The sequence below is a fragment of the Spirosoma pollinicola genome (assembly GCF_002831565.1).
Lineage (GTDB): Bacteria > Bacteroidota > Bacteroidia > Cytophagales > Spirosomataceae > Spirosoma > Spirosoma pollinicola.
On sequence record NZ_CP025096.1, the window covers coordinates 6,602,676 to 6,659,663 of the forward strand.

63 protein-coding genes and 1 pseudogene (1 of these 64 cut by a window edge) are annotated in these 56,988 nt (G+C 46.6%); 43 read left to right on the forward strand and 21 right to left on the reverse strand.

The window, feature by feature from the left end; all coding sequences use genetic code 11:
- Positions 1-124 precede the first annotated feature (124 nt).
- On the reverse strand, positions 125-931 hold the full coding sequence (gene murQ / locus CWM47_RS27660) for an N-acetylmuramic acid 6-phosphate etherase (protein ID WP_100991855.1): 807 nt from the start codon (positions 929-931) through the stop codon (positions 125-127).
- 125 nt (positions 932-1,056) lie between these two features.
- Between murQ and ilvD the strand changes: the two genes are divergently transcribed.
- From ilvD to CWM47_RS27740, 16 genes are all read left to right on the forward strand, one after another.
- Positions 1,057-2,757 (forward strand): dihydroxy-acid dehydratase, encoded by a 1,701-nt coding sequence (gene ilvD / locus CWM47_RS27665; protein WP_100994083.1) that lies wholly within the window; start codon positions 1,057-1,059, stop codon positions 2,755-2,757.
- Positions 2,758-2,828: 71 nt separating this feature from the next.
- Positions 2,829-4,595 (forward strand): biosynthetic-type acetolactate synthase large subunit, encoded by a 1,767-nt coding sequence (gene ilvB / locus CWM47_RS27670; RefSeq protein ID WP_100991856.1) that lies wholly within the window; start codon positions 2,829-2,831, stop codon positions 4,593-4,595.
- A 1-nt stretch (position 4,596) separates the two neighbouring features.
- Positions 4,597-5,130 (forward strand): acetolactate synthase small subunit, encoded by a 534-nt coding sequence (gene ilvN / locus CWM47_RS27675; RefSeq protein ID WP_100991857.1) that lies wholly within the window; start codon positions 4,597-4,599, stop codon positions 5,128-5,130.
- Between the two features lie 41 nt (positions 5,131-5,171).
- A complete protein-coding gene (gene ilvC / locus CWM47_RS27680; RefSeq protein WP_100991858.1) occupies positions 5,172-6,215 on the forward strand; it encodes a ketol-acid reductoisomerase in 1,044 nt (347 codons plus the stop codon).
- Positions 6,216-6,341: 126 nt separating this feature from the next.
- On the forward strand, positions 6,342-7,616 hold the full coding sequence (gene ilvA, locus CWM47_RS27685; protein WP_100991859.1) for a threonine ammonia-lyase: 1,275 nt from the start codon (positions 6,342-6,344) through the stop codon (positions 7,614-7,616).
- A gap of 12 nt (positions 7,617-7,628) precedes the next feature.
- The gene (locus CWM47_RS27690; protein ID WP_100991860.1) at positions 7,629-7,946 is read left to right on the forward strand and encodes a nucleotidyltransferase family protein; all 318 of its coding nucleotides are present in this window, start codon (positions 7,629-7,631) and stop codon (positions 7,944-7,946) included.
- Positions 7,947-7,959: 13 nt separating this feature from the next.
- Complete coding sequence (locus CWM47_RS27695) at positions 7,960-8,286, forward strand: HepT-like ribonuclease domain-containing protein (protein ID WP_262512028.1); 327 nt, start codon at positions 7,960-7,962, stop codon at positions 8,284-8,286.
- A 12-nt stretch (positions 8,287-8,298) separates the two neighbouring features.
- Positions 8,299-9,159 carry a helix-turn-helix transcriptional regulator gene (locus tag CWM47_RS27700; RefSeq protein WP_100991862.1) on the forward strand — a complete coding sequence of 287 codons (861 nt, stop codon included), beginning with the start codon at positions 8,299-8,301 and terminating at the stop codon, positions 9,157-9,159.
- A gap of 114 nt (positions 9,160-9,273) precedes the next feature.
- On the forward strand, positions 9,274-11,631 hold the full coding sequence (locus CWM47_RS27705) for an outer membrane protein assembly factor BamB family protein (protein WP_100991863.1): 2,358 nt from the start codon (positions 9,274-9,276) through the stop codon (positions 11,629-11,631).
- Between the two features lie 302 nt (positions 11,632-11,933).
- Positions 11,934-13,343 (forward strand): 3-isopropylmalate dehydratase large subunit, encoded by a 1,410-nt coding sequence (leuC, locus tag CWM47_RS27710; protein ID WP_100991864.1) that lies wholly within the window; start codon positions 11,934-11,936, stop codon positions 13,341-13,343.
- Between the two features lie 95 nt (positions 13,344-13,438).
- Positions 13,439-14,050: a 3-isopropylmalate dehydratase small subunit gene (leuD, locus tag CWM47_RS27715; protein ID WP_100991865.1), complete on the forward strand. Its 612-nt coding sequence runs from the start codon at positions 13,439-13,441 to the stop codon at positions 14,048-14,050.
- A 121-nt stretch (positions 14,051-14,171) separates the two neighbouring features.
- A complete protein-coding gene (locus tag CWM47_RS27720; RefSeq protein WP_100991866.1) occupies positions 14,172-15,692 on the forward strand; it encodes an alpha-isopropylmalate synthase regulatory domain-containing protein in 1,521 nt (506 codons plus the stop codon).
- Positions 15,693-15,772: 80 nt separating this feature from the next.
- Positions 15,773-16,471 carry a class I SAM-dependent methyltransferase gene (locus tag CWM47_RS27725; protein WP_100991867.1) on the forward strand — a complete coding sequence of 233 codons (699 nt, stop codon included), beginning with the start codon at positions 15,773-15,775 and terminating at the stop codon, positions 16,469-16,471.
- A 119-nt stretch (positions 16,472-16,590) separates the two neighbouring features.
- The gene (gene leuB, locus CWM47_RS27730) at positions 16,591-17,667 is read left to right on the forward strand and encodes a 3-isopropylmalate dehydrogenase (RefSeq protein ID WP_100991868.1); all 1,077 of its coding nucleotides are present in this window, start codon (positions 16,591-16,593) and stop codon (positions 17,665-17,667) included.
- Positions 17,668-17,925: 258 nt separating this feature from the next.
- Positions 17,926-19,065, forward strand: a complete 1,140-nt coding sequence (locus CWM47_RS27735; RefSeq protein ID WP_100991869.1) for a 2-isopropylmalate synthase — start codon at positions 17,926-17,928, stop codon at positions 19,063-19,065.
- Between the two features lie 117 nt (positions 19,066-19,182).
- Complete coding sequence (locus CWM47_RS27740; protein ID WP_100991870.1) at positions 19,183-19,644, forward strand: hypothetical protein; 462 nt, start codon at positions 19,183-19,185, stop codon at positions 19,642-19,644.
- A 76-nt stretch (positions 19,645-19,720) separates the two neighbouring features.
- Here CWM47_RS27740 and CWM47_RS27745 read toward each other — a convergent pair whose 3' ends face one another.
- The 16 genes from CWM47_RS27745 to CWM47_RS27815 all read right to left on the reverse strand — a co-directional run bounded on the left by CWM47_RS27745 (position 19,721) and on the right by CWM47_RS27815 (position 31,800).
- On the reverse strand, positions 19,721-19,948 hold the full coding sequence (locus CWM47_RS27745; RefSeq protein WP_100990054.1) for a transposase: 228 nt from the start codon (positions 19,946-19,948) through the stop codon (positions 19,721-19,723).
- Positions 19,949-19,989: 41 nt separating this feature from the next.
- A complete protein-coding gene (locus CWM47_RS27750) occupies positions 19,990-20,229 on the reverse strand; it encodes a hypothetical protein (RefSeq protein WP_100991871.1) in 240 nt (79 codons plus the stop codon).
- 9 nt (positions 20,230-20,238) lie between these two features.
- On the reverse strand, positions 20,239-21,456 hold the full coding sequence (gene traM / locus CWM47_RS27755; protein WP_100991872.1) for a conjugative transposon protein TraM: 1,218 nt from the start codon (positions 21,454-21,456) through the stop codon (positions 20,239-20,241).
- Positions 21,407-21,703, reverse strand: coding sequence for a hypothetical protein (locus CWM47_RS38840; RefSeq protein WP_170069457.1), 297 nt, complete (start codon positions 21,701-21,703; stop codon positions 21,407-21,409). Before CWM47_RS38840 ends, traM begins: the two co-directional genes overlap by 50 nt.
- Before the next feature lie 20 nt (positions 21,704-21,723).
- A complete protein-coding gene (traK, locus tag CWM47_RS27760; RefSeq protein ID WP_093831113.1) occupies positions 21,724-22,386 on the reverse strand; it encodes a conjugative transposon protein TraK in 663 nt (220 codons plus the stop codon).
- A gap of 20 nt (positions 22,387-22,406) precedes the next feature.
- Positions 22,407-23,450: a hypothetical protein gene (locus CWM47_RS27765; protein ID WP_100991873.1), complete on the reverse strand. Its 1,044-nt coding sequence runs from the start codon at positions 23,448-23,450 to the stop codon at positions 22,407-22,409.
- On the reverse strand, positions 23,447-23,926 hold the full coding sequence (locus CWM47_RS27770; RefSeq protein ID WP_100991874.1) for a hypothetical protein: 480 nt from the start codon (positions 23,924-23,926) through the stop codon (positions 23,447-23,449). The genes CWM47_RS27765 and CWM47_RS27770 overlap by 4 nt, the downstream gene beginning before the upstream one ends.
- A complete protein-coding gene (locus tag CWM47_RS27775) occupies positions 23,923-24,858 on the reverse strand; it encodes a hypothetical protein (RefSeq protein WP_100991875.1) in 936 nt (311 codons plus the stop codon). Before CWM47_RS27775 ends, CWM47_RS27770 begins: the two co-directional genes overlap by 4 nt.
- A complete protein-coding gene (locus CWM47_RS27780) occupies positions 24,842-25,822 on the reverse strand; it encodes a zinc-binding metallopeptidase family protein (RefSeq protein WP_100991876.1) in 981 nt (326 codons plus the stop codon). Before CWM47_RS27780 ends, CWM47_RS27775 begins: the two co-directional genes overlap by 17 nt.
- Positions 25,819-28,347, reverse strand: a complete 2,529-nt coding sequence (locus CWM47_RS27785) for a TraG family conjugative transposon ATPase (RefSeq protein WP_100991877.1) — start codon at positions 28,345-28,347, stop codon at positions 25,819-25,821. The genes CWM47_RS27780 and CWM47_RS27785 overlap by 4 nt, the downstream gene beginning before the upstream one ends.
- A 21-nt stretch (positions 28,348-28,368) precedes the next feature.
- Positions 28,369-28,686, reverse strand: a complete 318-nt coding sequence (locus tag CWM47_RS27790) for a DUF4133 domain-containing protein (RefSeq protein WP_093831125.1) — start codon at positions 28,684-28,686, stop codon at positions 28,369-28,371.
- An 11-nt stretch (positions 28,687-28,697) separates the two neighbouring features.
- Positions 28,698-29,030 (reverse strand): DUF4134 family protein, encoded by a 333-nt coding sequence (locus CWM47_RS27795; protein ID WP_100991878.1) that lies wholly within the window; start codon positions 29,028-29,030, stop codon positions 28,698-28,700.
- Positions 29,031-29,092: 62 nt separating this feature from the next.
- Positions 29,093-29,326, reverse strand: coding sequence for a hypothetical protein (locus CWM47_RS27800; protein WP_100991879.1), 234 nt, complete (start codon positions 29,324-29,326; stop codon positions 29,093-29,095).
- Positions 29,327-29,583: 257 nt separating this feature from the next.
- Positions 29,584-30,447 carry a hypothetical protein gene (locus CWM47_RS27805; protein WP_100991880.1) on the reverse strand — a complete coding sequence of 288 codons (864 nt, stop codon included), beginning with the start codon at positions 30,445-30,447 and terminating at the stop codon, positions 29,584-29,586.
- Positions 30,447-31,070 carry a DUF3408 domain-containing protein gene (locus tag CWM47_RS27810; protein ID WP_100991881.1) on the reverse strand — a complete coding sequence of 208 codons (624 nt, stop codon included), beginning with the start codon at positions 31,068-31,070 and terminating at the stop codon, positions 30,447-30,449. The genes CWM47_RS27805 and CWM47_RS27810 overlap by 1 nt, the downstream gene beginning before the upstream one ends.
- A gap of 4 nt (positions 31,071-31,074) precedes the next feature.
- Entirely contained in the window at positions 31,075-31,800 is a 726-nt protein-coding gene (locus CWM47_RS27815; RefSeq protein WP_100991882.1) for a ParA family protein, read from the reverse strand.
- Positions 31,801-32,568: 768 nt separating this feature from the next.
- Here CWM47_RS27815 and CWM47_RS27820 point away from each other — a divergent pair.
- The 4 genes from CWM47_RS27820 to CWM47_RS27835 all read left to right on the forward strand — a co-directional run bounded on the left by CWM47_RS27820 (position 32,569) and on the right by CWM47_RS27835 (position 37,892).
- Positions 32,569-33,036, forward strand: coding sequence for a hypothetical protein (locus CWM47_RS27820; RefSeq protein WP_157816070.1), 468 nt, complete (start codon positions 32,569-32,571; stop codon positions 33,034-33,036).
- 1 nt (position 33,037) lies between these two features.
- Positions 33,038-35,137: a relaxase/mobilization nuclease domain-containing protein gene (locus tag CWM47_RS27825; protein WP_100991884.1), complete on the forward strand. Its 2,100-nt coding sequence runs from the start codon at positions 33,038-33,040 to the stop codon at positions 35,135-35,137.
- 256 nt (positions 35,138-35,393) lie between these two features.
- Positions 35,394-37,496, forward strand: coding sequence for a YWFCY domain-containing protein (locus CWM47_RS27830; protein WP_100991885.1), 2,103 nt, complete (start codon positions 35,394-35,396; stop codon positions 37,494-37,496).
- Positions 37,497-37,562: 66 nt separating this feature from the next.
- Entirely contained in the window at positions 37,563-37,892 is a 330-nt protein-coding gene (locus CWM47_RS27835) for a helix-turn-helix domain-containing protein (protein ID WP_100991886.1), read from the forward strand.
- A gap of 2 nt (positions 37,893-37,894) precedes the next feature.
- On the opposite strand, the gene CWM47_RS27840 is transcribed toward CWM47_RS27835, so the two are convergent.
- Positions 37,895-38,749, reverse strand: a complete 855-nt coding sequence (locus CWM47_RS27840; RefSeq protein ID WP_100991887.1) for a M23 family metallopeptidase — start codon at positions 38,747-38,749, stop codon at positions 37,895-37,897.
- Between the two features lie 117 nt (positions 38,750-38,866).
- Here CWM47_RS27840 and CWM47_RS27845 point away from each other — a divergent pair, with 117 nt between their 5' ends.
- Complete coding sequence (locus tag CWM47_RS27845) at positions 38,867-40,255, forward strand: DUF3945 domain-containing protein (RefSeq protein WP_100991888.1); 1,389 nt, start codon at positions 38,867-38,869, stop codon at positions 40,253-40,255.
- 15 nt (positions 40,256-40,270) lie between these two features.
- Here CWM47_RS27845 and CWM47_RS27850 read toward each other — a convergent pair whose 3' ends face one another.
- The gene (locus CWM47_RS27850; RefSeq protein WP_100991889.1) at positions 40,271-40,759 is read right to left on the reverse strand and encodes a lipocalin family protein; all 489 of its coding nucleotides are present in this window, start codon (positions 40,757-40,759) and stop codon (positions 40,271-40,273) included.
- Positions 40,760-40,788: 29 nt separating this feature from the next.
- Here CWM47_RS27850 and CWM47_RS27855 point away from each other — a divergent pair, with 29 nt between their 5' ends.
- The 22 genes and pseudogenes from CWM47_RS27855 to CWM47_RS27950 all read left to right on the forward strand — a co-directional run bounded on the left by CWM47_RS27855 (position 40,789) and on the right by CWM47_RS27950 (position 55,154).
- A complete protein-coding gene (locus CWM47_RS27855) occupies positions 40,789-42,417 on the forward strand; it encodes a toprim domain-containing protein (RefSeq protein WP_100991890.1) in 1,629 nt (542 codons plus the stop codon).
- Positions 42,418-42,526: 109 nt separating this feature from the next.
- Positions 42,527-44,668: a type I DNA topoisomerase gene (gene topA / locus CWM47_RS27860; RefSeq protein ID WP_100991891.1), complete on the forward strand. Its 2,142-nt coding sequence runs from the start codon at positions 42,527-42,529 to the stop codon at positions 44,666-44,668.
- Positions 44,669-44,820: 152 nt separating this feature from the next.
- Positions 44,821-45,027, forward strand: coding sequence for a hypothetical protein (locus CWM47_RS27865; protein WP_100991892.1), 207 nt, complete (start codon positions 44,821-44,823; stop codon positions 45,025-45,027).
- Positions 45,011-45,394, forward strand: a complete 384-nt coding sequence (locus tag CWM47_RS27870; RefSeq protein WP_100991893.1) for a hypothetical protein — start codon at positions 45,011-45,013, stop codon at positions 45,392-45,394. Before CWM47_RS27865 ends, CWM47_RS27870 begins: the two co-directional genes overlap by 17 nt.
- Before the next feature lie 79 nt (positions 45,395-45,473).
- The gene (locus CWM47_RS27875; protein ID WP_100991894.1) at positions 45,474-45,758 is read left to right on the forward strand and encodes an endonuclease; all 285 of its coding nucleotides are present in this window, start codon (positions 45,474-45,476) and stop codon (positions 45,756-45,758) included.
- Between the two features lie 369 nt (positions 45,759-46,127).
- Complete coding sequence (locus tag CWM47_RS27880; protein WP_100991895.1) at positions 46,128-46,499, forward strand: hypothetical protein; 372 nt, start codon at positions 46,128-46,130, stop codon at positions 46,497-46,499.
- A gap of 88 nt (positions 46,500-46,587) precedes the next feature.
- Positions 46,588-47,067, forward strand: coding sequence for a hypothetical protein (locus CWM47_RS27885; protein ID WP_100991896.1), 480 nt, complete (start codon positions 46,588-46,590; stop codon positions 47,065-47,067).
- 574 nt (positions 47,068-47,641) lie between these two features.
- Positions 47,642-47,842: a hypothetical protein gene (locus CWM47_RS27890; RefSeq protein ID WP_100991897.1), complete on the forward strand. Its 201-nt coding sequence runs from the start codon at positions 47,642-47,644 to the stop codon at positions 47,840-47,842.
- A gap of 69 nt (positions 47,843-47,911) precedes the next feature.
- Positions 47,912-48,040, forward strand: a complete 129-nt coding sequence (locus CWM47_RS39850; RefSeq protein WP_262511980.1) for a hypothetical protein — start codon at positions 47,912-47,914, stop codon at positions 48,038-48,040.
- A 15-nt stretch (positions 48,041-48,055) separates the two neighbouring features.
- Positions 48,056-48,217 (forward strand): annotated as a pseudogene (locus CWM47_RS40370) (SH3 beta-barrel fold-containing protein); the annotation flags it as partial.
- Between the two features lie 70 nt (positions 48,218-48,287).
- Complete coding sequence (locus CWM47_RS27895; protein WP_100991898.1) at positions 48,288-48,986, forward strand: hypothetical protein; 699 nt, start codon at positions 48,288-48,290, stop codon at positions 48,984-48,986.
- A 79-nt stretch (positions 48,987-49,065) separates the two neighbouring features.
- Positions 49,066-49,614: a hypothetical protein gene (locus CWM47_RS27900; RefSeq protein ID WP_100991899.1), complete on the forward strand. Its 549-nt coding sequence runs from the start codon at positions 49,066-49,068 to the stop codon at positions 49,612-49,614.
- A gap of 4 nt (positions 49,615-49,618) precedes the next feature.
- A complete protein-coding gene (locus CWM47_RS27905) occupies positions 49,619-49,960 on the forward strand; it encodes a hypothetical protein (protein WP_100991900.1) in 342 nt (113 codons plus the stop codon).
- The gene (locus CWM47_RS27910; RefSeq protein ID WP_100991901.1) at positions 49,957-50,508 is read left to right on the forward strand and encodes a hypothetical protein; all 552 of its coding nucleotides are present in this window, start codon (positions 49,957-49,959) and stop codon (positions 50,506-50,508) included. The genes CWM47_RS27905 and CWM47_RS27910 overlap by 4 nt, the downstream gene beginning before the upstream one ends.
- Positions 50,509-50,740: 232 nt before the next feature.
- On the forward strand, positions 50,741-51,094 hold the full coding sequence (locus tag CWM47_RS27915; RefSeq protein WP_100991902.1) for a hypothetical protein: 354 nt from the start codon (positions 50,741-50,743) through the stop codon (positions 51,092-51,094).
- Positions 51,095-51,161: 67 nt separating this feature from the next.
- Positions 51,162-51,800 (forward strand): PD-(D/E)XK nuclease-like domain-containing protein, encoded by a 639-nt coding sequence (locus CWM47_RS27920; protein WP_100991903.1) that lies wholly within the window; start codon positions 51,162-51,164, stop codon positions 51,798-51,800.
- A gap of 11 nt (positions 51,801-51,811) precedes the next feature.
- Positions 51,812-52,180, forward strand: a complete 369-nt coding sequence (locus CWM47_RS27925; RefSeq protein ID WP_100991904.1) for a hypothetical protein — start codon at positions 51,812-51,814, stop codon at positions 52,178-52,180.
- A gap of 3 nt (positions 52,181-52,183) precedes the next feature.
- On the forward strand, positions 52,184-52,375 hold the full coding sequence (locus tag CWM47_RS27930) for a hypothetical protein (RefSeq protein WP_100991905.1): 192 nt from the start codon (positions 52,184-52,186) through the stop codon (positions 52,373-52,375).
- Positions 52,376-52,444: 69 nt separating this feature from the next.
- Positions 52,445-52,855 (forward strand): DUF6166 domain-containing protein, encoded by a 411-nt coding sequence (locus CWM47_RS27935; RefSeq protein WP_100991906.1) that lies wholly within the window; start codon positions 52,445-52,447, stop codon positions 52,853-52,855.
- Positions 52,845-53,240: a hypothetical protein gene (locus CWM47_RS27940; protein WP_100991907.1), complete on the forward strand. Its 396-nt coding sequence runs from the start codon at positions 52,845-52,847 to the stop codon at positions 53,238-53,240. The genes CWM47_RS27935 and CWM47_RS27940 overlap by 11 nt, the downstream gene beginning before the upstream one ends.
- Complete coding sequence (locus tag CWM47_RS27945; RefSeq protein WP_100991908.1) at positions 53,240-53,752, forward strand: hypothetical protein; 513 nt, start codon at positions 53,240-53,242, stop codon at positions 53,750-53,752. Before CWM47_RS27940 ends, CWM47_RS27945 begins: the two co-directional genes overlap by 1 nt.
- Before the next feature lie 217 nt (positions 53,753-53,969).
- Positions 53,970-55,154, forward strand: a complete 1,185-nt coding sequence (locus tag CWM47_RS27950) for an OmpA family protein (RefSeq protein WP_157816071.1) — start codon at positions 53,970-53,972, stop codon at positions 55,152-55,154.
- Positions 55,155-55,294: 140 nt separating this feature from the next.
- Here CWM47_RS27950 and CWM47_RS27955 read toward each other — a convergent pair whose 3' ends face one another.
- On the reverse strand, positions 55,295-55,639 hold the full coding sequence (locus CWM47_RS27955; RefSeq protein WP_100991910.1) for a hypothetical protein: 345 nt from the start codon (positions 55,637-55,639) through the stop codon (positions 55,295-55,297).
- 166 nt (positions 55,640-55,805) lie between these two features.
- Positions 55,806-56,988: the 3' portion of a Y-family DNA polymerase gene (locus CWM47_RS27960; protein WP_100991911.1), read on the reverse strand. It continues 104 nt past the right edge of the window; only the last 1,183 of its 1,287 coding nucleotides appear in the window; the start codon falls outside the window, past its right edge — the gene reads right to left on this strand; it ends in the stop codon at positions 55,806-55,808.

Genomic DNA, 56,988 nt, shown 5'->3' on the forward strand with positions numbered 1-56,988 from the left:
GAGTATACTGGCACGAGCATTTACTCGTGTCTATAATCTTACCCAGCATTTGCTGGGGCAGGCGAATGCCTGCATTATGGATAGGCACGAGCAAATGCTCGCGCCAGCTAACGTTGTACAGAAATTACCTCATCTGTGCAAACCCGTCAATAGCGCCACGCACGTTGCCGAATTTAGCCAGCAAGGCTTGGGCCTGTTCCCGGTCAACGCCAATTTCGCCCATAACCATCTTGGCCGCGCGATCCTGTAACTTGATATTGGTGAGCATCATATCAACCATTTTATTACCCTTTACACGGCCCAACTGAATCATGACTGACGTCGAAATCATGTTCAAAACCAGCTTCTGTGCCGTTCCAGCTTTCATTCGCGTGCTGCCCGTAACGAATTCCGGGCCTGTAACAACCTCTACAGGAAATTCAGCCGCCTGTGCCACCGCCGAGCCCGCATTGCAAACAATACAACCCGTCAAGAGACCAGCTTTCCGAGCTTCGTTCAAGCCACCAATAACGTATGGCGTCCGGCCAGAAGCGGCAATACCAATAACTGTATCATTCTCGTTAGGCTGGTAAGGCGCAATATCTTTCCAGGCTTGTTCGGCATCATCTTCAGCGTATTCAACGGCTTTCCGAATAGCCCCATCGCCACCAGCCATCAGCCCAATGACCAGATCATGCGGCACGCCGTAGGTTGGCGGGCATTCGGATGCATCCACAACGCCCAGCCGGCCACTGGTTCCAGCCCCGATATAAATGAGTCGGCCACCTTCGCGCATACGGTCAACTATGTGCGAAACCAGAGCCTCGATCTGTGGGATTGATCGCTCCACGGCCAGGGGCACTGTCTTGTCTTCACTGTTTATATTGACCAGCAAGTCGTGTACCGACATTTGTTCCAGGTGGTCGTAATGGGAAGTGGTTTCAGTTGTCATATCTCAAAATTAATACAGGCTCGTTTTACAGAACAAATAATCTGGTTTTTCTTGCCTTTACGGGAAACATAGCCTTAATTTACGGCGTTATTACACTACCAGCGAAATTTCGCTAAATGTTAATTATGATTACTGAACAGCCAACTACCGAATTAAACCGTTTCAGCCGTACGCTAACTCAGGAGGTAAGCAACCCAGCCGCCAAAGCCATGCTCTACGGAGTTGGTTTAAGTGAGGATGATATGCAAAAGCCCCAGATTGGTATTGCCAGCACAGGTTATGAAGGCAACACCTGTAACATGCACCTAAATGGTCTGTCCGTTTATGTAAAGCAGGGTATTCAGGCGAACGGGCTGGTTGGACTGATCTTCAATACAATTGGCGTATCGGATGGTATGACTAACGGTAACGATGGTATGCGGTATTCATTACCAAGTCGTGACCTCATTGCCGATTCAATTGAGTCGGTAGTTGCGGCTCAGTGGTATGACGGCGTTGTGACAGTAGTTGGTTGCGACAAAAATATGCCAGGCGCTATTATGGCTATGGCTCGCCTTGACCGGCCGGGTATCATGGTCTACGGTGGCACCATTCGGTCGGGCCATTATAAAGGACAGAAATTAGACATCGTTTCGGCGTTTGAAGCGCTGGGAAAAAAATACGCGGGCAATATTTCCGACGAAGATTACGAAGGGGTCATCAAAAACTCAATTCCGGGTGCGGGTGCCTGTGGTGGTATGTACACGGCCAACACAATGGCCAGCAGCATCGAAGCAATGGGCCTGAGCCTTCCCTTCAGCAGCAGTTATCCGGCCACACACGTTGGCAAGCAGGAAGAGTGCAAAAAAATTGGTGCCGCCATGCGCGTGTTGCTCGAACGCAACATTACCCCGGCTGACATTATCACCCGCAAATCGCTCGAAAACGCGCTGACGGTTGTAATGGCGCTGGGTGGCTCCACCAACGCAGTATTGCACTATTTGGCTATCGCCCGTGCAGCAGGCATTGAATTGACCCTTGATGAGATTCAGGCGATTAGCGATCGGGTTCCTTTCCTGGCCGATCTGAAGCCAAGCGGCAAGTATTACATGGAGGATATGCTCGAAATTGGGGGCGTTCCAGCCGTAATGAAATACCTCTACCAGAACGGTATGCTGTATGGCGACTGCCTTACGGTAACCGGCAAAACGATCGCCGAAAATTTAGAAGACGCACCTGATCTGGACTTCGACAAACAGAGCATTGTTCGCCCGCTAAGCAACCCAATTAAAGCAACCGGCCATATTCAGATTATGCGGGGCAACCTGTCGCCAACGGGTTCTGTTGCAAAGATTACGGGTAAAGAAGGTATGCGTTTCGATGGAACCGCAAAAGTGTGTGAGCACGAGGGCGAAGTAATCGACGCCTTGCAAAAAGGTGAAATTTTACCCGGTCAGGTGATTGTTATTCGTAATGCTGGCCCTAAAGGCGGACCGGGTATGAGCGAAATGCTGAAACCAACCTCGGCCATTATGGGCGCGGGCCTGGGTGATAAAGTGGCGCTTATTACCGACGGACGTTTTTCGGGAGGTACCCACGGTTTTGTAGTAGGTCACGTTACACCCGAAGCATTTGACGGTGGTCCTATTGCGCTGGTGCATGACGGCGACCGGATCACGATTGACGCCACCACGCGCGAACTCATCCTGCACATTTCGGACGAAGAAATGGCGCAACGTAAAAGCGAATGGAAGCAACCCGCTCCCCCATTCACGAAAGGTGTATTGGGCAAATACATTCGCAGCGTAAAATCGGCGAGTGAAGGCTGTGTAACGGACGAAGCATAGGAATCGGAATCACAAGCGAAGAGTTACAGTAAATCAACAAACTGAATACGACATTAAATTGACCATACATCATGGAAGCAATCGCCAGTATTAAACCGGAAACCGCTCACGCAGTGGACGCTGCCCCAGCGCTTGCTCCGGCCCCTACATACATCAACGGCTCGCACGCCCTGATGAAAGCCCTGTTGGCCGAAGGCGTCGATACCATTTTTGGCTACCCCGGCGGTGCCATCATGCCCGTATATGATGCTCTTTACGACTACCAGGACCAAATAAACCACATTCTGGTACGTCATGAACAAGGTGCCGGTCATGCTGCCCAGGGCTATGCCCGCGTAACTGGCCGGGCTGGTATCTGCCTTGTTACATCGGGTCCGGGAGCAACCAATCTGGTAACGGCTATTGCCGATGCCCTGATTGATTCCACTCCCCTGGTTTGTATTGTGGGTCAGGTTGGTAAAAAACTCCTGGGTACCGATGCGTTTCAGGAAGCCGATGTAATGGGCGTTACCATGCCGATTACGAAATGGAATTACCAGATCACAGACGCCGATGAAGTTCCTGAAATTCTGTCGAAAGCCTTCTATATCGCACAGTCTGGCCGTCCGGGTCCTGTTCTGATCGATATGACCAAAAGTGCGCAACTGGAGCTTATGACCAAGCCTTATGTATACCAACGCTGCCAGAGTCTGGTGAGCTATCGGCCACGGCGCATACCAAAACAGGAGCAAGTCGAAACCGCAGCAAGCCTGATCAATTCGGCGAAACGCCCGTATATATTTGCCGGTCATGGTGTGCAAATTGCCAAAGCGGAAGCCGAACTGATTGAATTTGCGGAGAAAACGGGAATTCCGGTAGCAACAACGTTGCTGGGGCAATCAACTATTTCAACCAATCACCCACTATACGTTGGCTGGCTGGGTATGCACGGCAACTACGGTCCAAACGTGATGACCGATCAGGCCGATGTGATTATTGCCATTGGTATGCGCTTCGATGACCGCGTAACGGGCGATGCCAGCAAATACATAAAACAGGCGAAGGTCATTCACATTGAAATCGACCCATCGGAAATTGACAAGATCATCCGGGCCGATGCACCCGTTGTTGGCGATGCCAAAGAAGTCCTCAAAGCCTTGCTGCCACTCGTGAAACCGAATGACCACACAGTTTGGCGCAACGAGTTCAGAAAATACGATGCGATCGAGAATGAAACCATTACGGTTCCAGAACTGACGAGCTTGGATGGGAAAATCAGGATGGCCGAGGTGATCGACATGCTGTCGAAGAAGACCAAAGGCGAAGCTATTCTGGTAACAGACGTGGGTCAACACCAGATGATGGCGTCCCGTTATTATCAGTTTCGCAAACCAAACAGTCTCGTTACGTCGGGCGGAATGGGCACGATGGGCTTTGCCTTACCAGCAGCCTTTGGTGCACAGGTGGGCGCCCCCGACCGGCAGGTTGTAGCCATCATTGGCGATGGTTGTTTCCAGATGACGTTGCAGGAGCTGGGCACCATTGTGCAGAATAAGCAGCCAGTGAAGGCGATTATTCTGAATAACAACTTTCTAGGTATGGTGCGCCAGTGGCAGCAACTGTTCCACGAACGACGTTATTCGTTCGTAGAACTGCAAAATCCCGACTTTATTACCATTGCCCGTGGCTTTGGCATGGACGGGCAAACCTGCGACCAACGGGATAATCTCTCCGACGCGCTCGACACGCTACTGGCTCATGAAGGACCATTCCTGCTCGAAGTGATTGTCGAGAAAGAAGAGAACGTATTTCCGATGGTGCCCGCCGGAGCCAGTGTTTCGCAGATTAGACTTAAATAAAATGACTACCTACACGATCTGCATATTCACGGAAAACACAATCGGGTTGCTGAACCGCATCACGATTATTTTCACCCGTCGACGCATCAACATTGAAAGCCTGACTGTTTCGGAAACGGAACGGAAAGGGGTATCCCGGTTCACGATTGTTATTAAGCACGAATCGCGCGAGGAAGTCGAAAAACTCGTTCGCCAGATCCGTAAAATCGTGGAAGTCATGGCCGTATTCGGTTATCTCAACGATGAGATCGTTTACAATGAGATTGCCTTATTCAAGATTTCTACCCCCTTGGGCAGTAAATCCCTTGATGTTGAGACTATTAATAAAGAATACAAAGCCTGGGTCGTTTACTGGGGCCTTGACTACGTTGTTATCGAGAAAACCGGGAACGACACAGAGATTTTTGAGTTTTTCGGTTATCTCAAGAAGTACGAAATACTGGAATTTGTTCGCTCGGGCCGTGTAGCCGTCGGAAAGACAGAAAAGGGCCTGGTCGAGTACCTGCCCGAGTCTGAATGGGCGTATTATTTATAACCAATCACAATCCTACAATACGAGTACAAAACCAATTAAACATGGCAACGATTAATTTCGGAGGAGTTGAGGAACAAGTTGTAACACGGGAAGAATTTCCGTTAGAAAAAGCACGTGAGGTGCTGGCCAATGAAACCATTGCTGTTATCGGCTATGGTGTACAAGGCCCCGGCCAGTCGTTAAATATGCGCGATAATGGCTTTAACGTTATCGTTGGACAACGCAAAGGCAAAACATATGACAAAGCCGTCGCTGATGGCTGGGTTCCCGGCGAAACCTTGTTTGAAATCGGAGAAGCGTTAGAAAAAGGAACGATCATCTGTTTCCTGCTCTCCGATGCTGCTCAAATTGAACTGTGGCCAACGGTAAAAGCAGCACTGGTACCAGGCAAATCATTGTACTTCTCACACGGTTTCGGTATTACCTATAAAGAAAAAACCGGTATCGTTCCACCAGCCGATGTCGATGTATTCCTGGTTGCCCCTAAAGGCTCAGGTACTTCGCTACGTCGGTTATTTGTTGAAGGAAAAGGCTTGAATTCGAGCTTTGCCGTATATCAGGATGCATCGGGCAACGCCCGCACCAAAGCTATTGCAATGGGCATCGGTGTAGGTTCGGGCTATCTGTTCGAAACCGATTTCTACAAAGAAGTAACGTCTGACCTAACCGGCGAACGCGGTACATTGATGGGTGCAATTCAGGGCATTTTTGCCGCTCAGTATGATGTACTTCGTGCAAATGGCCACAGCCCTTCCGAAGCTTTCAACGAAACGGTTGAAGAACTAACCCAGTCGCTAATGCCACTGGTTGCCGAAAATGGTATGGACTGGATGTATGCCAACTGCTCGACGACTGCCCAACGCGGTGCCCTCGATTGGTGGAAACCTTTCCGCGATGCATCGAAGCCTGTTTTCGAGCAATTGTACAACTCGGTAAAATCGCAGGAGCAGGCCGAAATCAGCATCACACGCAACTCGCAGCCCGACTACCGCGAAAAACTCGAAGTAGAACTGGCCGAACTGCGTGAATCTGAAATGTGGCAGGCTGGTAAAGCCGTTCGGTCACTGCGTCCGGAACGTAGCTAGTTCTCTTCAGTAATTAAGTTAATAGGTTATTGGTTATTGAATTATTGACTGCCCGTTAATAATTCAATAACCAATAACCTATTAACGTTTTCAGCGCCCTATGCGTTGTTTACTTAACTTTACGTTATGAGCACTGTAGTAAAAGGAGAGAAGAAGTTTATGTTCCCTGACCTCGACAACATTTATCTGGCTGCCGAGCGGCTTCGGGGCGTGGCTACACATACACCACTTCAGGAAAACATTAATCTATCAGACCGTTACGGGGCAAAGATTTTCCTCAAACGTGAGGACTTACAGGTCGTTCGATCTTACAAAATTCGGGGAGCTTACAACAAAATGGCGAGCTTACCCACCGAATCGCTGGCCAAAGGAGTTGTTTGCGCCAGTGCCGGAAACCACGCGCAGGGACTAGCTTATGCCTGCCGGAAAATGGCCGTTCATGGCACTATTTTCATGCCAACGACCACGCCGAACCAAAAAGTAAAACAGGTAAAGCTGTTCGGTAAAGAGTTTGTGGAGGTCGTTCTCATTGGCGACACCTACGACGATGCATACCATGCCGCTATGGAATTTGTCGACACCCACGAAAGCATCTTTGTACACCCCTTCGATGATGTGCAGGTGATGGAAGGACAAGGCACGGTTGGGCTGGAGATTTTTAAAGACTCTAATTTCAAGATCGACTACCTGCTCATGGCCATTGGCGGAGGAGGTTTAGCGTCGGGCGTTTCGACGGTTTTCAAACAACTAAGTCCCAAAACGAAACTTATTGGCGTTGAACCATTAGGTTCGCCATCTATGAAAGTGGCAATGGAACAAGGCCATGTCGTTACACTCGACAAAATTGATAAATTCGTTGACGGAGCCGCCGTAAAGCGGGTTGGCGATACTACGTTTGAGATATGCCAACAAAACCTCGACCGTGTTGTACTCGTACCCGAAGGAAAAGTTTGCACAACCATTCTGCAACTTTATAACGAAGAAGCCATTGTAGCTGAGCCAGCCGGAGCGCTATCCATTGCTGCGCTGGATTTTCTGAAAGACGAAATCAAAGGCAAAAACGTCGTGTGCCTGGTTGGTGGCGGCAATAATGACATTACCCGCACCGAAGAAATTAAAGAACGGTCACTTTTATACGAGGGACTGAAACACTACTTCATTATCCGTTTTCCGCAACGGGCCGGTGCCTTTAAAGACTTTCTCAATGTCTTGGGGCCCAATGATGACATCAGTCGTTTCGAGTATGCAAAGAAAACGAACCGCGAAACGGGCCCCGCTGTTGTTGGCATTGAACTCAAGAACCGCGAGGATTTCGAGCCACTCATTCAGCGTATGAACGATCAAAACATCGTGTTTGAGTACCTGAACGACCAACCCGACTTGTTTCAGTTTTTGGTGTAACTTAGCGACGTTATGATCACAGCCGTTCAAAATAAACAGCAAGCCTTCGAGCGTATTCAGTCACACCAATCGGCACTGAAGCAGCTTGGTGCTGCACGTTTAGGCTTATTCGGGTCTTTTGTGCGTAATGAGCAACAAATAGATAGTGATGTCGATCTAGTTGTTGAGTTTGAACCTGGACAGAAAAAACTACATAATTTTCTGGACATGGCTGATTACCTTGAAGAAGTAATGGCTCGTAAGGTTGATTTACTTACTTGGGAAGGAATGGCAGAGTTAGTCCGAAAACACGTCGCCAATGAAGTTGAATACGTCGCCTTGACTGATTGACTTCCTAAAGCACATTCAGTCCGAGCTTAGCTATATCATTAGTACAACTGCTACTATGGATTTAGATAGTTTATTAGCCGACGAAACAAAAAGTCGCGCTGTTACTCATAGTCTGCTAATTATTGGTGAAGCTTGCAAACGTGTACCTGATGAGTTTCGATTCAATCACGCAGAATTTGACTGGCGTGGGTTTGCAGGGTTACGAGATAGACTTATTCACCAGTATTGGGGTATTGATCAAACGCTTTTCTGGGAGGCTATCACAGTTGATGTACCTGTCAATAAAGAATGGATTGACGTGATAATTGAGCAAGAGTTAGTAAAACTTTCTGGCAAATAGGCGTACTAATCCATGCTCCGTGTCCCCTCCTCTATCCAGGCCAATCAATTTCAGTCTCTGAACATTCAGCGGCCCGACGGCTCCGAAATGACGTTTGTTGCCTACCGCAGTGACGTATATCCCGAACGGAACGAGGTCTTTTTTGAAGAACACGCCGTTATTGTTGTATTGGAAGGCGAAAAGAAATTCAGCTCACCCACGCAGGAACTACACGTCCATAAAGGGCAGATCCTGTTCTTCCAGCGGGGTTGCTACTCAATGAACGAATCCATCGACGCCAACTACAAAAGCCTAGTCTTTTTCGTCAATGAGAAATCATTGAAAGAGTTTGTCAGCCAGCACCTGAATCTGTTTAAAAGCAGTCAAACGCTCCTTCCCAACGACCCAATTCTTTCATTCACGTCGTCGCCCACATTCGCGACCTTTATTGATTCGCTATTACCTTATTTCGGTGCCAGAAGCGCCATTTTGAACGAGTTATTACGACTGAAATCGCAGGAATTATTGCTTCATCTGCTCGAACTCGACACCTCAGACCACCTCCGGGCCATACTCTGGCACATCTACCAGGGTCAGAAAACAGACCTCGATTACCTGATGAGTACGTACTTCCTCAAACCCTTATCTATGAGCGAGTTGGCACGCTTATCGGGCCGTAGCCTATCGGGATTCAAGCGTGAGTTTGAAGAACACTTTCATACCTCCCCCGGCTATTGGGTACGCCAGAAACGACTTGAACACGCCCATTTTCTCTTACGTAACACCGACAAAAACGTCTCGGAAGTCAGTATGGAGATTGGCTACGAGAGCGTGTCGCACTTCATTAAAGCCTATAAGCAGCAGTACGGCGCAACGCCGAAACGAGTGGCTTAAACGCGTTATATAATTCCAAAAACTATTGGTAGCCGTATAGCGTTACCAGATTCGGTATATTCACTCTTGGGATTTCTTTTCTATACGTATGGACTCTACCGTAATCCTGATCGTATGAAAATTGTAACCCTTCTCGCTGGGCTGGTTGTTCATCTGCTTTTTTGCTCTTCGCTATCAGCCCAACAGCAGCCAGCGCAAAAAAACGCGTTGACTGATAATATAAGCGTTTTTACAAAAAAACAGGTTGAAGTAGGATCTACGCTGTTTTCAACACATTGTGCCGCCTGTCATGGTCGTGATTTACGCGGTACAGAAGGCGGCAATGCGTTGGTTGGAGACCGTTTTGTTGCTAAGTGGAAAGACAAATCGGTAGGGCAACTGTTCGATTTAACCAAATCGAGCATGCCTAAGACAAACCCTCACTCACTGGATGATGCGTCGTACTCGTCGCTAATAGCGTATATCCTGAATGCCAATGGCTTTCCAGAGGGCGATGTTGCCTTGCCCACCAGCAAAGAGAAATTGAAAGCGATACCCATTGGCACTCCTCCTGCCTCATCGAGAGTGAGTATGCAGTTCAAGCCCGCGGAATACAAGGCGAAATCAACTACGATTGAAGGAGACTGGCGGCAGCATCGGGGCGACTTTGCCAGTTCAAACTATTCGTCGCTAGACCAGATCAATAAAGACAATGCAAAAAACTTAAAAGTAGCCTGGCGATGGAAAACCGACAATTTCGGTGCCAGCCCGGAGTTTTATTTCAAGTCTACCCCCCTGATGGTGAATGGCATCTTGTATACCACGGCTGGTTTAAGCCGAACGGTAGCTGCCATAGATGCCGAAAACGGGGAAACACTCTGGACATTCCGATTCGACGAAAAAGAGCGCAAAACATACGTACCTCGCCAGAACTCTGGCCGGGGAGTAGCCTACTGGACGTCGTCCGACAAAGGTAAAGACCGGGTCATTTACATTACACCAAGTTTTCAATTAGTTGCCCTAGACGCGCAAACCGGGCATTTGATCTCCGATTTTGGTGATAACGGAATCGTAGATTTAAAAAAGGGACTCGATCAGTCCGTTGATCCAATTACGACAACTATCGGTTCTACTTCTCCCCCCATTATTGTCAATGATGTCATTATTATGGGTGCAAGTTTTCCGGTGGGTTTGGCTCCTGTCTCGAAAAAGCAGGCCAGAGGAGATATCATGGGTTATGATGTGAGAACCGGGAAACAACTCTGGATTTTTCATACCATACCCCAACAAGGCGAAGCAGGTAACGAAACTTGGGAAAAGGACAGTTGGCAATACACCGGAAACGCCGGAGCCTGGGCACCCCTAACGGCAGACCCGGAATTGGGCTATGTGTATTTGCCACTGGAAGCCGCAACGGGTGATTTCTACGGTGGGCATCGCCCCGGCAATAATTTGTTTTCGCAGAGTCTGGTTTGTCTGGATGCCAAAACGGGTAAAAAAGTCTGGCATTATCAATTGATTCACCACGACATCTGGGATTATGACCTACCAGCGCCACCCATTCTGGCTAATATTACCGTTGATGGGAAGGCCATAAAGGCGGTTGTTCAGGTTACCAAACAGGCCTTTGCCTTTGTCTTTGATCGGGTTACGGGCAAACCCGTTTGGCCCATTGAGGAACGGCCCGTACCCCAGAGTGATGTAAAAGGCGAATGGACCTCGCCCACGCAGCCTTTCCCGACAAGACCAGCCCCCTTCGACCGGCAAGGGTATTCAGATGATATTCTGGTAGACTTTACACCGGAGTTAAAAAAAGCGGCCTTAAAAATTGTCAGCCACTATAAAAAGGGCCCCCTTTATACGCCCATTAGTAAATACGACCCGCCTAACAACTTAGGTACGCTTATGCTCCCCGATGCCGTTGGCGGTGCCAACTGGCAGGGCGGTGTGCTTGACCCTGAGACAGGGATGCTGTATGTGTCGTCCAGTACGGTTATTCGGCCAATGAGTCTGGAGGCAGCTCCCGCTATATCCGACATGGATTATGTGGCCTATATGGGTAACGCCCGCATCGGCCCGTATGGGTTGCCACTGGTAAAACCGCCTTATGGACGAATTACAGCCATTGACCTGAATACCGGCGATCATAAGTGGATGATACCCAATGCCGATACGCCGAGTTGGGTGAATGATGTTCCGGCCCTAAAAAGTATAAAAATTCCCCGAACTGGCTTGCCGGACCGGGTAGGTATGCTGGTAACAAAGACTCTGTTGTTTGCCGGAGAAGGCGCGGGTCTCTACGGTTCCGATGGTGGTGGTGGCAATAAATTTAGAGCATACGACAAAGCAACGGGCAAGATTATTTCGGAGATCGCCTTACCCGCCAATCAGGCTGGCTTACCCATGACATATTCCATTAACGGTAAGCAATACATTGTTGTATCAGTTGGGGCTATTGGCCATCCGGGGGAGTTGGTGGCGCTATCGCTTTAATAATTGTATCAGACAGCAGACAGCATCCCTGCTGTCTGGCCGTTAGGCAAAAACGTTAGTTACTGATAAATTCATAATTCGCCTACTTAGTTTCATCGGCCAGCCAGACAGAAGGGATGCTGTCTGATACAAATACGGTTTTACAACCAAACAAACATTTTGGACTAAAATCGCTATTTACTGGACGAATGCCGGGATGCATCAGTCAAATAGATTTATCAATTTTGTAGCCACCTCTCCCTATCCCTGCGATAGCCAGAAAGTACTAAGAAACATACAGTTACTAGTTACCCTCTATAGTTATGAGTACCCCAACAACCCTGTTTGATAAAGTCTGGGATGCACACGTCATCCGGCAAGTTAAAGATGGCCCGGACGTGCTATTCATCGACCGCCATTTTATTCACGAAGTAACGAGCCCGGTGGCGTTTTTGGGTCTCGAAGGTCGTGGCGCAACGGTACTGTTTCCCGAACGCACCTTTGCTACTGCCGATCACAACACCCCAACGCTCAACCAGCACTTACCCGTTGCCGACCCAATGTCGGCCAACCAGTTGGCGGCACTGGAGCGTAATGCCGCTCATTATGGCATTTCACATTGGGGTCTTGGTCACATCAAAAACGGTATCGTACACGTAGTTGGCCCCGAAAACGGGATTACATTACCCGGTATGACTATCGTTTGTGGTGACTCGCACACCTCAACACACGGCGCGTTTGGCGCTATTGCGTTCGGTATTGGTACGTCGGAAGTAGAAATGGTTCTGGCAACCCAGTGCATCATGCAACCGAAACCAAAGAAAATGCGGATTACCGTTAATGGAAAGCCGGGCAAAGCGGTACTACCCAAAGACGTGATTCTATACATCATTTCGCAAACTTCTGCCAGCGGAGCCACAGGATACTTTGTGGAATATGCCGGCGAAGTATTTGAGAATATGAGCATGGAAGGCCGTATGACGGTTTGTAACATGACCATCGAGATGGGTGCACGGGGCGGTATGATTGCTCCTGACCAAACCACGCTCGACTACCTGAAAGGCCGCGAACTGTCGCCTAAAGGTGAACAGTGGAACAAACTCGTTCCGTACTGGCTATCGCTCAAAACCGATGAAGGCGCTACGTTCGATCTGGATCTAACCTTCGACGCAGCCGATATTGAGCCACAGATTACCTACGGAACAAATCCAGGTCTGGGTACCGGTGTTACGCACCAGATTCCAACCGCCGACAGTGTGAAAGACGGTTCGGCTAGTTATAAAAAATCGCTTCAATACATGGGCTTCGCCGAAAACGAATCCATGATTGGCAAACCCGTCGATTTTGTATTCCTGGGCAGTTGCACCAATGGCCGGATTGAAGACTTTCGGGCGTTTGCGTCGATTGTGAAAGGTCGCCAAAAAGCCGACAACATTACGGCCTGGTTAGTACCGGGGTCGCACATTGTTGAGAAACAAATTCAGGAAGAAGGCATTCTGGACGTCCTGACGCAGGCTGGTTTCGAATTGCGTCAGCCGGGTTGTTCGGCTTGTCTGGCTATGAATGAAGACAAGGTTCCAGCGGGCAAATACGCTGTTTCTACCTCAAACCGCAACTTCGAAGGTCGTCAGGGGCCAGGCGCACGCACGCTGTTGGCAAGTCCGCTGGTAGCAGCCGCTGCCGCCGTTACGGGCGTAGTAACCGATCCAAGAGGTTTAATGGAAAATGCGTAATGAATAATGTGAAATGATGGCTTCTCTGACAGGGGCCAGGTTTCACATTACTCGATCATTGTTCATTATTCATCATACATTTTCCATTCATCAAAATGGCTTACGACAAATTCACCATACTCCGTAGCAGTGCCGTTCCCATGCCCAACGAGAACGTCGACACTGATCAAATTATACCTGCCCGTTTCCTAAAAGCCACTGAGCGCAAAGGATTTGGCGACAACCTTTTCCGCGATTGGCGGTATAACAACGACGATACGCCTAAAGCCGATTTCGTTCTGAACAATCCGACCTATTCGAGCGAAGGGTCGCCCCGAAAAATCCTGGTGGGTGGTAAAAACTTTGGCAGCGGGTCGAGCCGCGAACACGCAGCCTGGGCTATTTATGATTACGGCTTTCGTTGTGTTGTATCGAGCTTCTTTGCCGATATTTTCCAGGCGAACTCCATCAACGTCGGCATCCTGCCGGTTCGGGTTAGCCCTGAGTTTCTGGAGAAGATCTTCGCAGCCATCGAAGCCGATCCAACGACCGAACTGGAAGTGAATTTACCAGCACAAACGATCACGCTGCTGGCTACTGGCGAGAGCGAAAGCTTTGCGATCAACGAATACAAGAAGCACAACCTCACCAACGGCTACGATGACATCGACTATCTATTGTCGATGAAGGAAGAAATCGGAGCCTACGCCGAAACGAGACCATTCTAAAGAGCGAAAGAATGAAAGAGTGAATGAGTGAAAGACTGGCTGTGGCAAAAAATTAATTTATGTACTGGCTACCCTTTTACTCATTCGCTCTTTCACTCATTCACTCTTTCGCTCTTTACCTATGAAACGTCGCTACATTGAAATTATGGACACGACACTCCGCGATGGTGAACAAACCAGTGGAGTGTCGTTTTCTGCATCTGAAAAGCTGGCTCTTGCTCAGCTACTCCTCACCGAAGTTAAAGTAGATCGAGTTGAAATTGCTTCGGCACGGGTATCTGCTGGTGAATTGGAAGCCGTTCAGCAAATTACCCGCTGGGCCGCCAGCGTTGGCTTACTGGAAAAAATTGAAGTGCTGACGTTTGTTGATGGGAATGCCTCCCTCGACTGGATGCAGGCTGCTGGCGCCAGAGTGATGAACCTGCTCACCAAAGGCTCACTCAATCACCTGACTCACCAGCTCAAAAAAACGCCTGACGAACACTTTGCCGAGATAAAACAGGTTATCAGCGAAGCTGGCAAAGTAGGCGTGCAGGCCAATGTGTACTTGGAAGACTGGAGCAACGGTATGCGTAACTCGCCCGATTATGTATTCCAGTTTCTTGATTTTCTTCAAACGCAGCCTATTCGGCGTGTATTGTTGCCAGATACCCTGGGTATATTGACGCCCAGCGAATCCTACACCTTTGTACTTCAGCTTGTAAGTCGCTATCCGGGCCTGCACTTCGACTTTCATGCCCATAATGATTACGACCTCAGCATCGCTAATGTGATGGAGGCCATCCGGGCAGGAGCGCACGGTATACACTTAACCGTTAACGGTCTGGGCGAACGGGCAGGAAATGCGCCTTTGGCGAGTGCTATTGCTGTTCTGCGCGATTTTATGCCGGATATACGCACCGGTGTTGTCGAAAAATCTCTCTATACGGTCAGCAAGATCGTTGAGACGTTTTCTGGGCTTCGGATTCCCGATAACAAGCCTGTAGTTGGCGATAACGTATTTACCCAAACGGCGGGTATTCACGCCGATGGTGACAAGAAAAACAACCTGTATTTCAACGCCCTGTTACCCGAGCGTTTTGGCCGTAAACGCAGCTATGCGCTCGGAAAAATGTCTGGTAAAGCCAACATTGATAATAACCTTCGCGAGTTAGGTATTCAATTGTCGGAAGATGACCTCAAAAAAGTAACCCAGCGTGTTATTGAACTAGGCGACCAGAAAGAAGCCGTTACACGCGAAGATTTACCATACATTATTGCCGATGTATTAAATACAAACGCCGTGACTTCGTGTGTTGAAGTACTTAACTACGTACTTACGCATTCCAAGGATCTTAAGCCTTCGGCCACACTCCGCGTACGAATTGCGGATGAACAGTTTGAGGAAAATGCACAGGGTGATGGGCAATACGACGCCTTTATGAATGCGCTGAAGAAGGTGTATAGTAAAAAGAAACTGACGCTACCCATTCTGACCGATTATGCTGTTCGAATTCCAACAGGCGGCCGAACAGATGCCCTTTGCGAAACAATTATTACCTGGAAATACAACAACCGGGAGTTCAAAACCCGGGGACTCGATTCCGACCAAACCGTGTCGGCGATCAAGGCAACCCAAAAAATGCTGAATACCCTGGACTAAAAATGATAATTCGTTTAATAACTTCGTGCTTTATAACGAGCGCATAGAACGTTATCACGTATAATTTGTCTTTCAAATTTATGAGTCAGGCTAAACAAACGGCAGAAAAGGTAGAATACAACGGGGCTGATAACCTGGCCATGATGAGCCATGCCATTAATTATAATGGTGGTCTCTTTAAGTGGGTGTCGAGCAATGTTCGCCCCGGCCAGGAAGCTATATTGGATTTCGGCGCCGGTAACGGCGAGTATGCCAACCGTTTCCCGATAGGCAGTGTTGATGCAGCTGAGATTGACCCGGAGCTTTTACCCTTAATCAAGCAACCCGTTTATACGGACATCAGCACCCTGACAAAAAAATACGATTTGATTTATACGATCAACGTACTGGAGCACATTGAACACCACGGTGAAATTGTAAAAGAACTATTTACAAAGCTAAAGCCAGGTGGCCGGATTAAAGTGTTCGTTCCTGCCCGGCAGGAAATTTTCAGTAATATGGATGAACACGTGGGCCACTATCGGCGCTACGACAAAAAACTGGTTCGTCAAATTCTTGAAGAAGCCGGACTACATGTTACGGATTGCCGGTATTATGACTTCGCCGGATACTTTATTTCACTTATTTACAAATGGCTTGGTAAAGATGGTCGAATCACAAAAGACTCTGTGATCTTTTATGACCGTATCATTTTTCCAGTAAGCCGAGTGTTCGATAAACTAACAGGTGGACAGGTTATTGGGAAAAATGTCATTGCCGAAGCCGTACGACCTAAATAAAGCATATCTCTTTTTGACTTAAAAACTAACGATTAAAATTCTGTTTAGCTCACCCCCTGTAAAGAGCGACTTGCGGGCCTTTGTGCGCAAGCCTTTCCTTTACTCTTTTGTCTCTTAAAATGAAAAAACACATTGTAGTTATTGCCGGTGATGGTATCGGTCAGGAAGTAACAGCGGTTGGCAAACAGGTGCTGGAAGCCATTGCAAAAAAATACAATCACGAGTTCACCTACGACACCGCGCTGATTGGTCACGAGGCTATTGAAGCAACCGGCAACCCCATCCCCGACGAAACTGTTACCAAATCTAAAGCGTCTGACGCTATTCTGTTCGGCGCTGTTGGGCACCCAAAATACGATAATGACCCTTCGGCTAAAGTTCGGCCTGAGCAGGGATTGTTGGGTATTCGCAAAGCATTGGGTTTATACGCTAACCTACGTCCCATTAAACTCTTTGATGAACTGCTGAGTGCTTCAAGTATCAAACCTGAGATTCTGAAGGGAGCTGATATTCTGTTTTTCCGCGAACTAACCGGTGATGTTTATTTTGGCGAAAGAGGTCGTAAAGACGACGGGAACACAGCTTATGACACAATGATCTACAGCCGTTATGAAGTGGAACGGATTGTGATCAAAGCGTTTGATGCCGCTATGACCCGGCGCAAAAAATTATGTTCAGTCGATAAAGCCAACGTGCTGGAATCGTCGCGTTTATGGCGTGAAGTGGTACAGGAAATTGCGCCACGTTATCCGGAGGTAGAAGTAGAACATCAGTTTGTCGATGCCGCAGCTATGCTACTCATCAAAGATCCCAAGCGTTTCGACGTGGTAGTAACGGGCAATCTTTTTGGTGATATTTTGACAGACGAAGCGAGTCAAATTGCCGGTTCTATGGGTATGCTTGCATCTGCTTCAATTGGCGATACAACTGGGCTTTATGAGCCTATTCATGGTTCAGCTCATGATATTACAGGCAAAGGAGTTGCTAACCCACTGGCATCAATTTTATCGGTAGCCCTGATGTTAGATATCTCGTTCGGTATGAAAGCAGAAGCCGAAGCGGTCGTTAACGCGGTTGACTCTGTCCTCAAAGCAGGTTTCCGTACCCGCGATATTGCTGATGCATCTACTCCATCCGATAAACTTTTGGGTACCAAAGACATGGGTGACCAAGTTTTACAGCATTTGGCCGCTTAAAAACTAATTTATTTTACGAATTGAATTTAATTTCTGGTTTGTAAAATTAGTAGAAACGCTTATTTTTGTAGCGTATTTACGCGAACAGCGAAATTTCGCAAGCATTCCAATGAACAATTCCTTACCCAACCGACTGCAAAAATTGTACGTTTTTTAAGACGGAGAGGGATACACTATAGGTAAAAGCCCTTTCTCTGTCTGGAGAGAGGGCTTTTTTCATAATCAACGAATCATTTCTATTTCAATCAATACCAAGTTATGAGCCAGCGAGTTTACATTTTTGATACTACTCTGCGCGACGGAGAACAAGTGCCGGGCTGCCAGTTAACCACTGAGGAGAAAATTGTAGTAGCGAAAGAACTGGAGCGCATGGGCGTTGATGTTATTGAAGCAGGTTTCCCGATTTCAAGCCCTGGAGATTTTCGCTCAGTCGTTGAGATATCAAAAGCAGTGCTTGAGCCTACTATTTGTGCCCTTAGTCGTGCCGTGAAAGGCGATATAGATGCCGCTGGTGAAGCGCTTAAATGGGCGAAACGCGGGCGTATTCACACCGGAATTGGCTCATCGGATATTCACATCCGGAATAAATTCTCCAGTACACGGGAGAAAATTCTGGAACAGGCTATAGCGGCTGTCAAACATGCTAAAACGTATGTAGAAGATGTTGAGTTTTATGCCGAAGATGCTGGCCGTGCTGATTTGGTTTTTCTGGCTCAATTAACGGAAGCCGTTATTAAAGCGGGTGCCACAGTCGTAAATATTCCGGATACAACTGGTTATTGCCTGCCCGACGAGTACGGGCGTAAAATAGCCTATATCTATGAGCATGTCTCTAATGTTCATCAGGCTACTATATCAATCCATTGCCATAACGATTTGGGCTTAGCTACGGCAAACACGCTGGCGGGCGTTATGAACGGCGCACGGCAGGTTGAAGTGACCATGAATGGCATTGGCGAACGAGCCGGGAATACATCGCTAGAAGAGGTGGTTATGGCGTTAAAAGTTAAAAAAGAGTTAGGCTTTCATACTAATATTGATGCAACGCGACTCTTTCCGGTTAGCAATCTGGTTTCGCAGATGATGCGAATGCCTGTACAGGCCAACAAAGCTATTGTAGGCCGCAATGCTTTCGCCCATTCATCAGGCATTCATCAGGATGGCTTTTTGAAGCACTCCGAGAACTACGAAATCATGAATCCTCATGATGTGGGTGTTCCTAAATCATCTATCGTTCTTACAGCACGCAGTGGTCGACATGCGTTAAAACATCGGCTTGAACTGCTCGGTTTCCGCTACGATAAGCCAACACTTGATGGTATCTACAATCGTTTCCTGGATATGGCAGATATCAGAAAAGAAGTAAATGATAAAGATTTAATGGAGTTAGTACGTTAACAAAATGGCCCGTCGGAAAAGGGCCTTTTTTGTTCTATCTTCGGGTATGAACAAAACCGTTAAAACGACTGTTTCGCGGATAGAAAAGAGAACAAACTAACTAAAAAGTCAAAAGTTATGGCCCGCCCAACCCCTGAATTAATTTATGCACTCCGGCAAACGGCTTCCAATTTACAACATGGTGCGCCCTATCAATGGGGCCATATGGGCGGTTGCAACTGTGGTAACCTTGCCCAGGAGTTAACCAAACTTGATAAAGACCAAATTCATCGGTATGCCATGCAACGTCATGGGGATTGGAATGAGCAAGCTGAAGATTATTGTGAAACCAGCCAGATGCCCATTGATCTGCTGATTAATGAATTGCTCAATGCCGGTCTTATGCTTGAAGATCTAAAGCATCTTGAACGGCTTGATGACAGAGCCGTGTTGCTTCGCTTTCCAGTAGGTCAGAGATTTCTCAAGCATAATGTACGGGAGGATGTCATCGCCTATATGAATGCCTGGGCTGAGCTTCTGGAAGAACAACTATTAGAGAAAATAACACTACCCGCTATGTATGTGCTGGAATTAGCCTAATGTCTTTATCAGGCCGAATAAGTTAATCCGAAACAGTTATACTGGATCAATTCCAAAAGTTGTGGAGCATCAAGGATTAAGCATATAACTGAGTTAGGCGGTACAGAAAGAATTCGATGTTTCGCACCCCGCGGAATTGACTTCGAAATGCTTTGATCTTCGCATTGAACGACTCGGCTGAAGCGTTGGTACTGCGGTTGTCAAAGTAGTTGAGAATCGTTTCATAATGATTTTGGATAGAACGGGCCACGGTGTTGAAAGTTTTGAATCCCGCTTGGCGTACTTTTTCATGCCATTTGGCCAAGCGGGCTAAGCCATAAAGCTTATCGGTCGTCTTCTCACTAGCTAGCTAGCACCCTGTGTGGAAAGACCTGGCCGCTCTGGGACGCTAATGGCCACACCCGGCGTCACCGCACTGGGTGCCACAGCGTTTCCGGCACCAACCCGTTTCCGGATTGAATCAAGTCGCATTGTTTGTGAAGTTGCCGTATTACGTGTGGCGCTTTTCATTGAATCAGCCACTTGAGCCGATGCCAGGTGATGCACACTAAGGGCTAGGACCGAAATATAGACTACATGTTTCATCGCAGTTACTTATTTTAAAAGGACATAATAATTATTTTTCAGCGTAGCCTTTTGAACGGCCACTTTACGGGAGAGGAAGCTTCGTCCTCCCTGAAGCCCAGCCTGAACGGCGGAGGCCGCTGCCATTGCCGGCACATTTGCCGAATAGACGGGGGCACTCACATTAAAGCCCTGACCCGCCTGGGAAACTGCTTGACGCCCTTGTTGAACGCCGACAACGTTTGGGACGTAGATGCCCGATAACCCATCCATATCAAAGACCGTTAATTTCATCGGCAGAATGCGTCCTTCGACTTGTACCTGGTTAATGGCAATGTTAACTCGCTGGCCACCAAAATTGGCAACCCCGTACAGGCGGGTACCTTCCGGAATCATCCGGCCCCGAAGGGTAATCGATTCGAGCAATCGTAGCGTTATACGACCTCCCGATATAATCGTTTGATCTGAAAACACCATTGCTTTAACCGTTACCGAGAGCGAGTCTTCCTTTGCATCCATCTGCTGTTTGCGCATGTCGGACTGGAGCCCATAAAAATTATTCTTACCCGCAGCTCCGTTTAGCGAAGAAACCGTGGAGATCGGAACCGTTTCAGGCTTGAGTGCTCTACCTTGCAGATCAGCTTGGCGCTTGATCTTATCAGCTTTATACTCCTGAAGCAGCGCCAGCAATTGTTTCTGTTTTTCAATTTCTGCCTTTGTCTTGGTCGGATCGACCTCATTGACATCATCATCATCAGCCAGCTCCTCTTGCCCAGCCCTAGTCCCCGCTTTCTGATTCCGTTTTTTTGTGCGCGGGGGCGTGGGGGATTCTGGTTTTTCATAGATTTCATCTGGGACGTCATTTCCATAGATGTACGAATCTGCTTCACCACCACGTCGAGATTGATCTGGATGAAGGGTAGCCGGAACGTTTGCATTCAGGCCCCGTTCCATCGGCATCTGATCGGGCATCGATAACGGATGGGCATTCGTAGCCAGTTCAAGTTTTGACTGGGAAGGTAGGCCCGTTGAGTCGCCAGCGTTCGGTAAATCCGAATTTAAGCTCATGGTTGGTTTTACCGCGTCCTCCTCCTTAGATTTGGTGTGGTTGAGAAAGTAGTAAATAATCAGGATTAAGCAGACCCCAGCACCCGTCAGGATGGTAACGAATCGTTTATCCTGCATCAGCTGCTTGATTCTACTTCCGTCGAAGCGATCCGGCTCCGGCGTGGTTTGATTGGTGCTCATGATGTTTTTGGGTTATACGAGTAAAAAAATGACCAGTGGCGGTGTAGTACACACTGAAAGAACCTAGAAAAAGCAACCCTGCCAGACAAATGACGGCTTGCCATTTACGGTGCTGAAGCGGCTGTTTTTCCCACTGTTTGATTCGCCTATCAAGATTCGAATAAACCCACAGGCAAGCCGAATGATAGGCCAACAGGAGTCGTTCGGAAGGCGGCTTCTTTCGCCGTTTAAGGATGTTCAGGAACATAGATGTAGGACGTTAAGGGGTTAAGGACGATGCCCTTCGTAATGATCCCGATTGATGGTTTCTATGTCCGAATTATCTGTAACCCGGAACCGCTCAATGACAAAGCCGTGCGGGTTATTATCCGTTCGGGTAGCGTCGATGAGGTAGCAATCGGCAATTAATTTACGCATCGTGATATTCGTCGCGCGAACCAGCATAATACGGGCATTAATCGTACAGTAATAGGGCGATTTATTCATGTCCAAACTGACTGAATCAATCATCACTTTCTGAATGGTATTTCCTTGTAAAAGCTTGGTATAAAAGCCTTTTTCCCGCAAATCAAGATAATGCCGGGTAATGGATTCATCCCCCAGGTAAGCCGCCTGTTTCATATTGGCGTCAATGGCTTTCTCATCGGGTTCCTGGTTGAAAAAAAGCTTCAAAAACGTCTTGACATGGTCTTTTGCCTCGGCTGGGCGATTTGTGTTCTGTTCCTGAGCCAGCGCCAGCATGATCGACTTACCTCCATTGTCGAGCACGTATATTTTCTCCCGTGATTCCCGAGTTGTTTTGTACGAGAGGTAGGCCACCCAGGAAGCTACCCCAATACAGCCCAGGACGATGACAAAGACTAAAATCCTGACTAATTGAAACGACGATTCGATATTTCGCAAATAGCGAAAATTGAAATTAGCATTCATACAAAGGAAAGTTTAAGCAGTTAGTAAGAGGTAGCGGCACCGGCTAAGCGACCCGCTGTATTACCCGAGGCTGCACCGGCTAGCTGAGTCGCCGTACGCGCCGGAGCCGACATCGCTCGTAAACCGTCTGAAACTCCGGTGGAATCCAATATCCAGGTAGCCAGTTTAGGGACCAGCAAGTACCCAAAAATACCGATGGCGTAGAAAAGCAAGTTGGCAATTGATGAACTCGGCATTCCAGGGTTGCCCTGAAGCTGCTGGAATTCTACATGCAGACTGGACAGGTGAAAACTATCCAGAATGAACCCATAGATATTGGCAATCGGCACCCATAAAAGGGTATGTAGCACCCGCCCCACCCAGGCCGCAATGGAGGAGTAAAACCAGTCGAAACAGCCTAAACCGATCGTCAAAGGACCAAACATGCCTAAAATGATCAGGAAGTAAGTCGATATGATTTTTATGCCAATGATCACAATGAAATAAATTAGCCGAAAAAGAGCCATCAGCACATAGTTCACGGTGGTATCGATGACAAAATTAACCGCATCAGCGGCTGCGGAAGTAACTGAATTCGCCATACCCATTACGCTGTCCGTCACCAGCTGGAACCAGGAGCGATTATCTTCTGCGGGAGCTACCGGTGGTGGAGCATTGGTATTACCCATATTTTCAATACGCGTTTTGGCGTTGGATAACACCTGTTGTTCCACCTCATCCCGACGGAAAGCGCCCATTTCCTGCGTCGCATCATTCAGCGTGCGGCCCATATAAACAACGCCGGAGTATAAACCTGGATAGGCCAGCAGGAGCATCGAAATAACAACCGGTCGAAGGAGTGGATATACATCAATGGCTTCATTTCGTGCCATGTGCGCCCAAACCCGGTAAAATACGTAGAACAGGGAGCCAATCAAGCCAATGGCCTGACCAATGGCAATGAAGGAAGAGAATTCAGGCAGCATCGTATCAAACAAGGCGTCAGCCGCTTCCTCAATACTGCTGATGGCCCCGTTGGCTAGTGTACCATTCCAGCCGGTTCCAGGGGATTGTAGTAAAATCATGGGTTGAATTGGAAGGAATTAACTTTTGAGAAAATTAACTGGCTTGAATTGAAGCCGCCAGGGCCCCGGCAACTGGTGGCCAGCCAAAGCGAATTGAGTTGCAATTTTGACGGACTCAGTAACTGCAACTTATCAAAACCATAGCCCTGCGTTGCGCCATGATCACCCAGCGCAATATGGGTTGAGTCATCCCAACGGAATGGCATGAAAGCCATTTCCGGGCCACAAGGGATCTTATGATGCGTGGTCGTATCAACGAGTTGCGAAAAGTAACTCCACAGTAGCGAGTCTCCGGACGGTTTAATCGTCACACCGGCGTAAAAAAGAAGGGAGCTACCACCGGGTAAAACGGCCTCCCACTGGCCTACATACCCAACGGGGAAATCAGCTGCTGTTCGTCTGAAGCGATCTTGCTTTTGACAACTGCTTTGAGAGAAGGTTGCCAGTAGGCTGAGTACTACTAGGAGCTGTTTCATTTCTTTACGTAACGAATCATGTAAGGGTCAGAAATTCGCTTGCTGATCGCTGAACGCATGGCCTGTTCTGACTCTGCCATGCGGTAGTAATTGACCGAGGCTGCTACTTTCCTGCCAAAACTGGCTAAATCCGCGTGGTGCTGTTTTGCTTCAGCCAGGGATTTTTGTTGTAGTTTAAGTCGGTCATAGGGTGACAAAAAGACTGGCTTCCCTTTGGAAATGCTAAAGGCATTGCGTGCCTTAATTATGTCGGTGCTACCCAGCGTGCCCATTACTATCGAGTTGTTGTAAAACGCGACATCCTCATTTTTTCCTTTGTCGAGGTAGCGTTTAATCATCTTAGAGGTTGGCCCGCCACCATCGTAACTTTGGTCAATGGCATAGATTTCCGTTCCCCAAATGTTCTTGGTCATTTGGCTTTCAATCTGTTTTATTGACGATTCCTTAATGGCTTTATTCTGGTCATTGTGTTGAAGAGCCCATTCATAGCGCAGTTTGAAATCCTGATAGTTAAGTTTGTTGAGTCGTTCCTGGCCATCTTTCCAAACGGTGCGTAATGAGGCGAGTTTCTTCACCAATCGTTTGTCCTTGGTCTTTTGATATATCGACATGATTTTTTCCGCCGCTGGAGCTAAAACCACCGCATCCGCAATCGCTTTGATCATCTCATCGAGGGCTTTGTTCACGGCTAGATTAACTAGGTCAACGCCGGGATCAACAATGCCTTTTTTGATTTTACTCTCCGTCATGCCAAGCACTTTGTCAATCTCGCCTTGCAAGGCGGGATCAGTAGGCATACCAGCGTCCAGTTGACCGGGAGCCCGGACATCCGTCGCTTCATCTTGGGCTTGTCCGGCTTGTGGACATACCACCAGTAATCCAACCAGTAGCAGCACGGCTACTAACCGGTTGTAGTTAGTTTGTATCAACATGATTCAGCCCCGATTTTTTTTGAAAACTACCCTGTTTGAACTCGTTGGCCTGCTGCTTGGCTATTCGATAGACATAGATTCTCCGAAGTTCGTCCCGAAGGCTCCCAACATCCTCAAGTCGTTTTTTGATCGCCGTAGCCGCCTGATCCAAGACATCCATGCGTTCCCCTTGCGCCATCCAGGAAACCGTAACACCCTGTCCAGAACTGCCTAGGTTACAGACGATATTGACCGAAGAGGCTAAATCATTGGTTGCGCCAACGCTTTTAATCAGGGATTGATAGCCCTGACGCTCTTTATCTGTGAAGACAGGTGAGGAAAGTATTTTGTCCAGCTCCCGTACGTGAAATTTCACCGCATCAAACAGCCCCTTTATATTCAATTCCTTGTAATAGGAACAGAACTCCGGCGATAAGGTCGTATGGGATTTTTTCCAGGCATAGTCCACCTTCAGGGTTTGATACGTAATTTTTTGTTGGCTGGTGTAGCCCTCCGCTACCATCTTTTTTAACCGCTCGACTTCACCCGCCGGTGTCGTTCCAACATCGGCAATCGTGGAGGCTAATTGCGCAATTTTATCACTAATGCCCGACATGATCTGATCTTCCGCTTCACCAATCAGACCCGATACTTCGTCCGATAGCTCATCCTTCATGCTAGCAAAATAACCCGTCAGATCACTGCCAATACTACTTAAGACATTATCCGGGGAGAGCTGATTCGATAAATTTTCAACGTAGTTGCCAATCACATCGCCTAAGTCGTCTTTACTCACTTTGATAGGTGCTTGGCCCGGAAAGGTTACCGTAGGTTTTCCAATTAACGGCACGTCAACAATGGGCATGTACTGGCTATAGTCAGGCGCAGAACCCGAAGAATCCGTTTGTCCCCAAGCTATTGGTTGACCCGCTATTGTTACAAGTACGCACACAAGCAGCCCTATGATTTTGTGATTTTTTTTCATACTGATTTGAGGTCTAAATCCTCCGCTACGACTTCTTTAAGCGCTATATCAAAGTTGCCACCGTTACTGGCCACCTTTTTCATCACCCTGAGTTTTTCACTCTCTTTGGTTGTAAAGGCGTAATATTCGGGACGTGAAACTTCGAGGCCATATACCCGGTATCGTTGCCCGCCCCAGCTGACAAAGAATTCTTTATACATGCGATTCGGATCATTATCCCGGTTCATGGAAAGTATCAAATCCTTCTCCTTATTGGTTAAGCCCAATAGTTCCTTGACGGCATTGAATTTGTTTTCATACTTCCGCTGATCCATCAGGATCTTCGTGTCCGCATTGTTGATAATTGAATCTTTGACAATTGAACTACCAATGATGTCATCGACTTCCTGGGTGACAATCCAGGCTTCCCCATCAAACTTCCGCACGGTTTTATACAGGTACTTGATGTAACCCGCCATATTCGGCGTCATGATGGCTTTCCAAGCTTCCTCAATCAAAATGATCTTCTTGATCCCTTTCAGTTTCCGCATCTTTGAAATGAACGTATCCATAACGATGATGGCCACAATTGGATAAAGAATGGGGTGATCCTTTACATTGTCCAGTTCAAACACCACAAAGCGTTCGTGTAACAGGTCCAGATTTTTCTTTGAATTCAACAGAAAATCAAATTCACCCCCCTTATAGTAGGGCTTAAGGTTAAACATGAAATTGTTGTAATCGAAGTAATCATCCCGTACCCCTTCCCGCTTCAGATATTCGTTAAAATCCTGTTGCATAAATTCGTAGAAGGTATCGAAGCAGGGAAATATGGACTCATCGACCTGAAGCTTTAGGAAGTACCCTTTTACGGCTGAGGATAATGCATTGTATTCGGCACGGCTGGTTTTTTCCTCGATCGATTTCCAGAGCGTTAATAATAGGTTTTTAAGCGATTCCATTTTTTCGGTCTCAGGGAAAGCCCGTCCCTCTAGGAAAAATGGATTAAAATGGATAGGTTCTTCCATCGTATAGGTGATGTATTTTCCCCCCAGCATACCACACAAACCCCGGTAGGAATCCCCCACATCCACGATGACAATATGCGCGCTATGTGTATGATAGCTGCGTAAAAAATGGTTGGTTAGAAAGCTTTTCCCCGATCCACTGGGACCAATGATAAACTTGTTTTTGTTGTTGATCCAAGTCCTGTCCATTGGCTCATCGGAAAAATCAACCCACAGGGGTCGTCCCGAAAGCCGATCAACCACGCGTATACTATTCCGGGCCGATTCCGAGGTATAGTAGTTCGTTTCATGATTAAATAAACAAGCCGCCTGGGGAGCAAACTGGGTAAAGGTGTCTTCGCGCGGTAAATCGGCCGCGTTGCCGGGAATACCCGCAAAAAACAGAAAGGCCGCATCCCGCGTATTTTCCCTCGGCTTTAGATTCATCTTGGCAATGGCCGCTGTCGTTTTATTCCGTAGTTCAGGCAAGCGAAGTTTGTCATCTGTCCAGACCTGTACGTTGGCATGAATGCGAACCGGTGTCCAGGACTTTTCAGCGGCCAGTGTAAGAAAGCCGTTAACTAAGTCCGCGTTAACTTTATTGGCCCGGTCAAAATTGGATAAAGCCACCATATTGCCCGCTTTCTTCTCTAACTCGGCTGTTATCAGAGTTTTATCGTCGATAAATACATATTGATTATAAATATGATTGCAATCCAGCATGAGTCCAATTGGCGTGGAATACCCAACTGACAACGTTGAATTTTCAGTCGATAGAGCGCCAATCCGAACATTGGTACTAATCGAGTCCGGCATGTCATCGACCTGAGAAATAGTAAAAAACTTTGAGTATTTGTTGCCAATACGCAACTCATCCTCGGAGGTGAAATCAAAATCGGCGAGTGGCACAACCTCATCGTTCAGGGATAGGGTCATGTAGCGTTCGATCAAACCCGCTTTATCAACCGGGGCGTTCTTGTCCGGTTGTAATTCATCATTACCAAGGCGACGACAGGTGATTAGCCGATTTGATTCCAGTATTGATTTTAACTGAAGTACAGCCACCATAAACTTGTCAATCTCCCCTTTGCTAAGCGCCCGTTTCGGCACTATATGCGCTTTGACCAGCGAGGTTAGCCCCGCGTTGGTACGGGTTCTTTCCCCCTGGGAAAACGTTAGGTAGACATAACATTTGTGATGCAGATACGGGCGCTCATTAAAATGCAATTCGGCAGATCGATCTAAATAGCTTTCGGGAAGTTCCTTTGTGTTTGGTTTATATGTCTCTTCTACAAACCAGTCTTGCTTATGAAGAATCGTACCCGCCGGTAAAACGCCAATGGCCTTACTCCACGTTTCAACCAACTCCCGGTAATCTCCCATTTCAACACCCTCTTCGACACGGGCATTGAGGGTGAAAATTTCCGGTAAGGTAATCTCGAAGGCAAGGGTCAAATCACCCCATTTTGTGAAAATACAGTTTTCTTCAACTGCCCCAAGAGGAAAGATTTTTGCTAATTCTTTAACCGAGTATTTCATGATGGTCCGCTTTAGGAGTTATTACTTGCGCAGATTCCGATAAACTGAATCTTGCCGAACCGTTACGATGCCAGGTAGTTTTTTGCGTGCTTGCTGACGGGCATACCCGCCTGCCCCCGATTTTGCGGATCGTCTAACCAGTCTCATATAAACCACATATATCCCTACGCCACAGGCGGCAAAAATCATCCAGCCTGGTAGGGGTACAAAGACGGCTGACACCCCCCCCGTTACAATTATGAAAATAATCCATTTGATCAGCTGGCCTAGGTAATCCATGCCTATAACCCCTCTGACCTGGGGAGGGCGGTCAGCCCCTTTGTTAATCGGGTAACCCATACGGCTGTGTATTATTTGCCAAAAGCAGAGGTTAACACCAAGCCTACAACCCCCGCAAAAACAATAGCTGCACCCCAGTTGATCACTGACTTTTTGAAATCGGGATCGTTATTGAAAAATTTACTGGCGCATTGAATGCCGCCTACGAACCCCATAATCAGGCAAAGAGGAAGCATCAAATCCCCAACGCTTTTTCCCACATCCTGTAGCTCGGACGTTGCTTTATCAACCCCTTTTGCAATCGCTCCGGATTGAAGTCCCTGGGCAAAGACTGACCCTGTTGACAGAAGGAATCCCAACACTAAGGAAAGGGCAGAAAAATAAATGGTTTTAACATTTTTCATGAGTACAAAATTTTAAAAGGTTACAAGAGAATGTGACTAGAAAAATAGATTGAGTGTCTTCGTTAAAACAGCTTACGAGATGGGCCTGAGGCGAAGAATCCCACAACCAGGCAAATCAGCAAAACCAGTTCCTGAATGTTGTCTCCTATTGAAGCCAGTTCAGCTAAAGGCTGGCGAGTCGAGTGATAAGTACCGGTGAAGGGCTGATCAAACAGACCAAACCTTGCCCCTATTCCTACCACGATGAGTACTAAAAATGTACCTCTGGCTAACCAGTTTAAACGTTTTAGTTTCATTGCTTTTTTTTTGAACTTTTTGGTGAAATGATAAAATTTAATTTAGTTATTAGGCCGTTCAATCAACCTTACATAAACTATTATACACCTAACCTAGGGCCTGGAAATGAAAGTACAAACACTTTAAGTGTTCAATGTAATTACATTTATATCTTTAAAGTGGCTACGTGCCACGTTTATCCCCAAAAAAAAGGGGTTCGTCCCCGTTTGTTGTTGTTTCATCCTCACAAAAAAATTTTGTCATTTTTTGATTTTTTTTAGTGGCCTACATTTTGGAAAAACATTTCCTGAAATAGATTCCGATTCGGTTCTCCCTCCTCATTTGAAATTTCCGAGGAAGCCGCCACAAAACTGGATTGAATAACATTTTTCAAATTAACGTCTCCAGGCATCCGTTCTATAAGCGAAGCTATGATGTTGAGTAGGGTTGCTTGGTGCTTTTCTTGTTGCTCTCTTAGTTGTCTGTCAGCTGCATCTAATCGCATGATCAACATCTCCTTTGTCAAGGTCGCAAACGTATTCATCCGCTCCTGATATACGTCCAGCTCTTCTCCATCTTCCAGTAGATTATCCTGTAGGCGTTGATTCAATTGATCTTCTTCCTGAAAGTCAGATTCTATAGCTTGACTCGGGCGTTTCCCGTTATAACCCTGCGACATATCAAACAAAGTTTGTTCCTGTTCATAGTCGATGTCATTTTCTTTCTCACGCTCCAGTCTATAAGCTTGCTGCAAAGCATAAATTTCCTTCCAAGCATCGGACATTTCTGGCTCTTCCGACTTTGTTCCTGCTACCAATCCCTGTTCACCTGGTAAGTTACCAGGCTGGGGGGCAGCAACTGGAGTGGGTTGTAAAGGCTGATCAGGCTGGCCGTCTTGCTCAACTTTAGGTGAGTAGCCATTTTTTTCAAGTTCTGCTATACGCGCTAAGACACCTTGATGTTCTTCGGAGGTAACATAATTCATCGGCATTTCTTGGGAAGATGCTGACTGATCTGATTGGCTTTCAGTAGAAATTTCCGAAGGGGTTAATACCGAGGGGGTATTTAAAAAATACCCCCTTAGATACCAACCTGAGACACTTAATCCTACTACACCAACAACAAGTAGTATCGTATCCATTATTCGAAACGTTTACGGGCTTTCCATTTAGCAATTAACTCATCAACCTCACTTTTGTGTTCTGACCGGTGATGGGTTAACAAATTGTCGATTAAATCACCTACGTTCAGTTTATACCCTTGCCGCCGGGCCTCACTGACCAGGACAGAAAGTAAATAATGAGATTCTTCCGTAATACGCACCGGTTTACCATCACTGGCTAAACTAGTACCATCTTCTTTTACCGGCTTTTTAAAGAACGTTTCCAGATATGAACTGGACTTTGCACCCTCCCCTACTACCTTACTTTTAGGTTTGCGGGGTATTGAAACCGCAGACGTATTTTCAGCAGCGTTAGTGGCCGGTGTAATCTCATTCCCTTTTATAATTACTTCTGATTCCTTTTGAGCTACTTCCCGGCTGGGCGTATCTTCTGATTCAGAAGTTGAGGTTACCTGGTTGCTGGATTCAGCGGGCGTTTCCGGGTTAGAATTCTCAACCCGTTCCGGGGCTGTTTCTTCTTTAAGTGCTTCGCCATCGGATGATGGCACACTGGCAACCGGATCGTTTTGCTGTAACCACGCCATCATTCCACCACTGGGTGGATTTATAGTCTGGACGGGGGTTTTGTTACTCTTGGCCATAAAATTATACAGTAGGTGAATTAGAAGCAAATAATTTATTCAATTCCTGAATTAAAGGTTTAATGACTGCATTAGGGAACAGGGTTGATCGTGTGTCCTTAATAGCAACTGTGTCAGGAATACGATGCTCCATAAAATGCACATTCATTGGCGTTTTACGCGAAGCGTTTAAGCCATCTAAATAGTTAAGGGCTGCTTGCTCCAAGCCGGAATATCGGTCCTTCCGTTCGCGGCTGTCAAACTTGTTCCAAAGCAAATAGGTTGGAACCATCCCACCGTTTTTATTGGAAAACTTCGCCATTGCCAGCACTGTGTGCATGGTCGATTCAAACGACAGAGGATCAGCCTCCAAGAGTAGTACTGCAGCATCCAACCGTTGAATCATGGCAGGCATTCCCTCAACGTTCAGGGTACCTGGTAAATCAACCAGCACAAGTTCATTCTTAATGGCATATGCATCCAGCTTGGGTAGGGCATTAGCCACTGAATCAGCATAGATGGGATAAGGCATCTGCCCTAATTTTTCGGCCTTTCTAAAAAAGCCCTCATCTGATTTCAACCGTGCAATTTCAGATGTACGAATCGATTGTAAGCTGTGTTGAGGAAAGTCACAATCGAAAATAGCGACAGGTACACGCTCGACCTGATAAAAGTACGTAGCGACGTGAGTTGTAATGCTGGTCTTGCCAACCCCACCTTTCTGGGAACAAAACGAGATGAACTTTGCCATTATAAAATGTTAAAATGTTGACTTGTTACATTTTTACAATGTAAGGTTAATGCATTCTTACATTGTAAAGTAAGCACATTATCACAATGTAGGATCAATACAATGCAATAATGTCTAAATGTATAAAACTTACAATGTATAAAACAAGCATTGTAAAGAAAATACTTTGTGTAAATGTAAAAATGTAAAAAAAGTACAATGTAACATTATTACAATGTTGATATAATACATTGTAATAATGTTACATTGTGAGAAGTAGACATTGTAAGCTTCTTACAATGTAAAAAGTACACATTGTGAAAATGTAGCGTTATGCAGTCGAGCTATACATAGCCGATAGATGTAATAATGTTACATTATTACATTATTACATTTTTACAGACAAACTACACTTCTAAGTCAGTCATTTGAAGAGTGCTCATTATGTAAAAATGTACATTTCTTACAATGTAAGAAATGTACATTTTTGACAGTTCTGCCGTGTTTGTCGAAACGGTTGGTGAGCGAAAGTAGATGCTTTATTATGTAACAATGTAATAATGTTACATTTTCACATTGTTACATAATATTATTCCTCCCCTCATTACCATCATAAAAAATCTTGTTGGTTTAGTTGGCGTCTCGTTTTTCGGAGTAGCTTTGTTCGCAACAAAGAGCAAGATGTGTTTTGCGTGCCGCAAAACCTGCCCTTGCGCTAACGCGACTACGGGCAGCATCTTGCCCAGCGGGGGCCTCTTCTTTGCTACGCAGTCTGAACTACGGGTGGTAATGGAAAACGAAGCGGAAAATAAACAGCTAAATCCAGGCGGACGCCCGAATCTTTCGGGCGAAGAGGTACTCGCCTACCGGCTAGTGACGCGGGTTAATGAGAAGGATCATTTGGCTATCCAACGAGATTTTAGCTTATGGCAAAGTGGTCGGGTAGGGCGGATAGCTGACTACCTGCGGGAGATTATTTTAAACCGAAACACACCGAAGCTAACGGTAGCCATAGGAGACATTCAGAAAGACCAGGTTGTTGAGCTAACCCAGACCTTACATAACATCCGGCAGCACCTCAAGCATCTGGATACGAATTATAACCAGATCGCTAAACGAATCAACAGCATCGAACATACCGGAAAACTTTATTACGAAGTGCAGACAAGTAAGGTCATTATCGATAAAATAGGGCCAATAATCACACAGATAGATAGCTTAGTAAAGGCACAAACCGAAGAAATTTTTAAAAAATAGGATGGTTATTCGGCTGACAGTTGGGGCACAAATCGGCGGGGCACTACGCTATAATGAACAGAAAGTTGTTCAAAAGCAGGCCCATGTCCTGAGTGCAACCGGCTTTGCCAACAACGAGTTAGCTGAAAGAAGCCGTAATTATGCCACCAATGTTCTGGAAAATCAAGCTAAAAAGAACTCGAATGTTAAGAAGCCTACACTTCATTTCTCGCTCAGTTTGCATCCAACCGAGCAGGTAAGTGATGAGAAATTCAAGGCGATGGCTCACCAGTTCATGGCCGAAATGGGCTATCAGAATCAGCCGTATATGGTCTATCGCCACCATGATACGGCCCACCCGCACATTCACATTGTAACCACCTGCGTAAACGAATCGGGCGAAAAAATCAACGATTCCTTTATCAAACGCCGGACAAATGCCGTGCGTCAGAAGCTTGAACTACGATTCGGCCTTATCAAAGCGCAGGGTCGTGGTAAGGAAAAAACGGCTGAACAGAGCCAACCTGTGACACCGGAGCACGCTCAGGAAGTCCAGTCGACGCAGCCCCAAAAAATGGGAGGTTTTGAAAAGAAAGATCAGCTGGAGGCCATCTTACGCCAGACATTTCAACAGGGTGCATTCGACAATATTGACGAATACCGTACTTTGTTGAAAAAGCAGCATGTTCATACGGTCCTGCACCAAAGTACGCTGAATGGGAAACCTGTTCGGGGTATCAGTTACCAGTTCACCGACGAAGCGGGTAAAGCGGCAACTCCTCGTATCAAAGCTAGTGAAATCGGAACCTGGGCGACCTGGAAGGAGATCGAAAAGCAGTTTGGTAGCCCTGGCCAGCAGCAACAAAAAGGACAAGCTCAGAAGCAGGAGCAAAGCCAGCCAAACCTGCTGACCTACGAGCAGTACAAAGCGCTTGCCACCATACTGTCAGAGGAGTTAAGGGCTTATAAGAAAGAGCAGCATATCTATTATGATAGCGCTCTGATTGAGAACTTCCCAACGGCAGCTATGCAAGCCCGGCTTCACGTTATTACGCGAAAGAAATTAAGCGATGTAGAAATTAGTGAGGCTGTACGCCGTTTCGAAGAATATAAACGCGCACAACTGCCAGAAATCATCAAGAAGGAGCAGTTCGCCTTTATCCGCACGATGGATACCTATACCAAGATTGCCAGTGAGATTCAGGGCAGTGCTCAAAATAAGCGGGAATTCTTTTCGGCACTTAGTGTAGATGTTTCGGTTGATGGCTGGATTACTAGCCCCAGCAATCGCCATTTAGCTTATCAGATCGGGCCTGCGCATTACGATAGAATCCAAACCGATGACGGTCCTGAGTTGAAAATGCCTAAAATTTACTCACGCGGTGAGCGAACAGTCATGCTGCTTAGTGAATCGAAAAAGCCCTTTAAAGAAAGCTATTACGATGTTCGAGCGGAGCATCTGGAACGCATCCTAAAGCCAGAACGGATGAATGTCATTCATGCGCAACTAAATGCCAACTACATAACCCGTCTACAAAAAGATGGGCCTGTATTAGGCGTAGATCAAGTCCGCTATTACTATCAGCGAGGCATTATGATTGATCCTCAACAACTAGCTACGAGTAAGATGGGTAACGAAGCTGTTTGTACCATTAGGTATAACGCAGCCCCAACTCAGTCGGCCGTATCTGCTGGATACGTGTTTGAGAAGCAGATGCCTCACCTCAACCTAGAACACTGGCACAAGGGCCTTTCTACCGAAGCCGGTCGATACATGGTCGCTCTGGCGTTATTGATCGACCAGGCAAAAGAAACAAATGGGAAGTCAAGCGATCTTACCTTCTTGCGTAAACAGATTCATCAGCGTGATCCAGCGTTAGCAAAATTCTCCAATGAAGAACTCCTCGGCGTATTAGAAAAGCGGAGTCTACAAGGAAAAGGCTGGATTAAACAAACCGATCTGGAGGCTAAAATTGATCCTAACACCTACTTGAACGAGTACGCGATCAATGCCCAATTAATAGACATCCGGGCAGCTGATGTACTAGGCTACGAACAAACGGGTAAGTTTAAGCATGTAGGAAAGGGAATAAAAAAACGTAGCAAAGGCCGCGAACTGTAAGATTGACTACCAGGCTAGGTCTCTATAGGGAAGACTCATTCTGAAAATGTGTATACAAAGTTAAAAAAAAAAGATTTCTTTTATGAGGACGAAGTAACAACAACGGGGGACGAACCCCTTTTTTTTGGGGACCAACGTGGCTATTAGCCACTTTTTGGGTTATGGATGTAGCTACAGTCAGGAGGAAGATAATTTGATTTTTTCGAAGTAAAAAGTAGGTTAGGTATTTAATTATCAATCAATTAAACACACGGTCATGAGTAATCAAAATGAACAACAGCAAAATGATTGGGTACACAAAGGGGTACTTACCGTTAGTTTCGTTATCCTAATGGTACACGTATACTTCTTCTGTTTTGATAGTCTGGAGTCGCGTGGCTATACATGGAGTATCATCAACAATTTCCTGCTAAAGATCAATCGGCACATTCACATTTTTGATAGCACGATTTATACCAAGCTGATATGCCTACTACTTCTGCGGGTTTACGGCTGGGCTAACAAACCGAAAAAGGATTTGACAACAACCTGGGTGACCGTGTGGTCAAATGCCATTCCAGGGCTATTACTGTTCCTGGGAAACTTTTTTCTCTTACGGATGTCGGCTGTTCCAGTGGACATCCGGAATGGGCTTTATATCGCCTCGACAATTGCAGGTTTCATTTTATTGCTAAGTGCAGTAAGTCTGGCTAGTCGAATACTTGGTTTCAACTTAAGGGATGACCCCTACAACGAGGAAAACGAACAATTCATGCACCAGGAAGAAAAACTGGAAAATGAGAATTCAGTCAATATTCAGATCAACTATATCTATGGCAAGAAACAGCGTCAAGGCTGGGTAAACATAACAAACCCATTCCGGGCTACGATGATTGTTGGTACACCGGGTTCAGGGAAGTCCTATGCCGTTCTTAATAATTTTATCCGGCAACATATTGAGAAAGGGTTTTCGATGATGGTTTATGACATAAAATACCCGACGCTTACCAAAATTGCGTACACCTATTATCTAAAAAATAAGGATAAGTACCCAGAGTTAAACAAAAATAAAAAGACGGGTGAGCTGGGGGCTACGCCCATGTTTTGCAATGTCAACTTTGATAAACCGCGTGAATCGCTACGGATCAATCCATTGCTACCCACTAAAATGACCGATATTCAGGACGCCCTGGAAGCCGCCAAAATCATCATGTATAATATCAACCGGGACTGGATCGGCAAGAGTGGTGATTACTTTGCTGATTCAGCCATTAACTTTCTCACTTCTGTTATCTGGTACCTGAAGCGCTACGACGACCGAATGCTACAGGAAGCCAAGGAAAAAGGGGTTGAACACGATGGTCGGTTCTATTGCACATTACCACACGTTATTGAGATGATTGCAACGGTTAAGGAACAATTGTTTCCAATCCTTCAATCAGAGGAAGACATTGAATTACTATTAAGCCCTTTTGCCTCTGCTTTATTGAAAGGCGCTAACAACCAGCTGGAAGGACAGATTTCGTCGGCGTTGATCGCACTCGGCCGCGTGGCCAGCCCAGCCTTATACTGGGTTCTGACAGGAAATGATTTTAGCTTAGATATCAATAATCCCAAGGAGCCTAAGATTCTATGTTTAGGAAACAATCAGGAACGAAAGGATACCCAAGGGATCATCATAGGATTAATTAACTCCCGAATGGTGAAACTGATCAATAAAGAAGGCCAGCTAAAATGCTCAATCATTGTCGATGAATTACCCACTATCTATCTGATGGGCTTGGATAACCTTATCGCTACGGCTCGTAGTAACAAGATATCCACCTGTCTGGGTATACAGGATTACACACAAATTAAAAAAATGTATGGTGACAAAGAGGCCGCAGCCATCTGGACAATTATTGGAAATATATTCTCAGGTCAGGTATTAGGAGAGACGGCTAAAGACCTGTCGAGTCGATTTGGAAAGATACGGCAGCAAAGCCGGTCTGTATCAATCAACGAACGGGATACGAATATAAGTCTGTCCGAACGGATGGAACCGTTGATCCCCGAATCTAAAATCTCATCCCTTTCCCAAGGATCGTTTGTCGGCAGCGTAGCCGATAACTTTGATCAAAAAGTAAAGCTAAAAACCTTCAATGGCGAACTGGTAGTTGAACCGGTTATGGTTGACCAGCTAAATAATCTAACCCCTATTCCGGAACGGCCAGAAATGGCTAAATACTCAGATGAAGAACTCAATAAGCTTGTAGCTGATAACTTTAAACAGGTTAAAAAAGAAATCAAAAAATTAGTGGAGTCGGAATTGAATCGCCTGAACAATGATCCGAACTATCAGCACCTAGTTACTCAATACCAGGAATCCGAAGAGGACTAATGCAGAATATGTCAAGCCAATTTGATTATTTAGCAAATAATTTGAAACGGAATTGGCTCGACAGTAATGCAGGAACGTTTAAGTAACCGATTACGAGAAGCCCGGATTGTACTGGGCTTAACTCAGGCTGAGGCAGCCAGCGCCATCGGTATTAAACAACCCATGCTCCACCGGGCTGAAACATCGATGGAGATAAGTAGTAACCGGTTACTCCAAATAGTGGATTACTACGTTAACCAACGAAAAATAAATCCGGCTTGGTTGCTCAGTGAACCCAATTTAGCTTTTGACATCTTTGCCGGTGAAGATAAAGCCGATGAACAGAAACTTAGACTACTAAAAGGTTTTCTGGAAACGCTGGATGGGATCGACAAAACCGATGAAACCGGTAAATAGAGTTACTTACGTGTTAGGGTAGCCACTGGTTTAATGGGCTTAGAGAGGAGAAAACAGTAGGGTAGGGGATCAACAACCTGCCCATTGTAACGAACGCCGTAGTGCAGGTGGGGGCCCGTAGTCATGCCCGAAGCCCCCACCCGCCCAATGACCTGGCCCCGGTAAACAAAATCACCGGGTTTAATCCAGGTCGATAGCAGATGGCCGTAAAGCGTTTGATGACCTCGGCCGTGAGTTAGGTAAATGGCTAATCCAATGCCTTCTGGTTGATTAATAATTTGTCGGCAAAAACCATCCGCTGTAGCATACACCGGAGTTCCCAATGGTGCAGGTAAATCAATACCCGTATGCGATGCAAGACTACCTAAAACCGGATGTTGGCGCATTCCAAATTTGGAACTCATTCGGGTTTTTACCAGCCCAGTTGCTTTGTCGGCAGCCACATGGAAGGGTAATATAGAAGGGACATCCCGTAACCGGTTTAAGGACCGATCTCGATCCGTTAAGGGATTACCCCCCACCTTTCTTTTGACTAAATCCTGACTTCTGATTGCCGCTACCCGCCGTGTCGCCAAGCTGTCTATGTACCGTAAAAATTGCAAACTATCCTTAATGGGATCAAGTACTGGAAAAGAAGGAGCCGGTTTAGCGGGGCTTACTAGGTCTGGTGAAGAACCAGTCTTATCTAAATAGGTAATCGGAAACGAATGCCCGGTATTTGGCCGTATTGTATCCGTTGATACCTGCTGCGAATAGGGTGAAAGCTGGGCAGGAGACGTAAAAACGCCCTGGGCAAAAGCGGTTGGAGACCCAATCAAGAACGTAGAAATTTTGAGTAACTGTTTCGAGAAGCGCATTGACAAAAATAATAAAAATTTTTCTTGGATGCTATTGTATTCTAGTATATACTATAGAAATTAGCCTTCTCAAACGATATTTAGACCCGTAAAACTGAATCATGACCAACAATCCTTATGGCAAAACGAAACAGCCCGAAACAGTCGCCAAGCTTAAGAATTAAAGCCGTAAGCGAGGTGGCCTCCGAATCCGAGCAACTCAAAGAACAGTTCTATGAACTGCTTTTACCCGAAGAATATCAGGAATTAAGGCAATACCTGGGAAACGACGGATTCTTAAGTAATGACGAAATCAGTGCTGCCTTACGAGATGGTCGATTAGTAAAAGAAGAGCTATCCGAAAAGCTTTCGACGTTAAATCTGCCTACCGATAATAAGGGCTTACAAGAGAAGCTGACGGACTACCTCTGGGAGCTTCACCAAATCATTCAGGACCCAGCCTTAGAACGCATCCAGGCTGATAAATTCTACCAGGTAGAGACCATACAAGCCATTCCTGATGCCGAACGCAAGCAAGGAGAGGATGAACAATCCAAACAACGGGAACGGGACAGAAGTCTCGAAATTGTAAACGGCGGACTCATTGCGAACTTTCTTCACAATTTCAAGAAGGCGTACAACCTGGAAGATAATCCAGAAATAGACATGGGAAAGAAAACACGTTTCCAATGGCAGGATGTCGAAGCTTCAATGGAAAAGATGGGTCTCACGCGTGAAATGCTAGCCGAAACAGGCAATTTGGACCGCTTATTAAAGGGTGAGAAAACCGGTGTCATTGACTTTAAATCAGAATATAATGGTCAGGAAACGGCCTTACGGGGTAAGATTTATTTGGTCAGTCAAGGAGATGAAGTAAAACCTTTTTTTCAATCGGTTAAGCAGACGCTGCAAGTGCCCGATCAGAAATGGGGGTACTCGTTTAGTCAGGAGGATAAAGACCTACTCAAGCAAAAAGGTGAGTTAGGCAAACAGGTCGAGTTGGATGACCGAATTACAGGAAAGAAATACAAGGCGTACGTCGGTGTCGATCAGGAAACAAACTCGCTGACCATTTGGCGCGCAGATAGGGTACATATCCCGATCCAGATCAAAGGGATTACCCTGTCAAAAGAACAGCAGGAATCCCTACAGCAAGGAAACCCCATACGGTTATCCGGTATGACGGGTGAGAATGGCCAAAAATTCGATGCTGATGTACAGGTATCCGCTGGCAGGCGGAGCCTCAGCTTTTCGCCCCCTTCCGAAGCGATCAAACAAACCATCGATGTAAAAACAGCGAAGGAGATGAACCGTGCGTCGGACCAGCTGCAAGGCACATCCGTCGGCAGCGCAACGACCAAGGTCCAGCTACCCGCGCAGAAAAAACAGAGAGAAGAGTCAAAAAATAAGGGTATCGATCCGGAAGTAGCAAAAACCGGTGAACCAGCCACTAAAAAAGAGCTGGGTAAAAATAAGAGCCAGGCTAAAAACAAAAAGACCCAGAAGGATCAGGGTCTTGGTGTCTAATCGGAATACCGTTATTTACTGCCGAATCCAGGTCAGGGTTGCTTCGTGCGTTTTTTTGTCTTCGCTATCAATCAAGTCAATGTGACGGTGCCAGACCATCGTCGTCTGATCAACCGTCACATTGTGGTAGTCACCCGATTCATAAGGCGACAATACACTTAGGTTTGATCCTGAAGCTTTCCAGGTTCCTTTTTCAGCAAACCCGAACAGTTCTAACGTGCGGGAGTCACAGGTTTCAGAAGTCGTCCTGGATATTTTACCGTTGCTGGTTAGGTTCATGCGAAAATCATTGATACAGGCATCTCCGATTTGTTGCCGGTAAGCAGCCAGTAGATCCGTGACATTAGTACCCCAGACACCGGTAGTGCCGGGATCGATTGTCAGGGCCTGAAGTTTCCAGCTGCCAGCGACTAAAGCCGGATCGAATGCCGGTGTAACGTCTCCTCCGCCTTTTTCGCAACTCCACAGTAGCGTAAGGGATAAGAAAAGAATCAAACGTTTCATAGTTGTCAATCTATTAACAGGTTATTACAATGCCTACCTACAACCAACCCAGTTTTCAGGATTACCGCAGCCAAATATCCATCATCGAACTGGCCTTGCATTCAGGGTACGAATGGCAACCCAAAAAAGGGAAAACGATGCCTGTTCTTTACAATCCTAGCTTCGATGACCACATCGTCGTGAAGAATCCCAATGATCCGGCAAATCAAGTTTATTTCCAAACTGGTTCCTACGCTGATCGCGGTACTTTGATCAATTTTGTCTCAAATCGTTTAACGAGTTGTTTCAGTCAATTCAATAACCCGAATCGTACCCCAGCCCAATGCATCAACGATGTCCTGAAAGACTATCTGGGCATTGTTCCAGAGCGGAAACAATCGGTGAAAAAGTTGGAAGACTTCATCCACCAGAGTTTTCGGGAAGCCGCTACTGAAAAAGAATTCTCCCTGGAGCATTATAAGCTTAGCCAACTCTCCGCTGAGAACTACCTGACCCAAGAACGTTACATCCTGCCTGATTTACTCAACTTGCCCCAGTTTTCGGGAACAGTAGCCACTCAGCGAATTTATTTCAACGAAGGCAAACCCGTTTCACTGGCCGGTAATGAGCAGTCACCTAATGGCGAACGGGTACTTGAAAATATTGCCTTTCCATACATTCCCGGCGATGGAGAGGCTATAAATGGGTTGGAACTAAGAACTGCTACCTTTAAAAGTCACGCAGCCGGATCAGATCGTAGCCACGGCGTTTGGATTTCCAATGCCAATGAACTACCCACCCAGCGGCTTGTCGTCGGAGAAAGCGCCATTGACCTCTTATCGTTTCGACAGATGGAGATCAGTACGGGCCTGCATCCCCAGGCTGACAGCCGGTACGCGTCCATCGGTGGAAGCTTGTCCCTGGATAACCTGACGACGCTAGAGAAATTCATGGATAAGTCAACGCAGCTGGTGTTTGGCTTTGATAATGATGATAAAGGGGCACGGTATGCACTAACCGCCTTAACCGCGATGTCGAAAGATAATTTGTCACTAACCCAGGCCAGCCAGCAGGGATACGTTTCCCTACAGGTTCCCTCACCCGCCTTACAGCAAGGCTTTACAAAATTGATTGAGGACCATAGCCGGGCTATACAAACCTACATGCCTCAGGCGTCGAGCGATTTAAGCGAAGACCTGAAAAAAAATATGTTTCATTGGCGAACGGATACGAAAGTGCCTACCCTTGAAATTCCGCTCAACACGGCACTGCTGAACACGGTAAATAACCAACTCATCCAGCAAGGTCAATTCTCGCGCTCGGTAGCCATCGTGCGGCCCAGGGGAAAGGATTTCAATGAAGATCTGAAAGTGGAACAATTACGTCAGGTCAAACGGCCAGTTCTGCTTATCAATCCAGCCAAGGGGCAAATAGTAAACCGTTTTTCGACGGAGGAGGATGCCCGTCAATTCATCGAGAAAGACCTAACTAAAAAATTACTGCCCATTGGTACAGAACTACAGGTACTGAAAGCAGATCCAAATCAGCTACGCCCAAACGTATTAGGTGAAATACGGGTAACCTCATCGGGCTTAGAAAAGACGTATACGGACAACTTCAAAACGCAGGCTAACCGGCAGCGTCACGAACCAAGTAAAACGAACGAACAAACTTTATAGAAGGGCTAAAAATAAATTGTATTGTATTTGATAAATAGAGATTTATACTTGTTTATAAAAACACATAATCTTAGATTTAATTGTTTCTCTCCCTAACTTATGATTAGTTATGAAACTACTGATAGTCGAATCACCCAATAAAATTAAGAAGCTGAAATCTCTGCTGGGATCAGAGTATGAAGTAGCGGCCAGTGTTGGCCATATCCGCGATTTGCCCACTAAAGAGTTAGGCATAAACCGCCAGGCCGGGTACAAGATGGACTACCAAGTGTACGACGAAAAACAGGATGTTGTCAAACGACTACAATATCTGGTCAATCAAATTGGCCGGGAAAATGTGTTGCTGGCCACCGATCCGGACCGAGAAGGGGAGGCCATCGCCTACCATTTGTCCCAGGTATTAAATATTCCTTTACAGCAGGCTCAACGGGTAACCTTTCAGGAGATAACCCAGAAAGCATTACAGGCCGCTCTACAGGCTGTGCGGGGACTGGACCTAAAGCTAATTGCCGCTCAGGAAGCGCGCCGGGCGATTGATCGACTGGTAGGCTATGAAGTATCGCCGATGCTCTGGAAAAAAATTGGTGGTAAACTCTCCGCCGGACGTGTTCAGTCGGTCGCCCTGCGATTAGTCGTCGAGCGGGAACGAACCATCCAGGAATTTGCCGAAAAATTCACCTACCGGGGAAGCGGGGAATTCAGAACCGCAGCTGGTGAGATCATCAAAGCAACTCGTCAGCAATTGTTCATCGATGAGTCGGCCGCGCGGAGTTATCTGAGGAGTGCCGGCACAAAAGCCTTTACCGTGACAGACGTGCAGACTAAGCCAACGGAGAAAACGCCCCCCGCTCCCTTTACAACCTCAACGCTGCAACAAGACGGTATCAAGAAATTCAGGTGGAACGCCAAGAAGGTAATGGACGTGGCTCAGAAACTCTTTGAGGGCGGTCATATCACCTACATGCGTACTGATAGCCCAAACCTGAGCGAAGAGGCTGTAGAGGCCATAAAAGCGCACGTAGAACCCAATATTGGGTCTGAGTATTTTCAGGCCCGTCGGTTCAAATCCAAAGAGTCCGCTCAGGAAGCACACGAAGCGATTCGCCCGACCCATTTCGAAAATCCGTCAGTCGGTGACGACGACGATCAGCAGAAGTTATACCGGTTGATTTATACCCGCGCACTAGCCAGCCAGATGACCCCAGCCCGGTATCAGCAAACCACCGTTACCATTGCCGAACGCGATCCTTCTGACATCTACCAGGCGAAAGCCAGTGTCCTGGAGTTCGATGGCTTTTTACGGGTCTATCAGGAAAGTGAAGAGGAAGAGGGTGAAAAAGAAGAAACCCTGACGACGGCAATTAAAAAAGGAGAATCGCTAAGTCATGAACTGCTCCGGGTAAAACAAATTTATGCGATGCCTCCCCGGCGGTACGACGAAGCGACGCTCGTCAAGGATCTGGAGAATCAGGGTATCGGCAGGCCCAGCACGTACGCCAGTATCCTGACTAATATTACCAACCGTCAGTACGTTGAAACCGCTACGGTCCCCGGTCGAAAGGTGCAAGCCTTGGTACTGACCTGGCAAGCGGCCCAGGGCCTGCGTCAAAGCAGCGAGTCTGTCTCACTGGGTGGAGATAAAGCCAAGCTGGTACCAACCTCCATCGGTAATTCGATCACAGAATTTCTGGAAAAGCATTTCGACACGATGGTTGATTATAAATTTACCGCGAATGTCGAGGAGCAATTAGACGAGATCGTGGCGGGTAAACGTAAGTTTCTGGATGTTGTTGGTTCGTTCGATACCAGCCACCGTCAGCAAATAGATAAGGCCGATCAGACCGCAGTGGATGCGGCACCCCGAGAAGGAGCCAGCCGGTTAGTAGGTGAGCTGGATGCAAAACCGATCCGCTCAGGTAAATCCAAATTCGGTACCTACATTTCATACGATGGTCAATTCTATAACCTACAGCACGTAGAACCTGATCAGGTGACAGTTGACCATCTCCACCAGGCAATGGCCCAGAAGCAGGTCGCGAAAGCCCTTAACGAAGCCGGATTTATCGCTAAGGTGGGAAAGAAGTACGAAGTTCGGAAAGGTCAGTTTGGTATTTATGTTACGGATGGAACGACAAAAGCGACCGTACGGAATAGAACCGAAGAGGAAGCCGCTAAGTTAACCGCTGATGAGTGTAAAGAGATTATAAAGGGTTACATCGCCTGGACAAAATCAAAGAAAGCTAAATCGTAAATGAGGTCAGTGTATCTCTATACTAGAGACAGGAACTAATTAATTCCTGTTTTTTTATGTCAGGGATAGAAACGTACTTAAATTACATAATATAACACTTGACTATTTAAGTACATTTTTATAGGTTTACATCGTAATCAAAGAGAAAAAGTATGAGAACGATTGTAAACGCGCAGGAACTAGCCACGTTAGTTGAAGCGTCGCATCACTTCTTTACCTCAGTTGGGGGGATAACCCTGCCAACCAGTCGGGAGGTAGTGCAGCAGGCGCTGCGGGAACCGCCTAAGCAGTGCGTTATTGGTCACGAGGCCGGGATTTTATTCATTTATAACTGGGTAAGTGATGGAAATAGCAATTAGTGTAAAATCGACTGGGCATACGTTCGCCTTTGAATCGCCAATCAATTATGAACACAGTTCAGGCTTCACAAGCCAGATCAGCGAAAATGCCAAATCGGAAATGGAGTTGTTTGCCATCAACGGAGCAATCTACGACGCCGGAAAGGGAGTTATTGAATGGGTCTATAACATCGGAACAAAACAGGAAGATGTCGAACATATTGGCATCTGGTGGGAAAATCGGAAATTGACCGATTATGATGGTGTTTTCGCTCTCCCAGTGCAGGCCATCATTTTGCTGGAGCAGGCAGGCATCAAGGTAGGGGAGAATTACCGACCCGAATCAGACCCAGCAGCGGGCGAAAAAAGGCTATTTATTCTTGACTAAGTGTCTGTATTATAGAGCATTATACTTGTTTTATAAAGTACATTTTGTTATCTTTCTTCTGTAATCAAAGAAGAAAGCCATGAATCAGTCTCAGAATCCAACCCTGTCTGGTACGGTGTACCTCATCCACCTCAGCGAAAAAATGCACCACTCGCAGCACTACATTGGGTGGGCAGCGAACGTCGAAGGGCGGATGCATCACCACCGGCACAACCGGGGAAGCCGGTTTTTAGCGGCAGCCAACGAACGGGGTATTCGCTACGAAATTGTTCGCCAGTGGCCAGGGGACAAGCACCTGGAACGACAGTTGAAGAATCGCAAAAAAGCCCGGTTGCTTTGCCCGATTTGTAACAAAGTACACTGATCTTACACCTGAGCCGGGCATTGGTCCCGGCTCTTAATCCTTTCTTACAATGCCACAATTAACCGATAAACCTTGCGAAAATTGCGGACGTATGCTCAAAGCGATTAATCCGGAAAAGGGAGCGAACTATTTTTATCTTTGAGCCTGTAACCGACCTGTTCAAACTGACCTTGGGATTGTTAATCTGGGCTCAGAAGAGCACGATCTGATTTTAGCCAGCGGCAGCTGGAACCTCAACGATCTGTTAACGCCCCAACCCAATATTTGGCTTTATTGACTTGACTATTAGCGGAATTGCATGTCTTGGACTACGTTAGTTTTAGCGACTTCTACTAATGTGGTTCCCCTAACCCTTTAAATAACAGTATAATGAAGCGCTATTTGAATCACGTCATTGGACTATTAGCCCTCATCTTTATCTGCCAGGCATTGTCCAGCCGCCCTACCGGAAATTTCCAGGATGATACTAATATAGCCATTACCCAACAGCTTACTAAAAAGGCCGCATTGCTGAAATTTAACAGGAATTACTTCATGGTTAAGTCGGTTGCATTTCTGACCGAATCGAATAGGCAGATTGCTGGCCAGCAGCAGAAGGGGTTGACCTTCTGCTGCAGTTATGAAACCGTTAAATCTAATGCACTTTACAAAGCAGGAGATTCGATGACGGGTAAAGATAAAGCTCTCTTTGTCACAGATAATCATGATCATTGGCATCTACATCGGATTACTGTGAAATAGGGGCTTGCGCTCAGGCGATCCAGTTTGATTACAGAGTCGGAGAACTACGGTTGATTAACTGTAGTTCTTTTTTTAAGAAATTGACGCTATGCAACTGTTATCCCTATTTGATGATTGGCAAAAGGCCCTTACCGAATTCAATAACCTGCTGAAAATGCGGGTTAAAAAGTATGGGCAAACTAAAGTATTGGCTCAAATAAAAGTTATTGATAAAACTTCTTCAGAGGAGAAATCAATGACGCGCAGTATGTATAACGCTCGGCTTCTGCATCCCCAGCACTGGCCAGAACCTTTACTTGAGCAATTTGCCGAGGTACTGAGTTGTCCTGAACTTCTGACGTTCTACCAAAAACAGTCTACAATTATATCCCAGTTACCGGATCTGTTGACCAACTACATTAAAGGCGCTAATACGTCCAATGCGTTTGTTATACGCTTACTTGACATAAACCAGGCAACATTCTATGCCAAGCAGAAAGAGCCTAAAACGTGGCACAGAGATGAACTTGTTCGTATTGAAGAAATTATCGAAACACTCAATAAACTCAAATCAGTGTCAGCCCAATGAAATCTAATGTGCATAAATCAATAAAAAATGAGCTGGCCGAACAACAGATGATAGATACGATAACTCAGATCCGTCATACTCCGCACGTTTGGCAGGTTGGTAATTTGATTGATCATCACAAGGAGGGTGCCAGTTTAACAAATTGACCTGAACGCCGACGACACGCAGACATACCTGGTCTATTTATCCCTGTCAGGCAAACAGTACGAGCTGAGCGAAGAAGAAGCTACGCAATATTACTGGTACAATACTGGACTGATCTATACTTACCAGAACCGGCAACAAGTACAGGAGGATTTTAATCACTCCTTTTTTAAGCCCTATTTCGAGCTAGAATAAGCACTCGTCTGATGCGTCTTTTTACTAAGTAAACTGGTTAGATAGTTGCACGTTTATGTCCTATTAAATAAGCTCGGTTTTATATATAAGTACTTGAAGGTTAAATTAATATAAAAGGGCGAAGGGTCTTTTTCTTGTAAAAATATTTACTATTTTATGTGTTTTTTTCTTTGTTAAAATGTAAAAAAGAGCTATCTTTAATACATAATCAAAGAGCAAAAAACCACTAAAGACCATGACTTACGCAACGGAAACCGCCTTCGATTTCGACTTTAAATACACCCCTAGTGAAGCACCCACCCGCGACTATCCCGGGGATGGGCCAGAAGTAGAAATCACCGCAGTACGCCTAAACGGGGTTAAAATCCCGGTTGAAGCCCTCACCGCTGAACAGTACGAAGAAATGGTGCAGCACGTCCTTGAAAACTACTACTAACCCTTAGCCCGACGACCCAGCGGGCTAAGTCTGGGTCACTTATCAACTACTCTTTTTCGCACTCCCGACATGAACCCTAGCCTTCGCCCCCAAGCCTTAAAATTAGCTTCCCTACTGGTCAAACAAACTGCTATGTCGTTTGGCGCGGCTCAAAAACAGGCATGGGCCAGCGTGAAACTTTGCGCCCAGATGCAGTAGAAACCCGTCAGTTTTTTTTACCGCAAAGACGATGGAACCGAACGGTTTGCCGTTGGGCATTACCCACCAGCCACCGCTAGTCAGCCGGTAACGGTTAGTGCGTTGGTCGTCCGCTATTTTGATACCCTCGCTGATGGTTGGCGTTCGTTCCGAGTTGACCGCCTGATCATCTGCTAATGTAGTGACCCGAAGGCCGGACGGGTAAGAGTTCCGGCCACTTTATATATCCTTTTTATATTTTTTTAGTATGGCTAAGTCAACCACCACCGCAGCAGCTACCCCCGCCGTTTCATCCAGCCTGAAACCGTATCAGAAGCTTAATGAGCAGACCGGCGAGGTTATCAATAAATACAAGTATCTGGAAGGCCACCCCCGGCAATACCGGTTCGACGCCAAGGAGGGTGTTTTTAATATCAACGGCACCGATAAAGTAGGCCGGACGCTTACCTTTCAGCCGATTGCATGGCGCATATTCAACGATAATATCCTGAATATGGGTACCAAAAATTGGGCGGAGATCTTTTTTATTGACGAGAAAGATTGCGTTTCCTCAGTGTTATTTCATGGATATTCGGTCGATAACATTTTCCGGCTTATCGAACCCCTATATTATGATGACTTGACCCTTGCCGACGTTTTAATAACCGCCATAGCGGAGAAGAAAGAGTACACGAAAATTCAGCCGAAGGGTGTCTATTACATCGCTACCTTTTCCTACAAAATGGGGGACGTAGCCAAGTCAACCGAGCTAAAGCAGTTTTCGAGCGAGGTTAAGATTTTCCGGCAGGAGACGCTGACCGACATTGCCAGCGTTAAAACCGCCTTTAATTTCTACAACCCGCTGTTACAGGGGGAAGCCCTTGAAGCCTTGCCCGAAGGAGTGGCCTACAGTGGTGTTCGGGATGCCGTTGAGGAAGTCTATCAGATCGGCAACGGAGAAGCCTAATTCAAGTCATCGGTTCCGGCTGCTAAGGTGATAGTCGCAACGGCGGACCATCAGCAGCCGGAACCTCCTTTCTAACACTATGCCTTTATCAACTCAAATTAAGCCCTTGGCTGGTCTGATCGACCTTAAACACTCTAGTGTAGCCAAACTACTTTTAAACGCGTGGAGCGCCGAATATGCCCTGCGTATCAAGCCAGTCAATCCTGACCGTGAATACCTGAACCTTTCCATAAGCTGTTCTTTCCCCTACTACGCGGTTCTGTTTTCCGCTCGTGCGGTGCTGGCCGTTGATGGGATCAATATTGCCAATCAACAGCAGGTGGAAAAACTGATCAACCAGTGGGTGAAGATGGGTAAGTACGGCCAGACCTACAGTAACCCCTTTACGGAACTGTTCCAGTACCGGATCAGATCGGAGGAACATACCTATCATTTGTCCGCGCCCGAAGCGGCAGCCATTCAGGAAAAGCTAAAAAGCAAAGTTCACGCGGTAAGTATCATTCACGAGACGTATATAGTTAACCGGTTGGGAGATGAATTTTATAGTACTATTATTAATAGTTTACCCGATTACCTGAAAAACGGGTTTGTTGGGGCTAGAGCAACTCTTTTGCTTCAAGACGATTAATTCTATGAGTTACTCCGATTTCGGCCTTGATGCCGTGAAAAGGACGACCGAGGAAGGAAAAGCATCCCGGTCGTCCTTCTGCCCCTGGACTCGCCAACTGGTAACGGGTAGAAATTTTTACCTCTGCTTTTCAAATTGGGTTATATCCCGTCCAGCCATCGACGCTTTTCGCCAGCAGGAGCCGGAAACCGCCGACCCTGATGACCGGTGCCAGAAATGCAACCAGCCCGTTCCGCAGCTGCATTATGCGGCCAAGGGTTACGAATTTGACGAAGGCATGAGACTGGGTATCTGTCCTGACTGCCTGAAGGCGGCCGCCCACTATATTCTGGGAGAAGCGATATGAAGAAGAAACGCTATGAATGGATTATCAGTAATGATCCACTATGTGATAAACCGACCACACTGGTTAGCCAGCATAGTGTCCCGGTAACGTTTGTCTTTTCCATCTATTATGGGTTCATGAGCGAATGTTGGATGCAGGATCGTCGCTTTGAAACGGGCTGGCGGTTTACCTGTAACATCTGGTTCAGTAATATAGCCTGTGCCAGTAGCCGCAGCGGAAAAACTACGGTTAGTTTATTGCCCTATTATAATGAGCGGGGATACCGGTATTTTGACCGTGATCATGAGGTTAGGGCCAGTAATCCACACTACAGTACCGAAGCGCAGTGCATCGAGGCCGCGCTCTGGCATGTAGCGGCCCGGTTGGATACAACCTTGCAGCATTACCCCGACATCGTATATTATTTGCTACGGCCCGAATGTGACCCCTTCTTTAAATTTTATCAACAGTTGATCGAGAAGGAACATTGGCTGAATGAATTACGAAACCGCCAAGCGGACCGACCTGACCATTTTGTCGGTCTATCCGAGCAGCTCCAGTTGTTTTAAATGAGAGAAACCAGCCTGACCAGGCTGGTTTCTGCTGTATTCTATAATCAAAGAGAAAAGCCACAACTTAAAATTTAAGCAGCGCCAATCTCAACGCCCAAAATTACAGATATGTCAGGGTTAAAAAGACTTAGTCGTGATTAATAGTCACATAATTTACATATTTACAAAGATTATTATTTGCGTTATTGTAAAATAGGTGTACCTTTAGCTTATAATCAAAGAGAAAGCCATGAACTTCATTAAAATTGACCCCCAGAACCGTACCGTCTCCATCGTAGAGAGTGATGGAAGTAATGAGAGTTTCTGCCGCCTGATTGGTGCCCAGTTTTTAGACGTGTGCGCCCGGCAGGATAACCACGATGCGCTATTGATGGATGACGATGCACTGGACTCAGATCCGCAGCCCCAAGCGTTCGAATTTGATGGGTTTGGTCCGCTACACGGCATCGCTATTGTCACTGGATGTAACTGGGACGGGGAAACAACGGAGCCAGCGTTTACAGTCGAGCAGGTAGTCGAACGGATAATTTGGTTAGGCAGCATTCATACCAAACCCACTCTCGAATGGATAGGATGGAAATAACTGGGGGCGAACCGCTTAGGCGATCCAGCGTCTCTTCTGCATATCAACCCATTAACCCTATCCATGAATGTTAACTTACCGATCAACACCCCGAATTGCCAATAGTGACCTCAGTGAGTTTAAAAACGTGCTGCTCTATGGCCAGGTGCCCCAGCGTAGCGAATCGCCCGCTTTGCGTTTTGGTACCAGCTTTCACCATCATCTACTCGTAGATCGGGATGCGATACCCTCCGGGCTAGGAACCAAGCCTATGCTGCGAATGCTGGAGGTTATGCGTAGTCACCAGCAGTTTTGTCAGATTCTGGAAGGAGCCATTCCAGAAATTCCTCAGTACTGGGACGATGAGCAAACGGGTTTACCCTGCAAATCCCAACTGGATTTGTTGCATCCGTCGGACGAGCTGATCGCCGACGTTAAAACGACATCAGCCAGTAACCGGGCGGAGTTTTTGGAGAACTGTCTTCGCTATGAATATGACCGACAGGCCGCGTTTTACGTCGATGGCTGCCAGGCGCTTGGACATCCCATTTATCGCTTTATCCTGTTTGGTGTCCAGAAGCAAAAACCGCATCAGGTATTTGTAGTCGAGCTGAAGACGACCGACCGATTTACCGAGGATGGACGACGGAAATATCGCAAGCTCCTGGCAAGCTGGAAACAGCAGCCCTATACCCCTACGTCCTGGCAAATAGTGACTACTCTCTAACCCGTCAAGCCATGTCTTACTTTATAAAGTTAACTCATAGTTACAGTTCAAAGAATCGCCTTCAGGAAGCCGCCCTAAAAGTAGCTCGTTCCCTGGATGACCATCAGCTCGAATCACCCGAAGCGCTAGAGCGTTTTGTCGAAAATCGGATAACGCTCTTTAATCGTTCCTTTAACCGGTGTACGGCCTTATCCGTTAACCTGCGAAAGGCACACCATCAGGAAGGTTACTTACTGCACATATCGGATCTGGTTACGCTAACAGTTTACAAGATCAAAGGGCAATTCGTGGAGGAACCCGCGACGGCGCAGCCAGTCGAGCGGATTAACTGTGAGGCTACAGGGCCGCAGCTGGGCCTATTTGATGAACTTCCTGTTTAAGCTATGACCAAGCCAATTGATACAATCTATCAGGCTCTACAGCATAAGTTTCCGCTGGAGCAGATCAATGATCAGAAGCTACAATTTAGACCGTCTGAGGCCGTGACCGTTGAAATTACCCACTCGTTTCATGCAATCCAGATCGTTCGTAATACTCAACCAGTGGCCACCTTTTATAAGGTGGCCACTGGTTGAGTACCTTCTGGCCGAAAACGAAGTTGAAACGGCTAAGCGAAAGGCGACCCTTAAACCTCAGCAAACTATATGAGCACTACAGTTTTTGAAGTAAAAAAAATGACGTATCTAATTGCTGGAGTTATGGCTGAAGCGACCAGCACCAGATCTGCATTAGAACGGCTCTTTGTGGACGGGCAGGAAATTCGTCCTGAAGCCAGTCAGAAAATCCGCAACCACAGTCCCGGAGGATTTTCATGGGGTTACGCTGGTAGCGGCCCTGCGCAGACCGCCCTGGCCATCTGTTTGCACATTTTTCAGAATTCGGCCGTCGCTGAGGCAATCTACCAAGAATTCAAATTTGCGTTTGTCACGCGCTGGCCAATCGCTCAGCCTTTTAATGAGGAGATTGATATAACCAATTTTTTGCTGGATCACTGGGAAGCAGTATCCAGCGCCTATCAACACAGTCAAAACGTAACCGACACGTATGAAACCTGATTCCATGTTTTTAGAAAATGAGCGCCTGTTCAATTCGGTCGAGGTCGAACTGGTCCGGCGCTGGGCCTTCGGCCAGGTGCCGGCCATGTTCGGTAATCACGAAGCCAGCGTACTCAAGTGCTTTGTAAAAGCCTGGTGGAATTTATATCACGAATCTGAATGCGCCCTGAGTTGTAAGAATCGAACCATCTGGCACCGCTCGCAGGAACTGCCGGCACCACCCTTGGATACGGATGAACTTGTAATGGCGTTACTGCGCATTCGGCAATTGATCATCCTGGAAGCGTTGCTGGAGTTTCGTTTAATTCGACAGCATGAGGAGTCTGCTCTTGGCGGCCTAAGCGTGCTGATTCACTATTACACCCATGCTAAACACGCAGCCTGATGACGGAGACCATCCAAATGGATTCTATCTTTGCTTTTATGGCAAAGGATAAAGTAAAAGAAACGCTTAGTGGACCGCAGCTGGAGGCACAGTTACCATTGGATGCCGAAATTCTGGGGGTTGCTATCCACTATTCGGCGTTGGAAAAACAAGCAGAAGAGCAAGCCAAAAGTTGGCTCTTAGAGGTCGATTTGCGTCATCTGTCGGGCTCAAAGGAATCAGCTTACCTGAAGAAAATGGGCCATCGGCCGCTGACCAAAGAAGACTTGATCAATTTAGTACTTCTTTTCGGAAGTGAGGAACAAAAGCAACTGGTTAAAGCCTTTGAAAAAGCCCAAATTGATTTATCCGCCCGTTTATCGAAGACTGCTAACCTAGGTTTAGTTTTGAAACAGGCCGGGGAAAAAGGTATAAATTATAATACGTATTACAATAGGGCCAAGACACCCGGTCTTTGGCGGTCAGATGAAGTTATTGACGTAATGACGGCGTTAGAGCGGCTAAAAGTTTAACCCGTATTATAAATATCGGTATGAAAGACAATGAATTCCTTTTGTTTACTTCCTTTGAGTTGGAAAAGCCGGTCCAATTCCGATCAGAGTTCAAGTGCAGGGAGTTAGCTGTTATTCTTTTTAAAAAATACAGGTGAATATGGTAGGATATGTAAGCCACCAAACACTAAGAGTTATACTGATAATCTATGGTTGTGGACTTTTATTGCCAACCTGTGTGACAGCTCAAGAGGAGAGGACGGAAACGCAATTCATCCTGGCACCTAAGGTTAGCTACAACTGGATGCCTTTTCAGCCTACTTATTCGAGTATCCAGGGGCCCGTTGTTTTTTCGTACAATCATAAGCCACCTAATCAGGTCGTTAATGTTAATGGTCAAAGTGAAGGCATTAACATCAGGCCCTATCGATATGGACTGGATGTGGGCATCAAACATATAAACGGTCAGAAAAATAAGGGTTGGTCACTACTCGCTGGTGTGGATTATGGTCGACAATTTTACGGCTCACTGAACAGCCGGTCTTACAACTTTAAAGGATATACGATTACCGGATGGAACGTCTACCTCTCGTACTGGCAGGTAAATGGTGCCCTGGCTTATCACTGGGATGATGTATTTCCTCAACTCGAAGGTGCAGGTGCCTTTATTCGGGTAGGCGTTAATCAATCTCATTTTCTGTCCTACGTTACACCAAACCAAGCCGTTGGTGATCCATTCACGATTGATTTTACGGAGAACAGTCAAGGTGATAAGGTAGAGCGAAAGCAGTACGGAGGTAATGTTATTTTTGTGACGCCGGAAATAGGTATTAGCTATGGCTTGCTGGAGGTTTCCTTGTCAGCCAGCCTGCCTCAGAACGTGGCTTTCTCCGAGCAGCATACATTTTACCAGAACAATGGGGTAGATGGGGTAAATGAAATTGCCTATCGCACTGGTGGAGTGTACATTAACGCCCATTTATTGCTACCAGTAGCACGCCACGTTAAACGAGTTCGACAGAAACAGCGTCAACCATCATCCAGCCCTTCCCTGCCTACGGTGACCTATAACAAAGGCCAGACGATTCGATTGAATAACATTTACTTCAAAGCCTCTTCAGCAGAACTGTTATCCGATTCGTATCGAGAAATCGACCGTCTGATCGAACAGATGCAACAGCAGATGACGCTTCGAATACGGTTAGAAGGCCATACCGACGTGATCGGGGAGGTTACCTTGAATCAACAGCTGTCAGAAGACCGTGTAGCTACGATTCGGCGGTATATGATTAGTAAAGGTATTGCGGAAAACCGAGTTGAAGTAAAGGGTTATGGAGATACTAAACCATTAAAGCGGGATTGTCCACCGCCAGCTGGTTGTCCTGAAAACAGGCGGGTGGAATTTGTTGTGTTGACTAATTAACTGCTGCTTTGAGTTTAAGCGGCTTTTTATATTATATACATCCATTGTTTTGGTAACGTGGCAGGCCAAAGCTAGTCGACTGGGGAATACATTCTGGTTTACAAACATGGCCAATTATCATCTGACACATTATTGACTTACTAATTAGTAGGCAAGTCAGGCGTAAATCCTAACTTGCCTAATACCCCCTCATACGAACTGACACCCTCAAATGCTAAAGCACCGTTAATATCTGGTTCGTCGTCTTCATTGAGAGGAACCACCCATGCAGTAGCCTTCTCTTCAGCAGAGGGTGGAACAAGGGTTACCGCAACTTTGGTGACAATAACCTCCGAATTAGTGTATTTACTTAAATCATCAGGGTGAGGAATTTGCAATACCCAAAGTATAGGAGTTGGAAGTTTGTAGTAACTATCTATGTTCCCATCGGCGTCTACGTCAATGCCAATAGGAATAAGATCTTTTAGAAAATAATGAGTAGGCATCGACTTTGAAATACTAAACTATCAACTACGTAAAGAACCCCCTCTGGATTCACGGATACAGATGTTTGTTGACTCTATCATAGAAACAATAATAAGACTATTTCGCAGGAATAAGTGATTTCTTACTTAACAGTTCTGGCGACCGCATCGAGATCGATACTTAAACTCATTTTGCCTCCAATATATCTTCCCAGCGCGTTGTGTACCTAGGTGACAGATACTTTTGCTTCATCGGCCAATCGGGATTGTACTGCTGACTAGCCAGCCGCAACTTGTCCTGGCCATAGCGTCGGTTCAGCCGATCAACCACAGTAAACAGCTGAAGCATTTTCTCGTTTGGCCCCTCGACAAATACCCCTTTCTGCCGGTAGTCAAAAGGCACCAGATCCGTGAGCATAACACCGATCTTTTGATAGTTGTAACCAAAGGCAAAGATGGCCTTAAGTCCACTAATAGCGTATTTTAATAGGTCGGGGGTGCTATTCGTCGGGTGCGGTAATTCGACCGTAATACTCTTGTAGTAGGGCTTGGCGGGTAGTCCATTTCCGGGGGTTTTGCGAAACTTGTTTGTCTTGAGATACACCGTGACAGCACCGCAAAGTGAATCCTGTTTTCGGAGCTTTTCGCAGCAACGGGAAAGGTGAGACGTTAAAGCATCCGTCAACGTTTCCAGGTCGGGTACCAATGTACCAAACCCCGGTTCAGCACATATGCTTTTCTTAGCGGGTTGGCTTAGCTCCAGCATCTTGCAGGGTGTCCCTCTGAGTTCGTGAACCAGCCTAAGGCCATTCACGGTCATAAATTGTCGTATCCAATCGTCTGGTAAATCCCTGAGTTGGGCGGCCGTTTCGACGCCGTTGCCCTTTAGCATACCCGTATAACGGCCACCAATGCCCCAGAGATCACCTACCGGAAATTGGTCAAGCGCCTGATCAATGGCCTCTTGTGTATCCAGCACGCAAACGCCAGTCAATTCCAGTTGTTTTTTGGCGAGTTTGTTGGCTACCTTGGCCAGCGTTTTGGTAGGGCCAAACCCGACGGAAACCGGTATGCGAAGCCACTGGGCCACCGTCTGTCGGATGGATTCACCCAATCCCCGAACACTGGGATAAATACCCTCATACCCATCGGCCAGTATGAAAGCCTCGTCAACGCTGTACACCTCCACATCGTCCACAAAATGGGTGAGCGTGCTCATGAGCCTACGGGACATATCCGCATAGAGTGCGTAATTGGAGGAGAATACCTGCACGTTGTTGGCTTCGATGAGTTCCTTATATTCAAATAAAGGCTTACTCATTTTTATGCCTAGGGCCTTCGCTTCGTCAGACCTAGCGACAATACAACCA

Coding starts and splice junctions, on each gene's coding strand:
- CWM47_RS27870 (WP_100991893.1), top strand. CDS start 45,011: ATGGAAATAGCAATTAGTGTAAAATCGACTGGGCATACGTTCGCCTTT.
- CWM47_RS27940 (WP_100991907.1), top strand. CDS start 52,845: ATGAAACCTGATTCCATGTTTTTAGAAAATGAGCGCCTGTTCAATTCG.
- CWM47_RS38840 (WP_170069457.1), bottom strand. CDS start 21,703: ATGTTCCTGAACATCCTTAAACGGCGAAAGAAGCCGCCTTCCGAACGA.
- ilvN (WP_100991857.1), top strand. CDS start 4,597: ATGACTACCTACACGATCTGCATATTCACGGAAAACACAATCGGGTTG.
- ilvC (WP_100991858.1), top strand. CDS start 5,172: ATGGCAACGATTAATTTCGGAGGAGTTGAGGAACAAGTTGTAACACGG.
- CWM47_RS27925 (WP_100991904.1), top strand. CDS start 51,812: ATGTCTTACTTTATAAAGTTAACTCATAGTTACAGTTCAAAGAATCGC.
- CWM47_RS27955 (WP_100991910.1), bottom strand. CDS start 55,639: ATGCCTACTCATTATTTTCTAAAAGATCTTATTCCTATTGGCATTGAC.
- CWM47_RS27815 (WP_100991882.1), bottom strand. CDS start 31,800: ATGGCAAAGTTCATCTCGTTTTGTTCCCAGAAAGGTGGGGTTGGCAAG.
- CWM47_RS27825 (WP_100991884.1), top strand. CDS start 33,038: ATGGTTATTCGGCTGACAGTTGGGGCACAAATCGGCGGGGCACTACGC.
- CWM47_RS27945 (WP_100991908.1), top strand. CDS start 53,240: ATGACGGAGACCATCCAAATGGATTCTATCTTTGCTTTTATGGCAAAG.
- leuC (WP_100991864.1), top strand. CDS start 11,934: ATGAGTACCCCAACAACCCTGTTTGATAAAGTCTGGGATGCACACGTC.
- CWM47_RS27735 (WP_100991869.1), top strand. CDS start 17,926: ATGAGCCAGCGAGTTTACATTTTTGATACTACTCTGCGCGACGGAGAA.
- CWM47_RS27845 (WP_100991888.1), top strand. CDS start 38,867: ATGGCAAAACGAAACAGCCCGAAACAGTCGCCAAGCTTAAGAATTAAA.
- CWM47_RS27720 (WP_100991866.1), top strand. CDS start 14,172: ATGAAACGTCGCTACATTGAAATTATGGACACGACACTCCGCGATGGT.
- CWM47_RS27775 (WP_100991875.1), bottom strand. CDS start 24,858: ATGTTGATACAAACTAACTACAACCGGTTAGTAGCCGTGCTGCTACTG.
- CWM47_RS27840 (WP_100991887.1), bottom strand. CDS start 38,749: ATGCGCTTCTCGAAACAGTTACTCAAAATTTCTACGTTCTTGATTGGG.
- CWM47_RS27795 (WP_100991878.1), bottom strand. CDS start 29,030: ATGAAAAATGTTAAAACCATTTATTTTTCTGCCCTTTCCTTAGTGTTG.
- CWM47_RS27930 (WP_100991905.1), top strand. CDS start 52,184: ATGACCAAGCCAATTGATACAATCTATCAGGCTCTACAGCATAAGTTT.
- CWM47_RS27770 (WP_100991874.1), bottom strand. CDS start 23,926: ATGAAACAGCTCCTAGTAGTACTCAGCCTACTGGCAACCTTCTCTCAA.
- CWM47_RS39850 (WP_262511980.1), top strand. CDS start 47,912: ATGAACCCTAGCCTTCGCCCCCAAGCCTTAAAATTAGCTTCCCTACTG.
- CWM47_RS27880 (WP_100991895.1), top strand. CDS start 46,128: ATGAAGCGCTATTTGAATCACGTCATTGGACTATTAGCCCTCATCTTT.
- CWM47_RS27890 (WP_100991897.1), top strand. CDS start 47,642: ATGACTTACGCAACGGAAACCGCCTTCGATTTCGACTTTAAATACACC.
- CWM47_RS27750 (WP_100991871.1), bottom strand. CDS start 20,229: ATGAAACATGTAGTCTATATTTCGGTCCTAGCCCTTAGTGTGCATCAC.
- CWM47_RS27920 (WP_100991903.1), top strand. CDS start 51,162: ATGTTAACTTACCGATCAACACCCCGAATTGCCAATAGTGACCTCAGT.
- CWM47_RS27790 (WP_093831125.1), bottom strand. CDS start 28,686: ATGGGTTACCCGATTAACAAAGGGGCTGACCGCCCTCCCCAGGTCAGA.
- CWM47_RS27885 (WP_100991896.1), top strand. CDS start 46,588: ATGCAACTGTTATCCCTATTTGATGATTGGCAAAAGGCCCTTACCGAA.
- CWM47_RS27740 (WP_100991870.1), top strand. CDS start 19,183: ATGGCCCGCCCAACCCCTGAATTAATTTATGCACTCCGGCAAACGGCT.
- CWM47_RS27895 (WP_100991898.1), top strand. CDS start 48,288: ATGGCTAAGTCAACCACCACCGCAGCAGCTACCCCCGCCGTTTCATCC.
- CWM47_RS27725 (WP_100991867.1), top strand. CDS start 15,773: ATGAGTCAGGCTAAACAAACGGCAGAAAAGGTAGAATACAACGGGGCT.
- CWM47_RS27810 (WP_100991881.1), bottom strand. CDS start 31,070: ATGGCCAAGAGTAACAAAACCCCCGTCCAGACTATAAATCCACCCAGT.
- CWM47_RS27905 (WP_100991900.1), top strand. CDS start 49,619: ATGAGTTACTCCGATTTCGGCCTTGATGCCGTGAAAAGGACGACCGAG.
- CWM47_RS27835 (WP_100991886.1), top strand. CDS start 37,563: ATGCAGGAACGTTTAAGTAACCGATTACGAGAAGCCCGGATTGTACTG.
- traK (WP_093831113.1), bottom strand. CDS start 22,386: ATGAATGCTAATTTCAATTTTCGCTATTTGCGAAATATCGAATCGTCG.
- ilvD (WP_100994083.1), top strand. CDS start 1,057: ATGATTACTGAACAGCCAACTACCGAATTAAACCGTTTCAGCCGTACG.
- CWM47_RS27705 (WP_100991863.1), top strand. CDS start 9,274: ATGAAAATTGTAACCCTTCTCGCTGGGCTGGTTGTTCATCTGCTTTTT.
- leuB (WP_100991868.1), top strand. CDS start 16,591: ATGAAAAAACACATTGTAGTTATTGCCGGTGATGGTATCGGTCAGGAA.
- CWM47_RS27850 (WP_100991889.1), bottom strand. CDS start 40,759: ATGAAACGTTTGATTCTTTTCTTATCCCTTACGCTACTGTGGAGTTGC.
- CWM47_RS27785 (WP_100991877.1), bottom strand. CDS start 28,347: ATGAAATACTCGGTTAAAGAATTAGCAAAAATCTTTCCTCTTGGGGCA.
- CWM47_RS27935 (WP_100991906.1), top strand. CDS start 52,445: ATGAGCACTACAGTTTTTGAAGTAAAAAAAATGACGTATCTAATTGCT.
- murQ (WP_100991855.1), bottom strand. CDS start 931: ATGACAACTGAAACCACTTCCCATTACGACCACCTGGAACAAATGTCG.
- CWM47_RS27780 (WP_100991876.1), bottom strand. CDS start 25,822: ATGAAAAAAAATCACAAAATCATAGGGCTGCTTGTGTGCGTACTTGTA.
- ilvA (WP_100991859.1), top strand. CDS start 6,342: ATGAGCACTGTAGTAAAAGGAGAGAAGAAGTTTATGTTCCCTGACCTC.
- CWM47_RS27915 (WP_100991902.1), top strand. CDS start 50,741: ATGAACTTCATTAAAATTGACCCCCAGAACCGTACCGTCTCCATCGTA.
- topA (WP_100991891.1), top strand. CDS start 42,527: ATGAAACTACTGATAGTCGAATCACCCAATAAAATTAAGAAGCTGAAA.
- CWM47_RS27800 (WP_100991879.1), bottom strand. CDS start 29,326: ATGAAACTAAAACGTTTAAACTGGTTAGCCAGAGGTACATTTTTAGTA.
- CWM47_RS27900 (WP_100991899.1), top strand. CDS start 49,066: ATGCCTTTATCAACTCAAATTAAGCCCTTGGCTGGTCTGATCGACCTT.
- CWM47_RS27855 (WP_100991890.1), top strand. CDS start 40,789: ATGCCTACCTACAACCAACCCAGTTTTCAGGATTACCGCAGCCAAATA.
- ilvB (WP_100991856.1), top strand. CDS start 2,829: ATGGAAGCAATCGCCAGTATTAAACCGGAAACCGCTCACGCAGTGGAC.
- CWM47_RS27910 (WP_100991901.1), top strand. CDS start 49,957: ATGAAGAAGAAACGCTATGAATGGATTATCAGTAATGATCCACTATGT.
- leuD (WP_100991865.1), top strand. CDS start 13,439: ATGGCTTACGACAAATTCACCATACTCCGTAGCAGTGCCGTTCCCATG.
- CWM47_RS27700 (WP_100991862.1), top strand. CDS start 8,299: ATGCTCCGTGTCCCCTCCTCTATCCAGGCCAATCAATTTCAGTCTCTG.
- CWM47_RS27865 (WP_100991892.1), top strand. CDS start 44,821: ATGAGAACGATTGTAAACGCGCAGGAACTAGCCACGTTAGTTGAAGCG.
- CWM47_RS27820 (WP_157816070.1), top strand. CDS start 32,569: ATGGAAAACGAAGCGGAAAATAAACAGCTAAATCCAGGCGGACGCCCG.
- CWM47_RS27830 (WP_100991885.1), top strand. CDS start 35,394: ATGAGTAATCAAAATGAACAACAGCAAAATGATTGGGTACACAAAGGG.
- CWM47_RS27875 (WP_100991894.1), top strand. CDS start 45,474: ATGAATCAGTCTCAGAATCCAACCCTGTCTGGTACGGTGTACCTCATC.
- CWM47_RS27765 (WP_100991873.1), bottom strand. CDS start 23,450: ATGATTTTACTACAATCCCCTGGAACCGGCTGGAATGGTACACTAGCC.
- CWM47_RS27805 (WP_100991880.1), bottom strand. CDS start 30,447: ATGGATACGATACTACTTGTTGTTGGTGTAGTAGGATTAAGTGTCTCA.
- traM (WP_100991872.1), bottom strand. CDS start 21,456: ATGAGCACCAATCAAACCACGCCGGAGCCGGATCGCTTCGACGGAAGT.
- CWM47_RS27690 (WP_100991860.1), top strand. CDS start 7,629: ATGATCACAGCCGTTCAAAATAAACAGCAAGCCTTCGAGCGTATTCAG.